The organism is uncultured Agathobaculum sp. (assembly GCF_963927765.1).
GTDB lineage: Bacteria > Bacillota > Clostridia > Oscillospirales > Butyricicoccaceae > Agathobaculum.
Genome location: NZ_CAWVCU010000129.1, coordinates 1 through 46,334 on the forward strand (window position 1 = coordinate 1; position 46,334 = coordinate 46,334).

The window sequence follows — 46,334 nt, forward strand, 5'->3', positions numbered from 1 at the left end:
TGCGCAATGCGATTGTGTTTCGGCGCGTTGAGGCCGCCTCCAAAATATCTCATTTCGCTACGATGATAATAATTATACGCGGAAACGATTTATTTGTCAATTTTGGCAGCGCATCTCAAATTCGCAGCATCTGTCCCGATCCCTCAAATCTGCATGCCTTGGTATTGAAGAATACGAAACACCTGTCATCTTCTGACATATTTTTATGTCAAAGAGAGCTGACGTTTACAAATCACGGCGAGCTTTCACAGGCTATATGCTTGGAATAAGGCTTTAGAAAATCCCGTTCAAAGTCGACCACAGCCAAAGGTCGGCTGTAATAGTACCCTTGTCCATAGTTGCAGGAAAGCTGCGCCATCATCTGTTCATTTTCCCGTGTTTCGACTCCCTCAGCCACGGTGCTGATATTCAGCTGCTTCGCCAGATCCAAAATGCAGCCCATGATTTTGCGTTGCGTGCCCTCAGTATCTTTGGCCACTCCCATCAAAAACAATCGATCCAGCTTTAACTCGTCAATCTTCAGCCGCCCCAAGGTATTGAGAGAGGAATAGCCGCTTCCAAAATCATCCATGGAAATGCGGAATCCGGCCGCCCGCAACTGATCAATGCAGGCATTGACCTGATCCATATGCTCCAAAGCCAGACTTTCTAAGATTTCCAGAGTAATATACCGGGGAGATATGTCGTATTTCTCTGTAATGGCCAACAGTTTTTCCACATAACCCTCGCTGACAAACAGCAGTCTGGTCTGATTGACCGAGATATTGATAGGCGTCGTTCCTTCATCCATCCACTGCCGCAGCTGCTTACAGACCTGCTCCACCATATAGAGATCCAGTTGTACACAGAATCCATTTTCCTCAAATAGCGGAATAAACTGGTCCGGAAAGATCAGCCCCCTATCTTGTGTCTGCCAGCGCACCAAGGCTTCAGCGCCCGTGAGCAGCCCTGTGTTTAAATCCATTTTGGGCTGCAAATACATACGGAATTCCTCTTGCTCCAGCGCACGCTGCATATGGCTTTCCACATAAAGGCGCATCTGCTCGGCATCGTGAAGAGCCTCATCATAAATACAGATCGACTGCTTTTTATTCTTTTTCCCTTGGGCTAACGCTGCCATCATGTAGGTATGTTTAGCGGCAGCTGAAAACGGCTCGGGAGCCGCCGCGGTCAGTACACAGCCGCAATATACAGAAACAGAATAATCTCCCAGCAGTTCGAATGCCTCCTTCTGGATCATATCAAGAAGGGCCTGAATACGATCAACAGCTGGATCCGCCTGATTTTCCCGCAAGGCCAGATAAAATACATCGGCTGACTGACGGCAGAAGAATTCCTCCGGTCGGCAAATTTTGTCCAGGCAATACTTGATCCGGCACAAAAACTGATCGGCAATAGAGAGACCATAGGTCTCGTTAATATGCTTAAAGTTCCTCAGATTCAGTGCAACCAGCATCAGGGGAATTTTTTGGTCACAGGCCTGACTGAGCAGCAAGCGAAATTCGTCATCGTTGTATGCGCCTGTCAGATTGTCATACCGGGACAGCTGCTCTAATTGCTGTTGGGTACGGGTCGCCTCTTGGCGGGCTTTTCTAATATTATGGTAAAGAGAATGCAGGCACAAGCTCAATACCAAAACGATAAGTGTTACCAGCAGGTGAAAGCGATGCACATACAACCACTCAGCAGGTGTGTAGGTAACCTTTACGGACATAGCCTGATAAAACATATTCTGGCTTTGCGCATCTGAGATAGAACGTATATACCGATTTAAAATCGATAATAAATTTCCTGAGACATGACTTGTTACTCCGATGCAATAGGACACGTTTTTATCGCTCGACCAATCAACAGAAAGATTATCATAGAGCCCTTGCTTTTGCAGGTAATAGTTTATCGAATACATATCCATACGGCCGCAGCCGATCTTGCCGGACCTCAGATTGTTGAGCATCGATTGCGTGTTGGTATAAAAGCGCTGGATATCCTCATCATCCGATGGAGTATCGCCGGATGGCCCCCATACAAGCAGACTGCTTCCGCTATAATATGGCAAGGTAAATTGGATGCCATCTACAGTAATATAGCTTGATGTACTGGCGGCACAGGCAATCAAATCCACCTGCCCCTGTTGGATACGCTGAATACCATCCTCACAGGATTGCACAATGACAGGCTCATACTGCAGACCTGTGGCTTCTGCCAGAGCTTCAAAATAGCTGGCTGCCATTCCCTGTGCTTGTCCGTCCCGGGCATATTGCAGCGGCGCATTTCCATCGCAGAAAGCAACCTTCAGCGTCCCTAAATCCTGAATATATTCTCTGTCCTGCTCTGACATGACAAAACGACCATTGGAGTAAAAATACTCATCATAGAGCTCGGTTTGCAAATAAGGATATGCCCGGCTCATCTGGTACATTGCATTATTAAGGGGCTGGAGCAAAGACTGATTCCCTTTATACAGCGCAAAGTAATACGGCGTAGGAGCAAATCTCGCTATGGTGCGGAAGTTGTCCACGATTGCCATGTCAACCTGCAGGATTGCATCCGCTTCGCCTGTTCGTACCGCTTCCAGTGCATCTGCAATAGTGGGATACTCTATCACTTCGTAAGTAAAATGGTTCAGCTGTGCATACTGCGACAGTTCTTCCATGCGTTGGGATAACTGTGGAGCAGATGCAACTTTTATTCCGTTCCAGGAAGCAAAATCCTCTTCTGCCCACTGGGTGGAGTCCTCCAAAACGGTCAGAGAAGTATATGTGGTTCCATAACTGTAGCTGGGATAAAGGAAATATTCCTCAAGGCTGGGGAGATAGTTCATGGTCCCCATCATGTCGATCTCACCGTCCATCAGCATCTGCATCAAAGTGCTGATTTGCGTATTCGTGTCCCCTTCGGCCGTTACAAACTCATAGTCCCAGTTCGTGTATAGACTGAGGTATTCCAAATAGTCTACCATATACCCAGCATATTCCCCATTTTCATCCAGATAGGAAATGCCATGCTGGATGGGAAATCCAACACGAACCACGGTATTCTTGTTTGAAGCACCCTGTGCTGCCGGCATCACAGATACCATGATGCATACAGCTATTAGCAGCCATGCCAACTTTCTTACTCGTTTCACCGTAACACAGATCCTCCCCATTAACAGCGATATTGCTGTGGTGATCCGCTTATCAAAAGCAGATAGGTTTTGCTTTCCGCGCACTTATCTCCCAGTTAAATTTATTTTGATCGAGATTGGCGATTATGCTTCTTATCTTTGTAAAGGTCGATATCTGCTACTTCAATGACCGCTTCCAATTTGTTGTCAGCAGACACAATTGCTTTTCCAACTGAAATACCTGCCCAAGCTCTCTCATCTTTTCCGGCATCCACCATGGCACTTTTTATTCTTTGTGCAAAAGTATATGCTTGTTCTTCTGTTTCAAAGCCGCTGCAAAGAAGAATAAACTCGTCGCCCCCCATGCGGCATACAATGTCCGAGGATCGAACGATATTGTTTAGTGTCATAGCCATTTTTTTGAGCACATGATTTCCCGCCATGTGTCCAAATGTATTATTGACCTCTTTGAATTTATCTACATCAATAATAAAGATCCAACAGGAAGGGTGTGTATCCACATAATGCTGATAGCCCTCCTGAAAGGTACGGTAGTTGATTAACCCCGTTAGCCCATCCCGCTCGGCCAGAGTTTGCAGATATTCCATTTTCTCCAGTTTCTCGTTAAATTGGCTGAGAAGGGTCTTGGGATAATATTCCCCATCGGTCTGCTCAACATTTGGCAGCGAGTGATGAATGTGGATGATTTTCCATCCATCCTCTCTGCGCCGATACACCATAGAAAAGCGACTGTCCATATCAATGGTGACTTCCCGGTCTTCGCTTTCCCAGTAGATATAGATCTCGCCATAGACTAGGCAAAGATCTTCCGACAGCAAAACCGGTTCACACCAAAAATCGCGAAACTGAAACTGAATGTCGTTTCGCTCTGCAACTTCTTGATACATAGCCGTTTGAAATGCTTGTGCCGTTTGATAGATTTCGTGCTTGCCCGTTCCAATGATTGTGCAGGTCGGATCGATCCAATTTTCAATTGGATGACGGCCATTTTCATCCACATCCGCAAAATAAGTCTGCCACATCTGCCGGGTAAACTGATAAAAGTCCATCATATTTACGCATAACTCCTTTTAGCAAAATGCATGCAATCCATTTTCTCGCGCTATCATCGGATTCTTGCTTACGGACCGATTATCCGGTATTGCAAATATTGATTTTTCCCTTTGCGTTTTGCGTCGTATAATGCAATATTGGCACAGTGATAAAGGTCAGCAAATGACGCTCCGTCCTGAGAATAGCACACGATGCTGGCTGCCTATTTGATCTGTATTGCAGCAAGCGTATTGCCGTTTTCCGCAGTCACAAGAAGCAGCCTATCCCCTTCGAGCATAATAATACTAATTTTATATCGTCAGTAGGACACGAAAATTTAATACTTTTCACCAAAAATGAAATTATATTCCATTCGTAATATGCCCCGCTAGAACAGCTTACTGCCTAAAGTGTGGATTTCAATGCTCAATTGTACTGGGGGAGTTTGGATAAATATCCTATTAGAATCAACAACGGCAGCAAGCATCACTGCTTGCTGCCGTTGTTGATTGTGACCGCAAATACGTTCCTAACGATATGTACGGTTCGTATCTGCGCGTTTTGGTGGAGCCGAGGGGAGTTGAACCCCTGTCCGAAAGCACATTCACCGTGACTTCTCCGGGCGCAGTTTGTCTTTTTGCATTCCCTCCATGACACGCCGGCAAACAGGCTGGTCACTTTAGTAGAGTCATGTTACATGACGGGGGCAACTCTTACCCCGTACACGTTCACCACTAATCGACGCCGGATCTCAAAGCCGTGGTCCTCTCTGAGCCGACGGGCTAAGCCTTAATTAGGCAGCCTGAAGAGTATAATCGTTGTTGTTTAATTTATAAACAGTTGGAGCTTTTTACGCAGATCCCCGCTGCGGCCCGCTATCCCGGCTTCAACACCCACGTCGAACCCGTTACGGCCCCATTTCGGGTGCATCCATCGGATGCGAAAAATCAACGATTTCTCTCCTTCATCGCGCGATCCATCTCCCGCTTGGCATCTCGCGCCGCAATGCTGTCGCGTTTGTCGTGCAGCTTTTTACCTTTACACAAACCAAGCTCGATTTTGACACGCGAGTTTTTGAAATAGACCGAAAGCGGAATCAGAGAATACCCGTCCTGCTTGGTTTTGCCAAACAGGTTTGCAATCTCCTTTTTGTGCATCAGCAGACGCCGCACGCGTAACGGATCTTTATTGAAGATATTTCCCTTTTCATAGGGGGAAATATGCATCCCGCGCACAAAAAGCTCGCCATCCTTGAAAGTGCAGTAGGAATCCTTCAGATTGATCTGCCCCTGTCGGATCGACTTGACCTCGGTGCCTGCCAATTCGATGCCCGCTTCGTATTTTTCCTCGACAAAGTAGTCATGCCATGCTTTTTTGTTGGCCGTGACCTGTTTGGTGCCTTGCTTGGACACTGCGCCCATGGCAATCCCTCCTTTTCGTGGTTTTGTTTATCATATCATGCAATACCGCGTTTGTAAAGGCACAAGAATGTTACAAATTGCGACCGAAACCGCACTGCTACTCAAAAGAGCGGCAGTGCGCCGGTGATCGGGTCAACTTTTTCGGGCAGCGCAGGCTCAAACGCAAGGCAGGTATAGGTCGGCTCGCCGTGAAACTCTGTGATACCATTGTCGCAGATGAGCGCGGACAAAATGCCTGCTTCCTTTGCCTTGCGGTCAATTGCAAGCAATTCTTCCTCCGAATCTACATACACGCACACCTTCGCCACGCCGCGCGAAAACCATTCGCTGAGCGGTGTAGCAGACTGTGCACTCTCTGCCAGTGTCACGCCTGCTTCATCTGCTCGAATCTGTCCGAGCCGCTGCTCTCGATCCAGCGCAGCCAGTACCGCCGTGACGCAGGCATGCCCTGCCTGCGCCGCAATCTTCCCCTTGCGCATTTTCAAATCCCGCCGCATCACAATCATCTGCTTGGGCTTATCCATGCCTGCGCCTCCCCTGTTTATTCTACCGTATTGGTCAGCTTGCCAATGCCCTCGATCTCGCAGGTGACTACGTCGCCCTTCTTGAGGAACTTCGGCGGCGTGAAGCCCATGCCAACGCCCGCAGGTGTGCCGGTTGCAATGATGGTGCCTGCTTTGAGCGTCATGCCCTGAGACAACTCTGCGATGATCTCCGCGACCGAATGCAGCAGATGATCCGTGCTGCTGTTCTGGCGCGGTTCGTCATTGACCGTGGACGAAATGGCAAGCGCGGGCGGATAGGCAATTTCATCCGCCGTCACGATGCACGGCCCCATCGGAGTGAAACCGTCTAGTGACTTGCCGAAATACCACTGATTGTGCGCGGTCTGCAAATTGCGCGCGGATACATCATTGACGATCGTATAGCCAAAAATATGGCCGGGCGCTTCGGACACGCTGACATTCTTGCAGTCCTTGCCGATCACCACGCCAAGCTCCGCTTCATAGTCCAGACTGTCCACCAGACCTTCATACGCCGGAATGGGATCACCGTAACCGCTTGCTTCACACACGCGTTTGCTGAAATAGACCGCCTTTTTGCGGTTGACAAGAAACGCATCCTCATGAAAGCGCGCAGACTCGACTGCATGATCTGCGTAGTTGATACCAAGGCAGATTACATCCTGCGCCGGGTGCGGAATGGGTGCGCGCAGACGCACACTATTCAACCGCAGCGCTGCGCCTTCGGTTGCCTGCTCTGCATCCGCCAGCCTTGCCAGCTGCGCCGGGGAAATGCGGCGGATCAGCTCGGTCATATCCGGAAACGACAGCCCGAACGCTTCAATCGGCCAGATAAGTCCCGGCCAACCATCACAACCCACGCCGATGCGGTCGACACCGTCATTATTTTGATACGTATATAGCTTCATACATTGGTCACGCTCCTCTTGATATTGCCAGTTTTATCATAGCACAAACTGCACAAAAATCAAAGCATCTATTTGAATGTTTGCACAAACTATGGTATGCTCTTATCAGAACGAATGGGCAAAAGCGCCCCGCTTTTCCTTTTTGTGTCATGCCTGAATGAACGGAGGAAGCATGTCAATGACCGGAACCTGCGAAGATTGCGCGTATAATGTATATGATGACATTCTGGACGAGTATGTCTGCGAAGCCTATCTGGATGAAGACGAGTTTTACCGTCTATCTCAAAGCAACGGCCCTTGTCCGTATTACCGCTCCGGCGATGATTATGAGCTGGTGCGCCATCAAAACTGAGGAGAGGATATCATGACCGAACGAGAAAAAGCAGCCGCCGGGCTGCTGTATGATGCCAATTATGACCCCGAATTGCTGCAAGCCCGCGCGGTGGCAAAAGACCTTTGCATGGATTACAACCAGTTGCGCAGCACACAGCAAGCGGAGCGTCTCGCACTGCTGCGTACACTGCTGGCCGCCTGCGGCGAAGATACCTACATCGAGCCGCCCTTTTTTGTCGATTACGGCAGCAATATCCGCGTAGGCAAGGCGTTTTACGCCAATCACAATCTGGTCATTCTGGATGGTGCGCCCGTCACCTTCGGCGACCATGTGTTCATTGGCCCAAACTGCTGTTTTTCCACGGCTGGACACCCGCTTGATACCGCGCAGCGGAACGCCGGCTTGGAATACGCCAAACCTATCACAGTCGGCAACAATGTGTGGATCGGTATGGGCGTGCAGATACTGCCCGGCGTGACCATCGGAGACAATACCGTCATCGGCGCGGGCAGCGTTGTCAACAAAGACATTCCTGCCGGTGTGCTGGCGGTCGGTGTACCTTGCCGCCCGATCCGCGAAATCGCACAAAAGCCGCGCCGTGTCATCCTGTAATTTATACAAAGAACCCTCTGCCTGCAGGCAGAGGGTTCTTTATATGCTTTTATGATACGGCCTCGACGGTCTCTACACCATTCTCTCGATAGGTGTACACCGTAAATCCGCTGTACGTCCAAACGCCGTCTTCGCCTTCACCCATGCAGCTGGGCGAATAGCTCTTGGAGCTGGGCGAGCCGAGCGCGCCTTCCAGCGCAGAGGCAGAAGAACCGATGTAGCCGGATGCCTGTGCAGCGGTCGGCTTAGCGGGTTCCGGCTCCGGTTCGGGCTGCGGCGCAGGAGCCGGTGTGGATTCCGGCTTGCTGGTCGAAGTGCTGCCGGACGAGGTATTGCTGGAAGAGCTGCCGGACGACGGCTTGCTGGTCGCGCTGCTGCCCGAAGAAGTCGAACCAGACGACGTGCTGCCGCCGGATTGCGGCTTGCTGGTGGAGCTGCTGCCCGTGCTCGTACCGGACGCAGTGCTGCCAGATTGCGGCTTAGACTGCGAAGCGCTGTCCGAAGTCTCACTGCCAGCGGCGGTATCCTTGTCTGCTTCGGTCTTGTCCTTGTCGCTGGTTTCGTCCTCAGCCTTGTCCTTATTTTCCTCATCCTTTACCGTATCAACGGCCTCATTATCCTTTTTGTCCTCGGCTGCGGTATTCTGCCCGCCGCCGCAAGCTGCCAGACTGCCGCACAAAATCAGCGCCAGCAGCAGGGCTGTCATTCTCTTTTTCATATCTTATTCCTCCTGGTTGTTTCTGCTTTATTCGACGGATTCTGTCCCTTGGGAGTTCCCTAAATCAGGCGGATATTTGAGTAAATTTTCAATGTTCCGTTCAACGATTTCAACGATCACCGTATCGCCTGCCTGCACCTGTGTTAACGGATACGGCATCTGCCGCGTGATAACGGCCTCGCGGAAGTCTGCCGCCAGAAAAGGATGCAGCGCATTGCCGAACGAGTCGCGGCACAGGATCAATCGTCCGTTTTGCGCGTGCTCGCTTGTGGTCTGTATCAAAATATCCTCGGCTGTACGCGGCGGCGTAACATAAGAAAAGTCAATTTCATACTGCTGCTGCGCCTCCAATTCCGTCCCTTTCGGATACAGCATCTCGTACAGATCGCCGCGATGGGTATTTTCCGTTGTATAGGATGCCTCCCCAAACGGCGTATACGGCAAACCGAGCGTTTGCATCAAAAAATCGTGCGCAAGCGCCGCGCCGCGGTTGGTCCAGTGCGAATCCGTCTGGAGGTAAAGCACCTCATCCTGCTCGGAGAAAAACGTGAACAAATCGGCATAGTGTACACCATATTCCTGCAAATACTTTGCAACCAGCTCATAATTGCCCGGGGAATCGCTTTGCAGGTAGCGTGACGGCATATGTTCGGGATAAAGGGAGTTCTTATTGGGCGCGATGGTGAACACAAACCGTGCGCCGCGCGCTTCGCAATACGCCTGCATATCCGCGACCGTCTGTGCGACTTGTCGCGCCTGCTCCTCAGTCAGCGTCGCGTGATTTTGGTAGTCGTCCAGCGTTTCCGCATAGTACAGCCAGCCATCTGAGCCATAGATCACATCCTCAGCCGGGGACGTGGCCAGCAGCGTAGTCTGCAAAGCGGCGTTTGCCGTGACCATCTCCTGCCGCAGCGCAAAGTGATCCGCGATATAGTCGGTCACCTGATCGAGCACGGCGGTGTTCCAACTCCCGTCCTCGTTTTTCAAGGTCGGCTTAGGCGACAGCCGCTCATTTGCAGCCGCCTGCGTCGGCGGCAGAAACAACATGCCTGCTGAAGGGATCAAGCAAAGCAGCACAAAGGCTGCGGTAAAAATTTTGTATTTCATGGCAGCCTCCTCAGAATTGAAAATAAATAAACGGGTTAAATGTACCCGCAGACAGGTTGAGCATACACAGCACGAGCAGCACCATAGCCCCTGCAAGCGTGATCGACTCATTTTTCGGCTGCAACCGTTTCGCGGTCGGCAAGCTGAGCAAAAGCGCCAGCATCAGCGTCAACAGGAATACCGGTGTCAATAAGGAACATACGGTCACGGTTCCTGTCCAGCCCAGCCCCACGCCGGTAAACATAGCCGCGAACATCGCACCTGCCTGAGAGAGAGACTCCGCACGGAACAGCGTAAAGCCGAGCACGACCACCAGCATGGTATACACATGCCCGAGCGCTCTGCCCTTGAGCCGACGCGCGGGCACGATCCCGCTGTCCTCGAGCACCGAGAACAGACCGTGCCACAACCCCCACAGCACGAACGTCCAGTTCGCGCCGTGCCACAGACCAGTCGTGAAGAACACAATCACACGGTTGACCCAGGTGCGTACCTTTCCCTTGCGGTTACCACCCAACGGGATATACAGATAATCGCGGAACCAAGTCGACAACGAAATATGCCAGCGCCGCCAGAATTCCTGAATCGTGGTTGCCGTATAGGGGTAATCGAAATTCTCGAGGAAATGGAAGCCGAACATGCGACCCATGCCAATCGCCATGTCGCTGTAACCGGAAAAGTCGAAGTAGATTTGCAGCGTGTAGCAGATCGCGCCCGTCCACGCGGCAAACATACCGATTTCTCCTGCGGGCAGCGCGAATACCGCGTCCGCCATCTGTCCCATCGCATTGGAAATCAGCAGTTTTTTGGAAAGTCCGCAGATGAACCGACGGATACCCAGCGCAGTCTCACGCGGTGTGGTCTGCCGCTGGTCAATCTCCTTTTCAATGTCGTGATACTTGACGATCGGCCCTGCGATCAACTGCGGGAAATACGAAATATAGAGCAATATCTTCACAAAAGAGCGGGAAACGATCGACTTATCGCGGTATACGTCGATCACATACGACAATCCCTGAAAGGTGAAGAACGAAATGCCGATTGGTAAAGCAATTCCAGTCAGCGGTAACGATAAACCAAACAGACCGTTTATGGTACCGATCATAAAGTCCGCGTATTTGAACACCGCCAGCAAGCCAATGCCGCCTGCGACCGCGATCCCGACGCCCAATTTCGGATATTTCCCCGCCGCCAGCAGACCGCAGCCATAATTAAGCGCTACACTGAGCAGCAATAGCGGCAAATAGACCGGTTGCCCAAAAGAATAAAAAATCAGGCTGGCAACCAGCAGCAGAATATTTTTTGCCCGTATGCCGCGCAACAGACGATCCAGCACGAACACGACCGGCAGGAAAACGAATAGAAAAATCGCCGAACTGAAAACCATGTTGTTTTTTCCTTTTTCTCTTTATTATGCCTGCTCGCTTTGCACTTTAGTCTCCCGCACATAGTTTGCAATTGCAATACCGCTGCTGACCAGCACCAATGCGCTCAGATTGCGCAAAGTCAGAAGCTGTTCTCCCAGCACGATTGCAGAGATCAGCGCGCCGAACACAGGAATCAAAAAGCAAAACAGGCTGACCTTGCCCACTGGGAATTTTCCCAGAAGTGCCGTCCAGATCGTGAACGCCGCGGCGGACAGCACCACCATGTATGCCAGCAGCAGCACACCAGCCGGCGTGACTGCTCCCAACCGGCCCCCGCCGATCCACCCGACAACCAGCAAAAACGCTCCGCCCAGCAAAAGCTGCCAGCCGGTCAGCAACATCGGGTCACGTCCCGGCGTATAGATGCGGGAAACCAGCGCACCCGCACCGGCAGACATCGCCGACAGCAACACCAAGCCGTCGCCGTGCAGATTGAAGCCGTTAAGACCGCCCAAACCGAGTGCCAGAACACCCGCAAAGCCGCACAGACAGCCAATCACCTTTTGCCGGTTCATCTTATCGTTTTTCAAAAACAGATGTGCAAAAATCAGCGCAAAAAAGGTCTGCGTGCCGGACAATACCGCACCCTTGGTTCCGGTGGTGCCAGACAATCCGATGTAGTAGCACACATACTGAATCATGCTCTGAAACAGGCAGATCCAGAAAATCGGCTTCCACTCACTGCGCACCGGAACGATACGGTGTCCCTTGATGCGCGCCACCAGCAATACCAGCAAGCCTGCCAGCGCAAACCGCCAGCCTGCAAAAAACAGCTGGGAGAATGGTGCGTCCGACGCAATAGCAAACCACTCATATCCTTTTTTGATGCAGGGAGCTGCACTGCCCCACAGTGCGGTACACAATACCGCAGGCATATATAATCGACGAACCAACCCGTTTTTTTGTTCCTGCATTTTTCTTTCCCCTTTTTCTGACGTGAAGCCAGTATACCATTTCCCCCCTTCATGCGCAAGCAAGGGAGATTTATCGGACACACTCTCTGCTATTCTATTATCAGAGGAGGTGAACGGCATGATTTACAGCTGTCAAACCAAATGCTGTCACTATGTTTTTCTTGGCAGTGAGCAGCAGCACACCTGTCCAGACTGCGGAAAGCAGCAGATCCGTCCGGCAACCGCAGCGGAACGTGCCGAATTCTTTCACCGGCACACCGCCGCCCTCGTCCGACGCCGCCGTTCTGGCTGAGCGCACAGTAAAAGACCTTCCGAACCATTCCGGAAGGTCTTTTACATGCCGTTTTCATTTGTCATTTCATTTCTGACTCCTCAAGGCAGCCACAGCAGCCACCGTAATGATTTCACATTACTTGGCGGTGTGACGCGCCTTGCGAGACATCGACTTGACGCGGTTCTGGTCCAGATCCAGCATACGCGCTGCGACCAGATCATTGAAGAAACCCTTCATCATGATTTCGTCACGCTCCTTTTTCTGTAATGTTTCTGAGACCGTTTCCCGATCTCTGCTATTATAATACACGGAGCGCGTCAGAAAAGCAAGCGGCATGTTTTATGAATATCACACAACTAACGACATTTATTTTTATGCAACATTACCTATACTCGTTAACATTTTGTACACATTTTGCAGAATTTAATTGGTAGTTTTCAATAACTTAACCTTTTCCATATTCTTTTGCCAATTCTGCAAAGAGCGGCAGCGCGCGACGAATGGTTTCGGTCTGCACGCAATAGGAAATACGCATATGTCCCGGCGCGCCGAAATCCGCACCCGGCACAACCAGCAGGTCGTATTTCTTCGCGCGTTCGCAGAACGCGCGGTCATCCGGTTCCAATGTCTGCGGAAACAGATAAAACGCACCCGCCGGTTTAACGCAGGAATACCCCATACCCGTCAATCCGTCATACAGCAAATCGCGATTGGTCTGGTAAATCGAAATATCACTCGTCTGACCCGCGCAGCGTGCCGTCACGCGTTGGAACATGCTTGGCGCGCATACATACCCCAACGCGCGACCCGCACCGCAGACCGCCGCATACAGATCAGCGCTGTCGGCCGCCTGCGGCGGCACCAGAACATAGCCGATGCGCTCGCCCGGCAACGAAAGCGACTTGGAATAGGAATAGCAAACGATGGTGTCATCATAGTAATTCGGCACAAACGGCACATTGACACCGTCATAGACAATTTCCCGGTAAGGTTCATCCGACACCAGATAGATCGGATGCCCATACTGCTTTTCCTTTTCGCACAGCAACGCGGCCAATTGCTTGATGGTCTGCTCGGAATAAACCGCGCCAGACGGATTGTTCGGAGAATTGATCACGACCGCCTTGGTGTGCTCGTTCAGCGCCTGTTCCAACGCATCAAAGTCGATCTGGAAATCCGTAATAGACGGCGGCACGATGACCGCTTTCGCGCCTGCGCCGCGTTCAATGAACATCAGATATTCCGGGAAGTACGGTGCCAGCACAACAAACTCATCCCCCGGACACGCAATCGCCTTGAAGGCGCAGGACAAGGCTGCCGCCGCACCCGCAGTCAAGTACAGGCTATCGCCCGTGTAATCGGTGCCGAATCGACGGATCAGATCGTCCGCCAATGTTTTACGCACGTCAGCCGCGCCCTGCGCAGAAGTATAGCCGTGCAACTCAACTGGATCGCCTGCGGCCTCGGCCAGAATCGCCTCACGCACCGCATCCGGTGCAGGCACATTCGGATTGCCGATGGAGAAATCAAATACATTTTCCCGGCCCACCACCGCTGCGCGCTGATTGCCGTATTCAAAAAGCTCGCGGATGGTGGAACGGTTGTTCCCCAGCGCGGCCATCTGCTGATTGAGCATGTCAAATCGCCCCTTTCTTATGGAGTTTATTATAGCACAGCGCAAAAGCACACGCAAGAAAAAGCCCGCCGCACGGTTTTCCGTGCGGCGGGCTTACTTTTACGCTTATTCGAACTTGATCTGCTTTTCCGGCAAGTCCTCATCGGTCAACAATGCGCCGATCGACGGAATGCTGCGGCAACGGTAACGACCGTTATCCGACAGCCCTGCATCCTCCATGCGGCAGGCATGCGTGATCGTGTGCTTGCCGCGCAGTACCATGGCCTGCACGCCCTGCGTCGAGCGGCTGGCCTTGATATCCAGCATATTCGCACGGAAGGTCAGAGCGCGGTTCGCCGTCGAGAACATGGTGATCTCGGTTTCCTCATCGACCGGATGGAAGAACGCCACCGCGGGCGACTTAGCCGAGTACGCGCCGGTCAGGCGACGGCGGTTGGTTTTGGTCTCAAAGCTTTCGAGCGAAAACCGCGCGGCCTTGCCGTTCTGGAACACGATGACCATATTGCCTTTGTAATCGCCCGGCAGCATGGCATAGACCGGCATTTCTCCCTCGTCCATCCCCAGCTTGCTTGCCAGATAATCACCCAGCACGGATGCCTTGCAATCGTCAAAATCATACAGATGTGCTTTATAGGCCTGCTGCATATTGGTGAAGAAAATGATCTCCGCCTTATTCGTCGTCTCGGTCTGCCAAATGACCTCGTCACCATCCTTGAGCTTATGCTCCTGCGACATGCGCCACGACTGCGGCGTGATCTTCTTGAAATAGCCTTCGCGCGTCAAGAACAGCAGCACCGCGTAATCTTCGATGTGATCCTCCTCATCAAACTCCGGCACCGCTCCGGCAGTTACCAGACGGGTGCGGCGTGGCGACGGATATTTCTTGATGACCTGCTCCAACTCTTTGATGATGATATTCCGGATTTTCGCCTTGGATTTGACGATCTCTTCGAGTTTGGCGATCTCCTTTTCAAGTGCTTCGGTCTCCTGCGTGCGCTTGAGGATATATTCCTTGTTGATGTTGCGCAAGCGGATATCCGCAATGAACTCTGCCTGAATCTGGTCAATGCCAAAGCCAATCATCAGATTCGGGATAACCTCGGCATCCTCCTCTGTCTCACGGATGATACGAATTGCCTTATCGATATCCAGCAGGATTTTAGCCAGGCCGTGCAGCAAATGCAGCTTGTCCTTCTTCTTGTTCAGATCAAAGAACACACGGCGGCGAACACACTCGGTACGCCATGCGGTCCACTCATCGAGCAGCTCGCGCACGCCCAATACGCGTGGCATACCTGCAATCAGCACATTGAAGTTGCAGGAAAAGCTGTCCATCAGCGGCGTCATCTTCATCAGCTTTGCCATCAGCTTTTCCGGATCGGTGCCACGCTTGAGGTCAATGGCAATCTTCAAACCAGACAGATCGGTTTCATCGCGCACATCCGCGATCTCGCGCACCTTGCCGCTCTTGACCAATTCTGCAATCTTGTCAATGATCGCTTCGATCGTGGTTGTATACGGAATCTCTGTGATTTCGATTAGATTTTCCTTTTTGTCAAATGTCCACTTTGCGCGCACTTTGAACGAACCGCGGCCGGTCTCATAAATCGCGCGCATCTCATCCTCATCGTAAATCAGCTCTCCGCCGGTCGTAAAGTCCGGCGCGGGCAGGGTCGTGAGCAGATCGTGCTCCGGATTTTTGATCCATTCGATCGTTGTGCGGCACACCTCTTCGAGATTGAAGCCGCAGAAGTTGGACGCCATACCGACCGCGATGCCGGTATTAGCCGATACCAGAATATTCGGGAAGGTCGTCGGCAGCAGCGTCGGCTCTTTCATTGTGCCGTCGTAGTTGTCCACAAAGTCGATCGCATCTGCGTCGATATCGCGGAACAGTTCCGCACAAAACGCATCTAGCTTCGCCTCAGTGTAACGCGGCGCAGCATACGCCATATCGCGCGAATACACCTTGCCGAAGTTGCCCTTGGAATCGACAAACGGCATCAGCAGCGCCTCGTTGCCGCGTGTCAGACGCACCATCGTCTCATAAATTGCCGCATCACCGTGCGGGTTCAGCTTCATCGTTGAACCGACGATATTGGCCGACTTGGTGCGGTTTCCGTTCAGCAACCCCATCTTGTACATCGTGTACAGCAGCTTGCGGTGCGACGGCTTAAAGCCGTCGATCTCCGGAATCGCACGCGAGACAATGACACTCATCGCATAGGGCATATAATTCTCGCGCAGCGTATCCGTGATGCGCTGATCGACCGAAGGATGCTCCTTATATACTTTTGGCTCGTCGTTTTTCTTTTTTGCCATCCGAATTTAACTCCTTGTCAGGATATATCCGCCAAATCCAAATACTGCGCGCCGTTTTCCGCGATATATTCCTTGCGGCCGGACAGATTGTCGCCCAGCAGCAGGTCAAACATTTCACTGGTCGCCTTCGCATCCTCGGGCTGAATACGGATCAGGCGGCGGGTCTCGGGATTCATCGTAGTCTCCCACATCATATCCGCTTCATTCTCACCCAGGCCCTTAGAACGCTGGATCAGCACCTTTTTGCCCTCCAGCTTTTGCAGAATCGCGGCCTTTTCGCTCTCATCGAACGCGAAATAACTCTTGTCCCGATAGGTGATCTCATAAAGCGGCGACTCCGCGATATAGACATAGCCCTTTTCGATCAGCGTCGGCACCAGCCGGTACAGCATGGTCAGAATCAGCGTGCGAATCTGGAAGCCGTCTACGTCGGCATCGGTGCAGATAATGATGCGCCGCCAGCGGAGTGCTTCCAAATCAAACGCGGACAAATCTTTTGCAGCCTTGCCGCGCACCTCGACTCCGCAGCCGAGCACCTTCAGCAGGTCAGTGATGATATCATTCTTAAAAATCTTGCCGTAATCCGCTTTCAGACAGTTGAGAATCTTACCGCGCACCGGCATGATCGCCTGAAACTCGCTGTCACGTCCCTGTTTGACCGAACCGAGCGCGGAATCACCCTCCACGATATACAGTTCGCGCCGCGTGACATCCTTGGTGCGGCAATCGACAAACTTCTGCACGCGGTTGGCAAGGTCAATGCCGCCGGACAGCTTCTTTTTGATGTTCAAGCGCGCCTTTTCCGCCTGCTCGCGGCTGCGCTTGTTGATGAGAATCTGCTCGGCAATCTTATCCGCCTCGGCCTTGTTCTCGATGAAGTAAATTTCCAACCCCTGCTTGAGGAAATCGGTCATTGCCTCTTGGATGAACTTGTTGGTGATCGCCTTTTTGGTCTGGTTCTCATACGAGGTCTGGGTGGAAAAGCAGTTGGTCACAAGCACAAGGCTGTCCATTACGTCCTGAAACGTGACCTTACTTTCGTTCTTGGTATATTTTCCGTTCTGCTTGAGGTACGCATCCAGCGCCGAAACAAACGCTGAACGCACCGCCTTGTCCGGCGCGCCACCGTGCTCCAGCCACGAAGAGTTGTGATAATATTCGATGCGCGATACGGCAGAGGAAAAACAGAACGCGCAGGACAGCTTTACCTTGTATTCGGGCTTGTCCGCACGATCGCGGCCACGACGCTCGCCTTCCAGAAACTGCACCGTGGTCAACGGGTTTTCACCCACAAGCTCGGTGACATAATCCACAATTCCGTTTTGATAGAGGAACTCTGTCGTTTCAAACTTGCCGCCGACCTGATTGCGCAGCACGAATTTGATATGGCTGTTGACAACGGCCTGCCGCTTGAGTGTGTCCAAATAATAGTCCACCGGAATGTTGATATCCGTAAACACTTCCAGATCGGGCTTCCAGCGAATGGTCGTGCCGGTTTTCTTCGCCGTCGTGGGCTTTTTGATAAAGCCCTCCTTGGCATCGGTCTTGTTCTCGCCTTTTTCAAAGTGCAAACGATACTCGAACCCGTCGCGCACCACTGTTACATCCATGTATTCCGAAGAATACTGAGTCGCACAGGTGCCTAGACCGTTCAGACCCAAAGAGAACTCATAGTTTTCACCGGTATCGTTTTTATACTTGCCGCCCGCATACAGCTCACAGAACACCAATTCCCAGTTATAACGCTGCTCGTTCTCGTTCCACTCGATCGGCACACCACGACCACGGTCGGCTACCTCGATCGAGCCATCCTCATAACGGGTGGTGACGATTTCCGTACCAAAGCCCTCGCGCGCTTCGTCGATCGAGTTGGACAGGATCTCAAACACTGCGTGCTCGCAGCCTTCCAGACCGTCCGAACCGAAGATAACACCCGGGCGTTTGCGCACACGGTCCGCACCTTTGAGCGAGGAAATGCTCTCGTTGCCGTATGACGGTTTTGCTTTGCTCATATCGTCTTTAACTCCCTGTTTCCGCAGTTCTCAAATCCATAACTATCATATTATACGCTGTTTTGCTTTATTTTTCAATCATTTTCCGATGTATATACGCAAAACGCAAAATCAGTTTTTCGACAAAAAACGCGCGCTGCCTGATGCAGTGCGCGCTTTCTATAATAATGGGCGTTTGCGCCTCTTGTCTTTGGACTGTCCGGGAGCCTGCGCGGTATTCCGTCCCACAGGGCCGAACAGATTTTTATCGTCTTCCCATGAAGAAGTTTATATCAAAAGGGGTTGTTCCCTTGCTGTGGTTATACTATACCGTACCCATATGTCTAAAGTTTGTAGAAAATTTGAAAGAAGTGTAAACACTGCCGAAATGACCGTTTTTGTCATTTTTCATAGCAGACAAAAAAGAGCAGATGCAAAAGCATCTGCTCTTTTTCAGTCAATTAGCGAAACTTTTTCTTCTTCGCGCGCGCTGCCTCAGACTTCTTGCGGCGCTTGACGCTCGGGCTTTCATAATGCTCACGCTTGCGGAGCTCGGAAAGCGTACCCGCCTTGGCGCACGAACGCTTGAAACGGCGCAGCGCGCTGTCAATAGATTCATTTTCTTTGATGCGGATCTCCGACACTGTTTTCCCTCCCTCCGCGCGTTCCCCTCTGGAGGAACACTTTGCACGGCCGCATGCACCGTGGCACACAAAACCGTAAGAATATTATATCTGTTTTTACCGTCCGTGTCAATAAGAAAGTTTAACGAACGACCAGATTGACAATTTTACCAGGTACGACGATCTGCTTGATCATTTCCTTGCCCGCAATCGCGTTCTGCACCTTCTCCTCTGCAAGCGCGGTGTCAATGGCCACCTGCTTATCGCAATCCGCCGGCAGCTTGATCGTGCACTTGAGCTTGCCATTGACCTGTACCGCCACTTCTACGGTATCCTCGACCGTCTTGGCTTCTTCATATACCGGCCACGGTGCAACAGACAGCAAGCCTTCGCCGCCCATCTGCTGCCACAGTTCTTCGGTGATGTGCGGTGCAAACGGGTTGAGCAGCGTCAGGAAGGTCATATACTCAGCCTTGTTGACGCCCTTATCATAAAACTCGTTGAGCATGGTCATCAGCGCTGCGATCGCGGTATTCGCCTTGAGGTTGTCCGCGTCTTCGCCAACCTTCTTGATCGTGCGGTGCATGAGCACTTCGTGCTGCTTGGAGTATGCGTCGCCCTCCTGCACCTTTTCGGCCAGACCCCATACACGCTCGAGGAAGCGGCGGCAGCCCTTAATGGACTTCGGGCTCCACGGCGCAGCCTTCTCAAAGTCGCCAATGAACATTTCGTACAGACGCATGGTATCCGCGCCATAGGTATCAACGATTTCGTCCGGATTGACCACATTACCGCGGCTCTTGGACATCTTCTCGCCGTTCTCGCCCAGAATCATGCCGTGGCTCGTACGGCGGGCGTACGGCTCCTTGGTCGGCACCACGCCGATGTCATACAGGAACTTGTGCCAGAAACGGCTGTACAGCAGATGCAGTGTGGTATGCTCCATGCCGCCGTTGTACCAATCAACCGGCGACCAGTATTCGAGCGCTTCCTTAGAGGCAAGCGCCTTGTCGTTGTGCGGGTCCATATAGCGCAGGAAATACCACGAAGAACCAGCCCACTGGGGCATGGTGTCGGTCTCGCGCTTGGCAGGGCCGCCACAGCACGGACAAGTAGTGTTGACCCAGTCGGTCATCTTGGCAAGCGGACTTTCGCCGTTTTCGGTCGGCTCGTAGCTCTCCACGTCCGGCAAGGTCAGCGGCAGCTGCTCCTCCGGAATCGGCACCCAGCCGCACTTCTCGCAGTGCACCAGCGGAATGGGTTCGCCCCAGTAGCGCTGGCGGGAGAATACCCAGTCGCGCAGCTTGTACTGCACCTTGGCGTGGCCGATGCCCTTCTCCTCCAGCCATGCAATCATCGCCGGAATCGCGTCCTTGACCGTCTTGCCGTTGAGGAAATCCGAGTTGACCAGAATGCCAGTCTCATCCTTGGCCGTGAACGCAGCCTTCTGTACATCCTCGCCGCCGGAAACGACTTCGATGATCTCACAGCCGAACTTCTTGGCAAACTCCCAGTCACGGTCATCATGTGCCGGAACGGCCATGATCGCACCCGTGCCATAACCCATCAGAACGTAGTCAGACACGAAAATCGGGATCTCGCGGCCATTGACCGGATTGATGGCTGCCACGCCGTCCAGCTTAACGCCGGTCTTGTCCTTGTTCAGCTCGGTGCGCTCGAAATCCGACTTGCGCGCGGCTTCCTCGCGGTAAGCGCGTACCGCGTCAATATTCTTCAGCTTGTCCGCCCACTTCTCGACTGACGGATGCTCAGGCGAGATGACCATATAGGTCGCGCCGAACAGCGTATCCGGACGGGTAGTGTAAACGGTCAGCGTATCACCCTCGGTGGTCTTAAAATCGACCTCTGCGCCGGTCGAGCGGCCGATCCAGTTGCGCTGCTGCACCTTGACGCGCTCAATGAAGTCCACCTCATCCAGATCGTCGATCAGACGCTGCGCGTACTTGGTGATTGCCAGCATCCACTGGCTCTTGGTCTTGTGTACAACCTCGCTGCCGCAGCGCTCGCATACGCCGTTGACAACCTCTTCGTTTGCCAGCACGCACTTACAGGAGGTGCACCAGTTGACGCTCATTTCCTTCTTATAGGCAAGGCCCTTCTTAAACAGCTGCAAGAAAATCCACTGCGTCCACTTGTAGTAGTTCGGGTCGGTCGTGTTGATCTCACGCGACCAGTCGAACGACAAACCGAGCGACTTGAGCTGGCTCTTAAAGCGCGCAACGTTCTTCTTGGTTACTTCGGCCGGATGGATGTGGTTCTTGATGGCAAAGTTCTCGGTCGGCAGACCAAAGGCATCCCACCCCATCGGATACAGCACATTATAGCCCTGCATGCGCTTTTTACGCGCAACAATATCCAGCGCAGTGTAAGAACGCGGGTGACCTACGTGCAGACCCTGGCCGGACGGATACGGGAACTCAACCAGCGCATAGAATTTTTCTTTATCGCCGCCGTTTTCCGCTTCGAAGCAATGCGCCTCATCCCAGATGTCCTGCCACTTTTTTTCAACCAGTTTGTGATCGTACTTCAACGGTATTTCCCCCTAAAGTGAATGGTTTATTTTAGGCGCGGTAACGCGGCGGACACACTTTCTGTATCCGCCGCATCCCGTTTTATTTTTCTGCAATGCCAAGCTCGGACAGCGCCACAGGCGTTCCGTCCTTCCACAGGTTCTCCAGATTGTAGAACTTGCGAGCCTCCGGCATGAACACATGCAGCACCACGCAGCCATAATCCAGCAGCATCCACTGCGCAGATTCATAACCCTCGGTGTGATGCACCAGCGTTTCATGGTCGTATTTCAGACGCCACTCCACGTTATCAGCCAGCGCCTTGACCTGCGTGGTCGAAGAAGCCGAACAGATGACGAAATACTCGGTCAGCTCGGTCAGGCGTTCTACCTGCAGCACTTCGATTTCCTGCGCCTTTTTCTCTATCAGCGCTTCACAAATCGCTTTTACGGTATCTTTTGCAGTCAATTTTCAAACTCCTTCTTTATTGTCATGCTTCCGGGTCTACAACAGCACCGCCGCCCGAAGTATCTCCACCGCCGGAGGTGTCGCCGCCGGTCGAGCCGCCGCCGGAGGTGTCTTCACCGCCGGTCGAGCCGCCGCCCGAAGTGTCTCCTCCGTCAGTCGAGCCGCCAGAAGTGTCTCCTCCGCCGGTACTACCGTCGCCTGAGGTGTCTCCGCCGCCAGTACTGCTTCCGCCTGAGGTGTCTCCACCACCTGACGTACCACCGCCGGTTGTATCTCCGCCACCCGACGTGTCTCCGCCAGCTTCAGGATCTGTGCTGCCGCCGCTCGAAGTGTCTCCACCTGACGAACTGCCGCCGCTGGACGAACCGGTATCATCACTATAATCATTTTCGGAGGTGTCGCCCCAGACATAATTATCCTCGCCCGAGCTGACGCCGCCGCTCCAACTCGAAGAGCTGCCGCTTTCCGGTCCGCTCACCATATCGAGCGTCGTGATCGGCTCTTCATACGGGTTAAAGTACTTGTTGACCAGGTCAAGCGTCTCCTGATAATACGGGAAGAAGAACGAATACTGGTACGGATCGCTGCCGGCATAGCTCATCGCGCCGTAACCGGGGAGCGTAAAGAACTGGATGTTCTCATTTTTGATCTGCAAGGCCTGCATGCCCATCCAGAGCAGCTCGCCCGCGGTCAAATCGGTCTTTACATTCTGGAATACCGCATCGGCAATTTCCGGAATCTTGGTGATGTTTTTGAGCTGGAATACTTCCGCTGCAAGCGCCTTGAGGAACTTCTGCTGGTTCTCCACGCGGCCCTCGTCGCCATTCGGATACTGTACGGAATAGTCATTATTATGACGCCAGCGCAGGAATTCTACCGTCTGCTTGCCGTCCAGATGCTGCATACCGGCATACAGGTCGATGTGCAGATCCTGCGACGGATCATCGTATTCCATACGGAACGGAATTTCGTAATCAATGCCGCCGATTGCATCTACAATCGCCGCAATACCGTCAAAATTAACGATAACATACTTGTCCGGCTTGAAGCCCATCAGACGTTCGATCTCGATCTTCGTCTGCTCAATGCCCTTGCTCATGCCATAAGCGGCATTGATCTTTCGGCTTGCACCACTCAGACCGTTGTTGCACATCGTGTCGCGCGGAATGTTCACAATATTGATGGTCTTTTTATTAACGTCCATCGTGGCGACCATCAATGCGTCGGTTCTGGTTTCATCCTCGTCAACTGCGCCGACCACAAAGGTAAACACATCATCAATGCGCGTGCCCGAATTGAGCATGCTGTTGACGTCGATCTTATCTCCGTTTTCCTTATCCTTGATGGTTGGATCATTGGCCTGCGGCGGACGGATAAAAATCACTGCGGCAGCCGCAACGCAAAGCAGCAACGCAAGTACAACCGCCGTGATAATAATAATGCGCCTGCGTTTCTGGCTCTTGGTCGGCTGTTTTTTTACCTTCGCGCCCTTTTTCCCTGCCGATTTCGGCGCAGACTGCGGCGCTCGCTGCGCCATAGGCTTTGACGCGGACTGCGGCGCTCTCTGCGCCGTAGGCATCGGCTTTTGATTGGTTTTGCCCGCGGCCTGCCGCGGCGCGCTTTGCTTTTGCGTGCGGTTTGTGCGGCCGCTGTGGCCTCCGCTGCCTCCAAAAAGTTTCAAACGATTCCTGCCTCCAGTATTGTCCTATTCGTCACGCCAGCGAATACCATGTCGAATCATATCATTATATGCCGCGATTGTATCGCTGTGTATCAGTTTGCCACGCTGAACCAATTCGGTCAGCGTTTGGTCATAACAATAGAGCAGCGCACGGTCAATGCTTTTGCGCGCCAGCTCACGCGCCTTTTCCACGCCTGGAAAGTCGCGCGTATCCTCGATGTAATCGGCCAGATAAAGAATCTTATCCAGCAAGGTCATACCGTACTTGCCGGTCGTATGGCAGGCGATTGCGTCGCAGATGTCTTCGGGCATGTCGTATTCCTCGCGCGCAATGGCTGCTGCCGTTTTCCCGTGCAGCATTTTCGGCTCGCTTTTTTCAACGGTACAGGGTATTATACCGTATTTCTCACATAAATTCAACTGTTCCTGCGGAGAAAGATGCTTTGTTATGTCGTGTAGGATCGCGGCCACCCCTGCCTTTTCCGGATCGCCGCCGAAGCGCTCTGCCAGCTTCCTGGCAGCCCGCTCACACCCCAGCGTGTGCTCATACCGGTATCCGTGCAATCGCGCCAGAATCCCTTGCCTCATTTCATCGTTACACAACATAACTTTTCCCCGCCTTTCTGAATTTTATATCGCTTGTTGTCAATAACCGTAAAGGTGATTTCGCTCGATATAATCCGCGACCGCGGGCGCGGTATAGCGGCGCAGCGCGCCGCCCTGCCGCAGCTCGGTCGATGAAATGGTAATACTCGGCCCCTGCACCAGCTCGATATGCGCATGCATACTACGGTGCAGCAGGACCGCCTTTCGCCGCAGCCTTGCCCAATCGTCCTGCGTGCGGGCGCAGACCGCCAGTGTACACAACTGTACAATTTCCTCTGGCGCGCGCCAGATACGGTCAAACGATAGCAGCATGTCCGTGCCGACGATCAGATACAGGTCGGTTTCGCCCCGCGCGTGCAGCGCGCGCAGCGTATCCACCGTGTAGCTCGCCCCGCCGCGGTCGATCTCCATGGTATCCAGCTGCGCCCACGGCGTATCCTTGGTCAAAAGACGTACCATCTCGCAGCGGTCGGCTGCCGTTGCTGTGTGTTCGGGCAGCGCCTTGTGCGGCGGAATATTGGTTGGGATAAACAGCACCCGGTCAAGGCCCAGCGCATCGTGTGCCAGCTCCGCGGCGCGCAGATGCCCATGATGCGGCGGGTTGAATGTACCGCCGAGGATACCCGTCCTCATTTGACCAGCACGATCTTTCTCTTATCCTTGTCCCGCGCCTGCCGATATACAATGAATTTGGAACCGATGCACTGCACCGGCTCGGCGCCGGTTGCTTCACATAGCGCCTCGGACACCGTGCGCGGGGTGAGCATGGCATTTTCGAGCACCTTCCCCTTGACCAGCTCATGCGCTTCTAGCAGCTGATCGAGCTGACGCTCAACCGCGTCGGTCACGCCTTCCTTGCCGATGATAAGCGTATCAGCCAAGGGATTTGCCAAAGCGCGCAGCTGCGCGCGCTGTTTGGTTGTCAGCATAAATAATTTTCTCCTGTCTTTTGGTTTCAAATGCGGGTTTTGAGCGCCTCTTTCAGCGCGCGCAGCGCACGGCCGCGGTGCGAGATCTGGTTTTTGACCTCCCCCGGCAGTTCCCCGAACGTGCAGCCATACGCAGGCACGAAGAATAACGGGTCGTACCCGAAGCCGCCTACACCGCGGCTCTCGCGGAGCAGCTCGCCCTCGCACTCACCGCGCACGGTAAGCTGCTGCCCATCCGGTAGGATGCACGCAATCGCGCACACAAAGCGACAGGCACGTTCCTCCTTGTCCCGCATATTCTCTAATAAAAACGTATTGCGATCTGAATCGGTTCCCTCGCAGTAGCGCGCGGAATAGATACCCGGCGCACCGTCCAGTGCGTCCACGCACAGTCCGCTGTCGTCTGCAATTGCGGGCAAGCCGGTAAAATCCGCTGCGCTTTTCGCCTTGATGAGGGCGTTTTCCTCAAACGTAGCGCCGTTTTCCTCCGGTTCAGGCGCATTTTCGGGCAGCGGCAACACTTCGATGCCGAGTTCGCCCAAAATTTCCGCCATTTCTTTTATTTTTTTCTGGTTGTGGGAGGCAAGCACAAATTGCATTACAGGCTCTCCCCCATCACGCGGCTCTGCTCTTCGCACAGACGCAGACAGCCCGCTTTGCCCAGCGCCAGCAGTTTTTGCAGTTCGGTGTCCGAAAACGGACGGCCTTCGCCCGTACCCTGCACCTCGATAAACTCGCCTGCCGAGGTCATAACCACGTTGCAGTCCACGATTGCATGGCTGTCCTCGGCATAATTGAGGTCAAGGATGGCCTCATCCTCAAAAATGCCGACCGAAACCGCCGCCACCTGCGCGGAAAGCGGCATCTTTTCAATCACGCCTTCGTCCAGCAGCTTTTTGCAGGCCAGCCACAGAGCAACAAATCCACCCGTGATAGAGGCGCACCGCGTGCCGCCGTCTGCCTGAATCACATCACAGTCGACCGTGATCTGACGTTCACCGAGCGCTTCGCGATCGACCACCGCGCGCAGCGAACGACCAATCAGCCGCTGGATCTCGCTCGAGCGACCATCCAGCTTGAGGCTCTTGATATCACGCTTTTTGCGCGTATTGGTCGCGCGCGGCAGCATGGCATATTCCGCCGTCACCCAGCCAAGGCCCTTGCCCTCCAGAAAGGGCGGCACCTTATCTTCAACCGAAGCGGTGCAAATCACCTTTGTGTTGCCCATTTCCACGAGCACCGAGCCTTCGGCATACATCGTATAATCTTTCGTAATTTTCACCGGACGCAGCGCGTCAGGCGTTCTTCCGTCAGGTCGTTGCATTATGCGTTTTCTCCTTCCACAGGCGGCAAAATGGCTTCCAGGAATGCCACGCGGTCAAAATCAATCAAATCGTCAATGCCTTCGCCCACACCGACCAGCTTGACCGGAACACCCAGTCCTGCCGAAATGGCGATCACAATGCCGCCTTTGGCCGTGCCGTCCAACTTGGTCAGCACGATACCGGTCAGGTGCGCAGCCTTGTTGAATTCCTCCGCCTGATGCACCGCATTCTGTCCGGTCGTGGCATCCAGTACGAGCAGCGTCTCGCGCGACGCATCCGGCAACTCGCGGGAAATGACACGGTCGATCTTGGCAAGTTCGTTCATCAGGTTCGCCTTGTTGTGCAGGCGGCCCGCGGTGTCCACAATAATGATATCGCTGCCGCGCGCTTTTGCCGCCGCGATCGAGTCAAACACAACTGCCGCCGGGTCTGCACCCTCGCCATGGCGCACAATATCCGCGCCCGCGCGCTTAGCCCAGATCTCCAGCTGGTCAGCTGCCGCCGCACGGAACGTGTCCGCCGCGGACAGCATGACCTTTTTGCCCTCATTCACATAGCGGGCGGCCAGCTTGCCAATCGACGTGGTCTTGCCCACGCCGTTGACGCCGATCACCAGAATGACCGCAGGCTTGCCCGAAACATCGAGCGGCTGGTTTTCCAGCATGTTGTCGGTCAGTACCTCACGCAGCAGATCACGCAGTTCGGGTGCGGTCGTAATCTTTTTGAGTTTCGCGCGTTTTTCCACCTCGGAGACGATCTTCATCGAGGTTTCTGCGCCCACGTCGGACAAAATCAGAGCTTCTTCCAACTCTTCCAGCAGGTCTGCGTCGATCTTGACAAACGCTGCGAACACATTGTCCAGCGAACGGCCTACCGCGTCGCTGGTTTTCTGCAAGCCCTGTTTGATCTTATCAAAAAATCCCATAATAACTCCTCAAATTGTGATTTCTTTTACCGAATGGTATTCCCCAGCTGCTTTTCCGCTTCCACAAGGTTGAGCATCAGCATTTTGGAAACGCCCTGCTCCTGCATGGTCACGCCATAGAGCATATCGGCTTCCTCCATCGTGCCGCGGCGATGCGTGATGACGATAAACTGCGTAGCATTGGTCAGGCGCCGGATATACTGCGCGAACCGCGCAACGTTTACATCGTCGAGCGCAGCCTCAATCTCGTCGAGCACGCAAAACGGCGTCGGCCGCAACTTCAAAATAGCAAAATACAGCGCAATCGCCACGAACGCCTTTTCTCCACCCGAAAGCAGCGTCAACGTTTTGACCGCTTTGCCCGGTGGGGAAACGCGGATATCAATGCCGCAATTCAGGATATCCGAGGTATCGGCAAGCTGTAATTCCGCATGACCGCCGCCGAAAATTTCTCGGAATGTCTCACCGAAATAAGCGTTGAGTTTGGCAAACTCGGAAGCAAAAATCTCTTTCATGCTGACCGTCAGCTGTTCGATGACCTTATACAGCTCATGCTGTGCCTTTTCCAGATCATCCTTCTGCTCACCCATGAAAGTATACCGCTCGAGCGCCTTCTGATATTCCTCTACCGCGTCCAGATTGACGTTGCCAAGCGAGCGCATTTTCATGCGGATGCCCTGCGCCTGTTCCTTGGCAGCGGACACATCCTCCAGAGGACGCGCAACCTCCGCCGCAGGCGTGGGTGTCAGCTCGTAGTTTTCCCACATTTTGTCCAAAATCTGCGTTTCCTCGGTTTTGAGTTGTCCCGCGCGGTTTTCCAGCCGCGCAGACTCGCGCTCGAGGTTTAGAATTTCTTCGTTTTTGCTTTGCGCTTCACGGTCTACCCGGGCGCGTTCGCCCTCGACCCGTTCCCGCTGCTGCATCTGCGCATCTAACGTCTCATGCAGTCGTGCCTCCGCCGCAGCGGTCTCCTTACCTGCTTGCTCGGTCTGTGTCAGTTCGTCTGTCAAACGGCGAATCTCCGCTTCGAAGCCTGCAATCGTGTCTGCGGTACCGGAAACTCCGGCATCCAGTTCAGCCTTGAGCTGTTCCAGATCGACGAGCGCACGCGCTTCACTCGCAGCTTCCGAACGGTTCTGCGCCAACTCGGTCTGCATCGCCGTCATGCGTGACGCGTTTTCGGTAGCCTGTGCACCTTGCTCATCCAACGCAGCGCGGCAGCGCTCGACCTCGCGTTCCGCGTCATCCAGCACGCGCTGTGCATCTGCTTGTTTTTCATCGCACCGCGCGATCGCATCCTCATACTGCTGCTTTGCCTCGGCAAGGTTGTCCCGCTCGAGCACCAGACCATCATACTGATGCTGCAAGCTGTCGAGCAGCACACGGTGCTGCGATACCGATGCGCGCAGTCCTGCTTCGTCCTGCTCGGCGCGGATGCGCTCCGCTTCGATCGCCTTGAGGTCATACTCCAGCGCCGCGTACTCTTCCTTCGCCTCGTGGAACGCCCGGTCGGCCTGCGCCCGCACTTCCTCCAACCGTTTGACCTGCTCCTGCGCCGCCTTGAGCCGTCCTGCGCGGGCCAATGCGCCCGTGCCGCGCGATGCCGAGCCACCGGTCATTGCGCCGCCCGCCTGAATGATTTGTCCATCCAGCGTGACGATACGGAAACGGTGCCCATAGGCGCGCGCGAGCGCCAGAGCGGTATCCATATTCTCGGAAACCACCGTGCGCGCCAGTAAGTTCTGCACGATGGCGGTATAGCGTTTATCAAAAGTGACCAGTCGGTCAGCGGTGCCGAAACAGCCGTTTTGTGCCTCAAACCCGCTTTCCCGCAGCGTTGCGGGACGAATTGTGTCGATTGGCAGGAAGGTCGCGCGGCCGCCATCTGTGCGCCGCAGGAACTCAATACAGCGTTTGCCGTCAGCTGCAGTATCCACCACAATCGAGGACGCCGACGCGCCGAGCGCCGTGTCGATCGCCGTGACAAAACGGTCATCCGTCGCAATCAAAGACGACACCGGTCCATGTACACCGCGCATCGCGCCGCGCTCGACCTGCTGCATAATGGACTTGACCGACCGTGAAAAGCCCTCATAGTCCCGCTGCATATCGCTCAGCATCTTGACGCGGTTTTTGGCGTCGGTCAGCGCCGCCTGCGCTTTCGTCAGCTCGCTCTGCAAGGCTTCCGTCTTTTTGCGGCGGCTGTCCGCCTTCAACGCGATACCCTGCACTTTATTCTTCGCACCCGCAAGCGTGTCCAGACACGCCCGCATGCGTGTTTCCAGCTCGTCCTGCGCCTGTTTTTCCTGCTCCAGCCGCTTGCCCGCAGCGTCAATGTCGGCTGCGATCGTGTCACGCCGTCCATCCATTCCGGCAAGGCTGGTTTCCGCCGCCGTGCGATCGAGCGCAAGCGCGTGCAGTTCGTTCTGCCGCATGTCGCGCACCTGCTGCGCCTGCCGCAGCGTCTGTTCCGCCTGCGTGCGTCCTGCATCCTGCGCAGCGATCTGCTTTTCCAAATCGGCCAGCTGTGCCGTCAGTCCAGCATGGCGGGTATCGAGCAATTCGATTCGTGCGCGCCGCTCCGACAGCTGTGTCCCCAGATTGTGAGCCTGTTCGCTGCGCTGCTGACTTTCACGCCGTGCGCGGTCGATATTTTCCCGGTTATTCTGAATATTGGCACGCAGTACCGCCGCACGGCTCGCTTGGTCTGCGGCGCGCTGCTCGGTCTCGCGCAGCTGCTGCCGCATATGATCGGCTTCGCGGTCGATCGCGCGCATATCCTCGGACAGCTGCTCAGACTGCGCATATAACGTCTCCTGCGCCTGCTTAGCCTGTGCCAGTTGACCGGAACAGGTCGCCGTGTCCTTCTCCAGCTTGGCGGCATCTGCCTTGATGCGGTCCAGCGAAAGCAGCCAGAGCGAAATCTCCAGCACGCGCAGCTCATCACGCAACAGCAAGTATTGTTTTGCCTTGTCCGCCTGCTTTTCCAACGGACCAATCTGCCGTTCCAGTTCGTCGTACAGGTCGCGGATACGGGTCAGGTTTTCCTCCGTGGCGGCAAGCTTACGCTCCGCCTCCTCCTTGCGATAGCGAAATTTGGTGATACCAGCCGCTTCCTCGAAGATCTCACGCCGGTCCTCGCTCTTCAAAGACAAAATCTCGTCGATGCGACCCTGTCCGATGATGGAATAACCGTCACGCCCAAGGCCGGTATCCATAAACAATTCATGGATATCGCGCAGACGGCAATGCTTTTTATTAAGAAAATACTCGCTCTCCCCAGAGCGATAATAGCGGCGTGTAACCATAATCTCGGTAAATTCCGAACGGAACACACCACTGGAATTATCCAAAATCAAAGAAACTTCAGCAAAGCCGACCGGCCCGCGCTTGGCCGTGCCGCCAAAGATGACATCCTCCATCTTCGCGCCGCGCAGCGAACGCGAGGACTGCTCCCCCAGCACCCAGCGGATAGCATCCGAAATATTCGATTTTCCCGAACCGTTCGGCCCGACGATTGCCGTCATGCCGCCGAGAAACTGAATCTCGGTCTTGTCCGGAAACGATTTAAAGCCTTGTAGAATCAGGCTCTTTAATACCATGTGACACCTCGAACATATATATGGTATTATTTTACCACTTGACACGTCGGTTTTCAATGCGAAAAGCAGAATTTACGTCCTGTTCACACCTTGCATCCTTGTCTCTTCCAAATATGGCAAAAGGCTCCGAAAGTGTTTCTTTCGAAGCCTTTTTCTTGCTATTTTACGCCCATTGAAGCCAGCGCCTGTTTGGCCGCCATCTGCTCCGCCTCTTTTTTGCTCCGTCCCGTGCCGGACGCGAACACATTGGAGTTTAGAAGCAGCTCCATGGTAAAACGCTTGTCGTGATCCGGGCCGGACTGCCCCGCTAAGCGGTATTCCAGCGTTTCCTGTTTGTTCTTCTGCACGATCTCCTGCAGCATGGTCTTGTAATCCTTAAATGCACCGCCCGCAATCGCCACATCCACCTTATGCGGAATAAACCGCAGCACAAACGCGCGCGCGGGTTCGATGCCGCCGTCAAGGTAGATTGCGCCCAGCAGCGCCTCGGTCGCGTCCGCCAGAATGCTCGGACGCTCGCGCCCGCCGCCTGTTTCCTCACCGTGACCGAGCCGGATTTCATCCGGAATGCCCAGCTCATGTGCGATCTCGCACAGCGCACCCTCGCAGACCACCGCTGCGCGCAGCTTGGTCAGGTCGCCCTCCGGCAGCTCCGGATAGTGCGTGAACAAATAATCCGCCGTGACAAAGCCCAGAACCGAATCGCCCAGAAACTCCAGCCGCTCGTTGTGGTGCAGATGATTGCCCCGATGCTCGTTCGCATAGGACGTATGCGTCATCGCGGTTTCCAGCAGCGCGGTATTTTTGAATTGATAATCAATTTTCAGCATGTTTTCACCTCCCGCGTGCGCCTTACGGCGCAGGCATGGACGGTACCGCAGCATTTGCTACAGTTATTCCACCGTCATGTACTGTATGTTCTGCTCCACTTCGTGGATCATGCCCGACTTGGTGTAAGCAATCGCCTGCCGCACCGCATTCATCACCGCGATCTCGTTAGACGAGCCATGCGCCTTAATAACCGGCTTGGCAATGCCGAGAAAAGGCGCACCGCCGATCTTGTCTTGATTGAACAGATCACGGAACTCATCCATTCCCTTTTTGCAGGCGAGATATCCCAGCTTGGTCGCGGTATTGCGCATGAAAACACCCTTGATCTGTCCGGCCATGAACTTGGCAACACCCTCAATCGTCTTGAGCATAACGTTGCCGGTAAAGCCGTCGCATACCGCTACATCGCACGCGCCGAGCGGCACCATGCTGCCCTCGACATTGCCGACAAAATTCAACCGGCCTTCGTCGCCCGCCTTTTTCAGCAGCGCATAAGCCTCCTTGCGCAGCGGATCGCCTTTCGTATCCTCCGTACCGTTGTTCACCAAACCGACGCGCGGCTTCACAACACCGTTGATCTTCTCCGCATACAGCGAGCCAAGGAACGCAAATTGCAACAGCATTTCCGCTGTGCACTCAGTATTCGCACCCGCGTCACACAGCATAACCTGTCCACCGCTGCACGGCATGACAGGCGCAAGCGCACCGCGGCGGATGCCCTTGATGCGGCCGCCAAACAGCGTCGCACCGGTCAACAGCGCGCCCGTATTGCCTGCGGAAACAAGTGCATCGCCCTCGCCTGCCTTGAGCAGCTTGAATGCCACCGCCATGGAGGAATCCGGCTTTTTGCGCAAAACCGTCGCCGGGTCGTCATGCATATCAACCAGATCAGAGGCCGGCATAATAGTCAGACCGTTTGTGTCCTGCATGCCGCGCTTTTTCAGGATCTCCGCCACGGTATCCGGCTGGCCGACCAGCATCACCTGCTCGCCGTATTCCTTCGCCGCCAGCGCACCGCCGATAACAGCGGATTCCGGCGCGTTGTCGCCGCCCATTGCGTCCACGATGATCCTCATATCAAAGCTCCCCTTCCAGACTGTCGATCTTTTCGAGCGCCCGCTCGGATATTTTTGTATTTTTCTCCCGCTTTCCCTTGATCTTATAGCCCAGCGGGTCGAGAATGCCGAAATTGATGTTCATCGGCTGGAATTTCGCCACCGTATGATCGGAAATATAACACGCGAGCGCGCCTGTCGCGGTCTGGCGGTCGAGTGTCGGCATGGTTTTGTCCTGCATCTCGAGCGCAGTCGCCACGCCCGCGACCCAGCCGGACGAGGTGGACTCCACATAGCCCTCCACGCCGGTCATCTGCCCCGCAAAGCGGATACGCGGGTCGGTCTTGAGCGCATAGGTCGCGTCGAGCAGGCGCGGCGAATCCAGAAACGTATTGCGGTGCATCACGCCATAGCGCACAAACTCGGCATTGCGCAGCGCCGGGATCATGGAAAACACGCGCTTCTGCTCTCCCCATTTGAGGTGGGTCTGGCAGCCGACCAGATTGTACAGCGTGCCCTGCGCGTTATCACGACGCAGCTGCAACACCGCATACGGGTCTTTGCCCGTTTTGGGATCGGGCAGGCCAATGGGTTTCAGAATGCCAAAGCGCATCGTATCATACCCACGCCGCGCATTGACCTCGATCGGCATGCAGCCCTCAAACACCTTAGAATCTTCAAACCCGTGCACGGGCGCTTCCTCCGCCGTGGTCAGCGCGTTCCAGAACGCATCGTATTCCTCCTTGGTAAAGGGACAGTTAATGTAATCCGCCGTGCCCTTTCCGTAACGAGACGCAATATAGGCAGAATCCATGTCGATGCTCTCCGCAGTCACGATGGGCGCCGCCGCATCATAGAAATGCAGGAACTCACCGCCCACCTTGCGATGAATTGCATCAAACAGGGTATCCGAGGTCAGCGGACCGGACGCAATAATCACTTTACCCTCGGGAATATCGGTCACTTCGCCGTATACAATTTCGATGTTCGGATGGTTCTTGATTTTCTCGGTCACCGCGCGCGCAAACGCCTCACGATCGACCGCAAGCGCACCGCCTGCCTCAACGCGGTTTTCATCCGCACAGGAAAGGATCAAACTTTCCAGACGGCGCAGTTCCTCTTTTAAAAGTCCCGCCGCATTCGACAGTTCATCCGAGCGCAGCGAGTTGGAACACACAAGCTCCGCAAAATCGTCGGAATGATGCGCGGGTGTATGCTGCTGCGGCTTCATCTCGTGCAGCCGAACCGAAATACCGCGCTGCGCCAGCTGCCACGCGGCTTCACAGCCTGCAAGGCCCGCACCAACCACCGTTACCTGATTATTCATCCGCGGCCTCCTTCGCTTTTGCGCTCTTGCGGGTCGGCTTCTTCGCCTTTGCCGCCTTCTCCGCTGCCTTTTCAGCCTCATACTTCTCCAGCGCCTTGGCATACTGTGCCTGCTGGGTTTTGGTCAGCGCCTGCACATCCTCGTCCTTGAGTTTCTTAAAGCGGTTGGTGGTCTTGGTCATCCACGGCACCTGTTTTTTGGCGGCAGACTTCTTTGCCGCCGTCTTTTTGGTGGTCGTGGCCTTTTTCGTTATCTTTTTGGGCTTTTCCTCGGTTTCACTCGCGGCCTCCGCCGCAGCCTTGGCCGCCGCGCGCTCAGCCGCCTTTGCGGCGCGCGCCTCACGGCGTTGGCGGTTCTTCTCGGTCTCCTCGGGCGACAAGCCCTCCTTGACGAGTTCCTTGTAACCGCAGCCCTCGCGCAGGCACACGTCGGTGACTTCCTTGGAATCGCGGTCGGTATGGCGGAAGAGCGAGGAATCACACTGCGGGCACTTGGTCTTGAGCGGCTTATCCCACGTCATAAACTGACAGGTCGGATAAGTGTCGCAGCTGTAATACACATAGCCGCGCGCAGACTTCTTCTTGACCACCTTTGCGCCGCACACCGGGCAGGCTGCGCCCGTGTCCTCGGTAATCGGCTTGGTGTTTGTACATTCCGGGAAACCCGGGCAGGCCAGGAACTTGCCAAAGCGACCCGACTTGATGACCATGTTGCGGCCGCACTTGTCGCAGATCACGTCCGTGACCTCGTCCTGAATTTTGATGTGCTTGCCCTCAAGGTCGATTTCCGCCTGTCCCAGCGCTTTTTCAAAGCCGTCATAGAAGGTGTGCAGCAGCTGAATATAGTCCAGCTTGCCCGCTTCGACTTCGTCGAGCTGCTCCTCCATATTGGCGGTGAACTCATAATCTGCGACCGACTTGAACTCATCGACCAGCAGGCCGGTCACGCCCTCGCCGAGCGGTGTCGGACGCAGCGCACGGTTTTCCTTGGTCACATAGTCGCGGTCCAGAATGGTCGAAATGGTCGGCGCATAGGTAGACGGACGGCCGATGCCACGCTCCTCCATCGCACGGATGAGCGACGCCTCGGTGTAGCGCGCGGGCGGCTGCGTGAAGTGCTGCGCGGGGTCGAGCTTTTCCACCGTCAGCTTATCGCCCTGATCAAAGCGCGGCAGCGGCTTGCCCGCGTCGCCTTTCTTTTCGTCGTCCGTGCCTTCCTCGTAAACGGCAGTAAAGCCAGGGAACGCAACGGTGTGGCCGGACGCACGGAACACCTGTCCCTCGCACACGATATCCGCCGAAACCGTGTCCAGCAGCGCGTCTGCCATCTGGCAAGCGATGAAACGCGACCAAATGAGCTTATACAGCTTATACTGGTCAGGCGTCAGATACTGACGAATCTCATCCGGCAGCAGCTTTACGTCCGACGGGCGGATGGCTTCGTGCGCGTCCTGCGCATTGCCCTTGGTCTTAAACACGCGCGGCTTGCCGGGATAATACTGGTCGCCATAACGCCCACGGATAAAGCCCGCGGCGGCAGCCGTCGCTTCATCTGCCAGACGCAGCGAGTCGGTACGCATGTAGGTAATCAAACCGGTTAGGCCGTACTCGCCCAGTTCGATACCTTCGTACAGCTCCTGCGCAATGCTCATCGTGCGTCGCGGTGTCATATTGAGCTTGCGGCTGGCTTCCTGCTGAAGGGTCGAGGTAATAAACGGCGGCGCAGGGCTGCGTTTCTTCTTACCGCGCTTGATATCGCCCACGACAAAGGGCTTGCCGGTCACGGCGCTGACCACCGTCTGTGCCTGTTCCTCGTTTTTCAGCTCAACCTTGCCCGACGCATCGCCGTAATATCGTGCGGTGAACTGACCACCATCCGCGGTTTGCAGCAGCGCTTCGATCGTCCAGTATTCCTCAGGAACAAACGCACGGATCTCATTTTCGCGGTCTACAACCAGACGGGTCGCGACGCTCTGCACGCGTCCCGCACTCAGGCCGCGCTTGACCTTGCGCCACAGAAAAGGCGAAAGCTCATAGCCCACGATACGGTCAAGGATACGGCGCGCCTGCTGCGCATTGACCAGATCAATGTCAATGTCGCGTGGGTTATCGATGCCGTACTTGACCGCCTGCTTGGTGATCTCATTGAAGGTGACGCGCTTGGAATTCTTGTCTCCGAGCTTGAACAGCTCTTTGATATGCCACGAAATGGCTTCTCCCTCGCGGTCAGGGTCAGTTGCGAGATAAACGAAATCGCTTTTGCGGATTTCGCTGCGAATTTCTTTGATGATTTTATCTTTTCCCTCGATCGGCACATATTCCGGCTTGAAATCGTGCTCGATATCGACGCTCATTTTCTTTTTCGGCAAATCGCGCAGATGCCCCATCGAGGCCTTGACCACATAGTCCGACCCCAGATACTTGCCAATGGTTTTTGCCTTGGCAGGCGACTCCACGATGACTAATTTCGACATATATTTCCTCCGTTAACGGCCACCGAACGCAGCCGAGGTTCATTTACTGACAGCCCAACACCAGTCTGCCCTTTTCACGGCGCAGAATACCATCCATCTCGAGCATGGTGATCAGGCTCATCACGCGCGGCGCGGGCAGGCCGCAGCGCTCGATCAAATCCTCCGGTGTGCCCACGCCCTGCTGCACCAGCTCCGCGATGCGGCGCTCATCGCCGCTCAGACTGTCCGGCAGAATACCGGATGATGATGCAATCTTTTTTTCGATTTTCTGCGGTGCCGGGCGTGCTGCTTGTGTCTTTTTGGGCACTCGCACAGTTCGCGGCGCACGGTACTCGCTATGCGCCGTCTGCAGCAGTCCGCTGTATGTCCGCACCAATGCTTCCGGACTGCGCAGCAACGCCGCTTCGCCCTTTTCGATCAGTTCATTGCAGGCTGCCGACTGCGGCGCGTCCAGCGCGCCGGGTACGGCGTACACATCGCGTCCCTGATCGAGCGCCGCCCGCGCGGTAATGAGCGCACCAGAACGGTAGCCCGGCGCTTCCACGATCACTGTCGCAACCGAAAGGCCGCTGATGATGCGATTGCGAGCGTGGTAATGCTCGCCGCGCGGCTCGGTGCCGGGCGGGTATTCGCTGATGATCGCGCCGGACAGCAGAATATCACCCATCAGGCTGCGGTGCTGCGGCGGATAACACACATCCACGCCGCCAGCCAGCACAGCGACCGTCAGTCCACCGGCCCGCAGCGCACCACGGTGCGCCGCACCGTCGTTACCCAGTGCCATACCGCTGACCGTGATAAATCCGGCTCGTGCCAGCACACTGCCGATGTGTTCTGCGGTTTTCAGACCGTAAGGCGTCGCCTCGCGCGTGCCGACAACAGCAATACCGGGCATTACGTCAAAATCCGGCCATTTGCCGCGCACATACAGCACGACCGGCGGGTTTTCAATCGCACGCAGCCGATCGGGGTAAGCGCTGTCGCCAAGTGTGATGATCTGGATGCCGTCTTTTGCGCACTGCGCCAAAATGCGCTCGGCTTCCTCCGTATTTTTGTCGCACAGCGCATCCACCTGTACCTTGCGCAGCGGGCAATCCCTTACTGTAGTCAATGCCGCCCGGTCGGCCGCAAAGACCGCTTCAGGCGATCCGAACGCGCGCAGCAAGCTCGCCGCCGTCCCCGCACTCACGCCGCGCCGGGTGGCAAGCCAGACATAACTCAGCCTTGAGGACATACTGCACGCCTCCTCATTTTGTCATTTCATAAATCACAATCGCCGCAGCGACACCTGCATTGAGCGATTCCGCGCGCCCATGCATCGGGATTATGACACGCTGATCGCTCATTTCGATCGCCTGCGGCGTCACGCCGCGGCCTTCGCTGCCGATGATGACCGCCGCACGGTCCAGCGGCACCGTACCCAGCGGCACACTGTCCGCATGCAGCGCGGTTGCATAAACCGGCAAGCCCTGCGCGTGCAGTCGGTCGACGGCCTCTTGCAGCGGCAGCCGCACGCATGGCAGGCGGAACACCGCGCCCATGGTCGAGCGCACGACCTTGGGGGCAAACGGATCGGCGCAGCCCTCGCACAATACAACGGCACCGAGCGCGAACGCTTCCGCGGTGCGTAAAATCGTGCCAAGGTTGCCCGGGTCCTGTAAACCGTCCAGCAGCAGCACCTGTGCTTTGCCGTCCAGTGCATCTGCCATCCAGCACGGCTGCTTGCAGGAGAAAATCACGTTTTGCGGTGTTTCCACATCACTGGCAAGTTCGAACAGCGCGTCCGGCGCGCAGTAAAGCGCGGCGCCCGCCTGCGCGGCGCGTTCCAGCAGACCGTCCGGCAGGCTATCCTTTGCCCGCTCGCGCACCAGCAGCACGCCGGGCTGCGCACCCGAACGCAGCGCCTCCTCGAGCATCTTCTCGCCCTCACACAGCATTTCCTCCGTGCTGCGGCGGTATTTCCGCTCCCGTCCCAGCCGCGCCAGATGCCGCAGCGCGCTGTTCTGGCGGCTCTCTATCGTAATCAATGCAGCTCCACCAGCTTATCCACGTTTTCGTTTGTACCAATCACGATCAGCAGATCGTCAGCCCCGATCACTTGATTGGCCTGCGGCGTAACGTCCACGTTTCCGCCCTCTCCATGGCGGATCGCCAGCACATTCACCTGGTAATGCGCGCGTACCCCCAGCTGCCCGAGCGAGCGGCCGACCCAGCTCTTGGGCGGATGAATCTCCAAAATGGAGAAGTTCTCGGATACGCCGATATAGTCGACCACATTGGTGCGCACCAAACGCTGCGCCAAGCGCTGTCCCATCTCAGTTTCCGGCAGGACAACGCGATCCGCGCCCACACGCTCGAGCACACGAGCATGCACCGGACTTTGCGCCTTGGCTACCACATATTTCGCGCCCAGTTCCTTGAGCATCACGGTAATCAGAATGCTTGCTTCCATATCCGTACCCACGGCGACGATGCAGCAATCGAAATTGCGCGCGCCGACCGAGCGCAGCACCGCTTCGTCCTGCGCGTCTCCGCAAATCGCCTGCGTCACATCGTCCGCAATATGCTGTACATTTTCATCATCTTCGTCCAGCGCAAGTACCTCTTGCCCCAACGAAGCCAGTTCCCGCGCCACAGCCGAGCCAAATCGACCCAAGCCGATCACCAAAAAGGATCGCATGATTCAAATTCTCCTTCAATTGATTCCATTGCCGCTGTACCCTTTTATGGATACTGCGCAAAATCGTTTATCCTACCATAACATCCCCATCTGGGTACTGCATTTTGGGCGGTTCCCGATGCCGCATCAGCACCGCAACCCCCAGCGTCAGAACGCCAACGCGCCCCAAATACATCAACAAGATCAAAATCAGTCGAGAAACCGCGCTGAGCGTCGGTGTCAGTCCCATAGAAAGGCCGACTGTTGCAAACGCCGACACCGCTTCGAACAGACACTCGCCGAACGATGCGCTCTCCACATAGGAAATCACACATGCACCCGTCAGGCTGAGCGTGCCGCCCACGATCATCATCGCGACTGCATTCATGATGCTGCGCGAAATGATCGTTCGCCCGAAAGCCGATACGGTCGTGCGGCCGCGCAGCGCAGAGATCGCGCTGAGCACCAGCACCGCCGCCGTCACGGTTTTAATACCACCCGCCGTCGAACCGGGCGAACCGCCGATCATCATCAGCAGACAGGCGACCGCCTGTGACGGGCCGGTGAGCGCCGCCTGATCGATGGTATTGAAGCCCGCAGTACGCAGCGTAACCGATTGGAACGCCGCCGCAAGCAATTTATCCTGCACCGGCATCTCTCCCAGCGTCTGCGGATTGCCCCACTCAAAGAGCAGCGTGAGTACAAAACCTGCGCAGAGCAGCAGTGCAGTCGTAATCAGCACCAGCTTGGTGTGCAGACGCAGACGGCGAAAACGGCGTTTGTCCCAAATATCACCCCAAACGAAAAAGCCCAGACCGCCGATTACGATCAGCGCCATAATCGTCAGGTTGACCAGCACATCGTCCGCGTAACCGGTCAGCGAAGCAAACGGATTATCCGGCGTACCGATTAGGTCAAAGCCTGCGTTGCAAAAAGCGGACACTGAATGGAACACACCCATTTTAATGCCTTGCCACAAGCCCACACGCGGGACAAACCGCGTCGCAAGCAGTACCGCGCCTGCACCTTCAAATGCAAGCGTACCCAGCAGCACACGCCGGGTCAGTCGGACGATACCAGCGTTTTCCGTCAAATTCAGCCCTGCGCTCATCACCATGCGCTCACGCAGCGTAATAGTGCGGCGGGTGAGAAAGGACGCGATCGACGCCAGCGACATGAAGCCCAAGCCACCGATCTGGATGAGCAGCAGGATCACGGCCTGTCCAAAGCCGGACCAATGTGTCGCCGTGCCGACTGTAACCAGTCCTGTCACGCAGGTGGCAGAGGTCGCGGTAAACAGAGCGTCCAGAAAATCCGTCGGCTCGCCGCTCCGGGCGGATATGGGCAGTGTCAGCAGCACCGCGCCGGTCAGAATAATGATTAGAAAGCCCAATGCAACTACCATCGCGGCATGCATAGCAGGACGGCGGCCTTTTCTCCGCCCCAAATATCTCACGCGGTTCATTTTGGTTCCTTCCCTTTTATTTGAAATGCCAAAAGCCTGAACACACCGTCTAGGCTTTGTCAAGCGTTTTAAAGCTTCGTGCTGAGCGGCTTCGTTGCGGGAAAACCGGACCAAGCATCAAAAATGATCTTGCTCTCTGGCAGCAATTTGATATCCCCACACATTTTGAAACCCTTCCACCCAATTTTCATACACACCATCATTGCTTGCAATTCCGGCAGTCAAAGCCGTCTGCCCTTGTGATTCTCTCTCTTTGCAGGGCAAACGATGCTTTTTCCAATTGAATCCAATGCTACGACCAATTAAGTTTATCATAGCTGTTTCCCATTTTCAAGACAGTTATTAAAATTGTATCAGACGATGCAATCTCCGCATTTTGCCCCTTTTCCGGTATCCGTTTTCACTATGCAGCGGTATCCGGCTTCAAACCCGGCGCAGCTGACCAACCCGCAGCGCCACCGAAACCGCGATCTTTTTCGTCTCGCCGCTGTCAAAAGCGATCACACCGATATCCCCGCTGCGGCTGACCAGCGTTCCCGGCCCGAAGGTCTGATGCATCAAGCGAATACCGGGAATATAGTCCTTTGCCAGCGCCGCAACGCGGGCAGCATCCGGTTCTTGCCGGGCGGCAGGCTTTCTGACTGCCGTCGATTGCGCCGTTTCGACGGTTGCTGGCGGAAAGATCTCCCGCGCAAACGCCGATTCCAAGCCCACCTTGCGAAAAGTGATGATACTAAGCTCTCGCTTTGCACGCGTCAGCCCAACATAAAACAGCCGCCGCTCTTCTTCGTAAGCGTCGAGTTCCTCCTGTTCCGCATTTGCTCCGGGCAGCGCCTTGGGCAGCAGCCCGTCCGCTACATCCATCAGGAGTACCCGTTCGTATTCCAGTCCCTTGCTGGAATGAATGGTGGAAAGCACAAAGGGACAGTCTGCGTCCGTGCCGCCCCGCTGCACCACCTCGCGCAGTTCTTCCAATCGGTCGAGCAGCCGTTCCGGTGTAGGTTCCGACGCACCCAGCGCTTCCAAAATATCCACCTTGGTCATGTCGCCACCACGTTCTTTGAGGTAGTCCCCATAGCCCATAAAATTTACAATGCGGTAAACCGCCTTATCCGCGCGCTCGCGCAGCAGATTGTTCAGATGCGTTTGCAATGCCTTACATTGCTTCTGCGTCCACGGAGAAGCTGCGGAAGAAGCGGCAATATACGACAGAATGGACTCCCCTTCCGCTTCGGCACGATCCGCTGCGACCTGCGCCACGACCTTACTGATGCCCGCCCCCAGTTTGTAGTACAGGCTCAGAAACAGCTCGCCATCATAAGGATTCTGCGCGAAACGGATGATATCCGTGATATCGCGCACCACACGCCCCGTAAAAAACAGGCTTTCCACCTGCCGGCAGCGATACGGAATACCCGCGCGGTCCATCCGGTCGATGAGCGGCAGCGCACTGTCGTTGTCCCGATATAAAACGGCAGTTTCCACGGTGCAGTTCTCCGCCAGCTTACAGAGATAGGCGTACTGTGCCTGCCGGTCATAAACCGAGCATTCGCGCACATCCGGACCGCTGCCCTGTGTGGCCTTCATATGCTTAGGATGGCGGTTTTGGTTTTTCTGAATGAACCGATCCGCTGCCGCGACGATTTGCCGGGTGGAGCGGTAATTCTGCTCCATATACAGCACCTTGGCGCTCGGATAAACCGCGTCAAACTCGGTTAGTGCCTGCGAGTAAGCCGCCCGGAAGCCGTAAATGCTCTGATCCTCGTCACCAACCATAAACAGATTACCGCTTTGTCCCGCCAGCAGCCGAATGATGGTATGCTGAATTTTGGAAGTGTCCTGCGCTTCATCCACGCAAAAATACCGGTAACGCGCCTGAAAATCACGCAGAATGGCAGGATATTGGCGCAAAATACGCAGCGCGTAGACCATTTGATCGTCATAATCCATCAGCTGCCGTTCGCGTAGTGCTTTGTCATAGGCCGTAAAGAATGCGGCAAAGTCGACCCCTTCCACCTCAATTGCAGCCAGTGCTTCACCCTTGAGCATCTGGTTTTTGGCATAGGTGAGCGCAGTCTGAAGGGCTTTTATCGTGCTTTCCGTGGCAAATTCTTTGCTCTGCATCCGGTATAATTCACCGATCAGCGCGCTTTTCTGTGTGCCATCCTCCAGCAAGCGAAACGCCGTGCGGCCAAATGTACGCTCGTAATAACGAATGATCCGGCTGCATACCCCGTTTATTGTGCGAAATTCCAGACACTTCGCTTCTTCCCCTCCAAAGAAGGCGGCATAACGCGCCTGCATATCCCGCGCAGCCGCCACCGTGTATGTCATCGTGAGGATGCGTTCAGGCGGGATTTCCCGCACATAGCGCATATATCCCAGTCGGGTCACCAGCACAGTGGTCTTGCCGCTGCCCGGCACCGCCAACAGCAGCACCGGCCCGTCCACCGTCTGCACCGCTGCCTCCTGCTGCGCATCCAAATGCAAACCGTATTTTATTTTGAATTGGGAAAAATCCATGCTACACTCCGCGTTCCTGTGACTTTCTCAGCAAAAATACATAGGTATTCTCATCCGAGTGCGCTGGAGAAAAGGCATACTGCAAACAGGCAAACGATTGAAGCGCCTCGGGGCTTTCCGCGCGCGTCTCCGCCAAATGACGCACCATCTCTCCGCGCGCCATCTTGCACAGTGTCCCCTTTTCCACGATTTTGCCGTTTATCTCCTCTCCAAACACACAGGTGATCAGTTTTGTCCCCGGCTTCTGATATCGGGAGACGCAGGCGCTGTACTCTTTAGAAGCGAGGTTTATGATACAGTCGGTTTCCTGATACAGCTTTTCTGCAATCGCACTGCCCCAATATGCGTACAGGTCTTTCGCCCCGCCGACTTGCAGCTTGGCCTGCATTTCCAACCGGTAAGGCGTCACCCCGTCAAAGGGTCGCAATACACCATACAGTCCAGACAGAATGCGCAAATGTTCCTGCACATAGGTGAGTTGTTCCTCAGTGAACACGCCGGGCGCCATATAGCGGTATTGGATGCCCTCATAAGACAAAATCGCTGGGGTCAGGTGCGTGTGCAGATTCGCGCTTTGCAGCCGCTCTACATTCTGCGCAGCGATAGCGTCGTTGCACTTCCAGAGTTTTTTCAGTTCCTCATACGTCATGGACCGGAGTTTGTCATACAGCACTTCCGCCTTATCGATAAAGCATGGAATATCGTGCCATGCAAGCGCATCCGTGTCGGTATTCATTTTCTTTGCCGGTGAAATGATGATCCGCATATGCTTCCTCACCTTACTTTCCTCGTCGATAGACGAACAGGACCGCCGATCTTCCGGCAGTCCTGTTTGTTCTTATCATGATTCTCGGTTTCAGTTTTCCAGCGGCTTCATCGTCGGGAACAGAAGCACGTCACGGATGGACGCGGAATCGGTCAGCAGCATAACCAAACGGTCGATGCCCATGCCCATGCCGCCCGTGGGAGGCATACCGTATTCCAGCGCATTGACAAAATCGTCATCCATCATGCTGGCTTCATCGTCGCCCGCCGCACGCAGCGCAACCTGACGCTCGAAGCGCTCGCGCTGGTCAATCGGGTCGTTCAGCTCGGAGAATGCATTGCACAGCTCACGGCCGACCACAAAGCACTCAAAGCGCTCGGTCAGACGCGGGTCGGATGCCTTGCGCTTAGCAAGCGGAGATACCTCCACCGGATAATCCGTGATGAAGGTCGGCTGGATCAAATGCTCCTCGACGAACTCGTCGTAGCACAGCGCCAGCAGGTCGCCCCAGCTCTCCTTGCCCTTTTCGATCTCGACGCCCTTGGCCTTGACCGCGGCAAGCGCCTCGTCGCCGTCCATCGCCATGAAGTCCAGACCGGAATACTCCTTGACCGCGTCCGCCATGGTCATGCGACGCCAGCCCTTGGCAAAGTCGATCTCCGTGCCCTGATAGGTCACCTTAGTCGTGCCCAGAACCTTTTCGCACACATGCACGACCATGTCCTCGGTAATATCCATCATGCCGTTGTAATCGGTATACGCCTGATACAGCTCAATGGTGGTAAACTCCGGGTTATGCTTGGTGTCCATACCCTCGTTGCGGAAGATACGGCCGATCTCATACACCTGCTCAAAGCCGCCGACGATCAGTCGCTTGAGGTGCAACTCGGTTGCAATGCGCATATACATATCAATGTCCAGCGCATTGTGGTGCGTGATGAACGGACGCGCTGCTGCGCCGCCCGGAATGGTATTCAGGCAGGGGGTCTCGACCTCCATAAAGCCGCGTGCATCCATAAAGTTGCGGATCTCACGCACAATCGCCGAGCGCTTCTCAAAGGTGTCGCGCACCTCAGGGTTGACGATGAGGTCAACATAGCGCTGGCGGTAACGCATGTCGGTATCCTTCAGGCCGTGCCACTTTTCGGGCAACGGCGCGAGGTTTTTACTCAACAGCGTCAGTTCATGCACCGCAACCGAAATTTCGCCCTTCTGGGTGCGGAACACTTCGCCCGAAACGCCGATGAGATCACCGATATCAAACTTTTTATAGCCCTTGTAGACCTCGTCGCCCACGTTATCGCGCTTGATATAAAGCTGCAAACGGCCGTAACGGTCGGAAAGGTCGGAAAAGGATGCCTTGCCCATGATGCGCTTGCTCATCATGCGGCCTGCCAGACGGACAGTTTTGCCCTCCAGCTCCTCAAAATGCTCATGAATATCGACTGTGTGATGATCGCGCTCAAAGCGTACCTGCTGATACGGGTCTGCGCCCGCCGCCTGCAGCTCCGCCAGCTTTTCACGGCGGATACGCTTGAGCTCATGCAGTTCTTCTGCGGTCTGCTCGTGCTGTTCCTGCTCCTGATGCTGTTCTGCCATAGTTTCCCCGTCTTTCTTCTTTTATTTCTTGATATCCATTACCTGATACTTGACTACGCCGATCGGCGCTTCAACCTCGACGATCGTGCCGATCTTTTTACCCAACATCGCTTTGCCGAAGGGGGATTCATCCGAAATCTTGCCCTCCATCGGGTCGGCCTCCTGCGAACCAACGAAGTGGTATTCCTCCTCTTCGTCCAGCTCAAGGTCCTTAACCACAAAACGGCAGCCGGGAGAGATCTCATCCGCCGCATAGGTGTCGCCGGTCACGACGACCGCCAGCTTGATGATTTCCTCCAGCTCCGCGATGCGGGAGTACAGCTTGCCCTGCTCATTCTTCGCCTCGTCATACTCGGCGTTCTCGGACAAGTCGCCGAAAGAACGCGCTTCCTTCAGCTGCTCAGCCACCTCGTCCGCACGGGTGGTTTTCAGGTATTCCAGTTCTTCCTTATAAGCGTCCAGGCTCTCCTGGGTCAGTTTGATTTCTTTTGCCATGATTGCAAACCCTTCTTATTTCATAGGTTCGGCGGCATCGCGCGCCGCCGTACAGTACTCCTTATTATACGGTAACATTCGCCGCACTGTCAAGCGAGCAAGTG

The 46,334-nt window shown here is 54.9% G+C and carries 39 protein-coding genes and 1 other RNA gene; 2 read left to right on the top strand and 38 right to left on the bottom strand.

The annotated features are described in order from the left end of the window. Positions 1 to 232: 232 nt before the first annotated feature. The 6 genes from ABGT74_RS11435 to ABGT74_RS11460 form a co-directional block, all read right to left on the bottom strand. Positions 233 to 3,127 (bottom strand): EAL domain-containing protein, encoded by a 2,895-nt coding sequence (locus tag ABGT74_RS11435; protein WP_346705575.1) that lies wholly within the window; start codon positions 3,125 to 3,127, stop codon positions 233 to 235. Between the two features lie 101 nt (positions 3,128 to 3,228). Beyond that, entirely contained in the window at positions 3,229 to 4,179 is a 951-nt protein-coding gene (locus tag ABGT74_RS11440) for a diguanylate cyclase (RefSeq protein WP_346705576.1), read from the bottom strand. Positions 4,180 to 4,721: 542 nt separating this feature from the next. Continuing rightward, positions 4,722 to 5,076: a transfer-messenger RNA gene (ssrA, locus tag ABGT74_RS11445) on the bottom strand. A gap of 30 nt (positions 5,077 to 5,106) precedes the next feature. Continuing rightward, positions 5,107 to 5,580, bottom strand: a complete 474-nt coding sequence (gene smpB, locus ABGT74_RS11450; protein ID WP_297274817.1) for an SsrA-binding protein SmpB — start codon at positions 5,578 to 5,580, stop codon at positions 5,107 to 5,109. 101 nt (positions 5,581 to 5,681) lie between these two features. Further along, positions 5,682 to 6,104, bottom strand: a complete 423-nt coding sequence (gene pth2 / locus ABGT74_RS11455) for an aminoacyl-tRNA hydrolase (protein ID WP_346705577.1) — start codon at positions 6,102 to 6,104, stop codon at positions 5,682 to 5,684. Between the two features lie 17 nt (positions 6,105 to 6,121). Beyond that, complete coding sequence (locus tag ABGT74_RS11460; RefSeq protein WP_346705578.1) at positions 6,122 to 7,012, bottom strand: fumarylacetoacetate hydrolase family protein; 891 nt, start codon at positions 7,010 to 7,012, stop codon at positions 6,122 to 6,124. A 178-nt stretch (positions 7,013 to 7,190) separates the two neighbouring features. On the opposite strand from ABGT74_RS11460, the gene ABGT74_RS11465 reads away from it, so the two are divergent. Both ABGT74_RS11465 and ABGT74_RS11470 read left to right on the top strand, forming a co-directional pair. Beyond that, on the top strand, positions 7,191 to 7,364 hold the full coding sequence (locus ABGT74_RS11465; protein WP_297284155.1) for a DUF6472 family protein: 174 nt from the start codon (positions 7,191 to 7,193) through the stop codon (positions 7,362 to 7,364). A 12-nt stretch (positions 7,365 to 7,376) separates the two neighbouring features. Continuing rightward, positions 7,377 to 7,958, top strand: a complete 582-nt coding sequence (locus ABGT74_RS11470) for a sugar O-acetyltransferase (protein ID WP_346705579.1) — start codon at positions 7,377 to 7,379, stop codon at positions 7,956 to 7,958. Between the two features lie 49 nt (positions 7,959 to 8,007). Here the strand turns inward: ABGT74_RS11470 and ABGT74_RS11475 are convergent, their stop codons facing one another. The 32 genes from ABGT74_RS11475 to greA form a co-directional block, all read right to left on the bottom strand. Beyond that, positions 8,008 to 8,676 carry a hypothetical protein gene (locus ABGT74_RS11475; protein WP_346705580.1) on the bottom strand — a complete coding sequence of 223 codons (669 nt, stop codon included), beginning with the start codon at positions 8,674 to 8,676 and terminating at the stop codon, positions 8,008 to 8,010. Between the two features lie 27 nt (positions 8,677 to 8,703). Continuing rightward, positions 8,704 to 9,783: a hypothetical protein gene (locus ABGT74_RS11480; protein WP_297284152.1), complete on the bottom strand. Its 1,080-nt coding sequence runs from the start codon at positions 9,781 to 9,783 to the stop codon at positions 8,704 to 8,706. A gap of 10 nt (positions 9,784 to 9,793) precedes the next feature. Continuing rightward, positions 9,794 to 11,170 carry an MBOAT family protein gene (locus ABGT74_RS11485; RefSeq protein ID WP_346705581.1) on the bottom strand — a complete coding sequence of 459 codons (1,377 nt, stop codon included), beginning with the start codon at positions 11,168 to 11,170 and terminating at the stop codon, positions 9,794 to 9,796. Between the two features lie 24 nt (positions 11,171 to 11,194). After that, entirely contained in the window at positions 11,195 to 12,124 is a 930-nt protein-coding gene (locus ABGT74_RS11490; protein WP_346705582.1) for a DMT family transporter, read from the bottom strand. 100 nt (positions 12,125 to 12,224) lie between these two features. Further along, the gene (locus ABGT74_RS11495; RefSeq protein ID WP_297282421.1) at positions 12,225 to 12,422 is read right to left on the bottom strand and encodes a hypothetical protein; all 198 of its coding nucleotides are present in this window, start codon (positions 12,420 to 12,422) and stop codon (positions 12,225 to 12,227) included. Positions 12,423 to 12,843: 421 nt separating this feature from the next. After that, positions 12,844 to 14,034, bottom strand: a complete 1,191-nt coding sequence (locus ABGT74_RS11500) for a pyridoxal phosphate-dependent aminotransferase (protein ID WP_346705584.1) — start codon at positions 14,032 to 14,034, stop codon at positions 12,844 to 12,846. 105 nt (positions 14,035 to 14,139) lie between these two features. Next, positions 14,140 to 16,356 (bottom strand): DNA topoisomerase (ATP-hydrolyzing) subunit A, encoded by a 2,217-nt coding sequence (locus ABGT74_RS11505; protein ID WP_297282419.1) that lies wholly within the window; start codon positions 16,354 to 16,356, stop codon positions 14,140 to 14,142. Positions 16,357 to 16,373: 17 nt separating this feature from the next. After that, positions 16,374 to 18,368, bottom strand: coding sequence for a toprim domain-containing protein (locus ABGT74_RS11510; RefSeq protein ID WP_346705585.1), 1,995 nt, complete (start codon positions 18,366 to 18,368; stop codon positions 16,374 to 16,376). Between the two features lie 440 nt (positions 18,369 to 18,808). Next, complete coding sequence (gene rpsU, locus ABGT74_RS11515) at positions 18,809 to 18,991, bottom strand: 30S ribosomal protein S21 (protein WP_031472056.1); 183 nt, start codon at positions 18,989 to 18,991, stop codon at positions 18,809 to 18,811. Positions 18,992 to 19,112: 121 nt separating this feature from the next. After that, positions 19,113 to 21,521, bottom strand: coding sequence for a leucine--tRNA ligase (gene leuS, locus ABGT74_RS11520; RefSeq protein ID WP_346705586.1), 2,409 nt, complete (start codon positions 21,519 to 21,521; stop codon positions 19,113 to 19,115). A gap of 82 nt (positions 21,522 to 21,603) precedes the next feature. Next, positions 21,604 to 21,969, bottom strand: a complete 366-nt coding sequence (rsfS, locus tag ABGT74_RS11525) for a ribosome silencing factor (protein WP_297282416.1) — start codon at positions 21,967 to 21,969, stop codon at positions 21,604 to 21,606. Between the two features lie 22 nt (positions 21,970 to 21,991). Then, a complete protein-coding gene (locus ABGT74_RS11530) occupies positions 21,992 to 23,650 on the bottom strand; it encodes an LCP family protein (RefSeq protein WP_346705587.1) in 1,659 nt (552 codons plus the stop codon). A gap of 24 nt (positions 23,651 to 23,674) precedes the next feature. Then, positions 23,675 to 24,256, bottom strand: coding sequence for a bis(5'-nucleosyl)-tetraphosphatase (symmetrical) YqeK (yqeK, locus tag ABGT74_RS11535; RefSeq protein WP_297282414.1), 582 nt, complete (start codon positions 24,254 to 24,256; stop codon positions 23,675 to 23,677). Between the two features lie 39 nt (positions 24,257 to 24,295). Next, entirely contained in the window at positions 24,296 to 24,889 is a 594-nt protein-coding gene (gene nadD / locus ABGT74_RS11540; RefSeq protein ID WP_297282413.1) for a nicotinate (nicotinamide) nucleotide adenylyltransferase, read from the bottom strand. Next, positions 24,886 to 25,185 (bottom strand): YhbY family RNA-binding protein, encoded by a 300-nt coding sequence (locus ABGT74_RS11545; RefSeq protein ID WP_297274835.1) that lies wholly within the window; start codon positions 25,183 to 25,185, stop codon positions 24,886 to 24,888. Before ABGT74_RS11545 ends, nadD begins: the two co-directional genes overlap by 4 nt. A gap of 26 nt (positions 25,186 to 25,211) precedes the next feature. Then, positions 25,212 to 25,784 carry an RdgB/HAM1 family non-canonical purine NTP pyrophosphatase gene (gene rdgB, locus ABGT74_RS11550; RefSeq protein WP_297282412.1) on the bottom strand — a complete coding sequence of 191 codons (573 nt, stop codon included), beginning with the start codon at positions 25,782 to 25,784 and terminating at the stop codon, positions 25,212 to 25,214. Then, a complete protein-coding gene (gene rph / locus ABGT74_RS11555; protein WP_297282411.1) occupies positions 25,784 to 26,509 on the bottom strand; it encodes a ribonuclease PH in 726 nt (241 codons plus the stop codon). The genes rdgB and rph overlap by 1 nt, the downstream gene beginning before the upstream one ends. Then, a complete protein-coding gene (ftsY, locus tag ABGT74_RS11560; protein WP_346705588.1) occupies positions 26,509 to 27,435 on the bottom strand; it encodes a signal recognition particle-docking protein FtsY in 927 nt (308 codons plus the stop codon). Before ftsY ends, rph begins: the two co-directional genes overlap by 1 nt. 26 nt (positions 27,436 to 27,461) lie before the next feature. After that, positions 27,462 to 31,037: a chromosome segregation protein SMC gene (smc, locus tag ABGT74_RS11565; RefSeq protein WP_346705589.1), complete on the bottom strand. Its 3,576-nt coding sequence runs from the start codon at positions 31,035 to 31,037 to the stop codon at positions 27,462 to 27,464. A gap of 158 nt (positions 31,038 to 31,195) precedes the next feature. Continuing rightward, positions 31,196 to 31,867 (bottom strand): ribonuclease III, encoded by a 672-nt coding sequence (rnc, locus tag ABGT74_RS11570; protein WP_297282408.1) that lies wholly within the window; start codon positions 31,865 to 31,867, stop codon positions 31,196 to 31,198. Positions 31,868 to 31,930: 63 nt separating this feature from the next. Continuing rightward, a complete protein-coding gene (gene plsX / locus ABGT74_RS11575; protein WP_346705590.1) occupies positions 31,931 to 32,944 on the bottom strand; it encodes a phosphate acyltransferase PlsX in 1,014 nt (337 codons plus the stop codon). 1 nt (position 32,945) lies between these two features. After that, positions 32,946 to 34,250: a methylenetetrahydrofolate--tRNA-(uracil(54)-C(5))-methyltransferase (FADH(2)-oxidizing) TrmFO gene (gene trmFO, locus ABGT74_RS11580; RefSeq protein WP_346705592.1), complete on the bottom strand. Its 1,305-nt coding sequence runs from the start codon at positions 34,248 to 34,250 to the stop codon at positions 32,946 to 32,948. Further along, complete coding sequence (topA, locus tag ABGT74_RS11585; RefSeq protein ID WP_346705593.1) at positions 34,243 to 36,723, bottom strand: type I DNA topoisomerase; 2,481 nt, start codon at positions 36,721 to 36,723, stop codon at positions 34,243 to 34,245. Before topA ends, trmFO begins: the two co-directional genes overlap by 8 nt. A gap of 43 nt (positions 36,724 to 36,766) precedes the next feature. Beyond that, positions 36,767 to 37,957 carry a DNA-processing protein DprA gene (gene dprA, locus ABGT74_RS11590; RefSeq protein WP_346705594.1) on the bottom strand — a complete coding sequence of 397 codons (1,191 nt, stop codon included), beginning with the start codon at positions 37,955 to 37,957 and terminating at the stop codon, positions 36,767 to 36,769. A 13-nt stretch (positions 37,958 to 37,970) separates the two neighbouring features. Further along, entirely contained in the window at positions 37,971 to 38,750 is a 780-nt protein-coding gene (locus ABGT74_RS11595) for an RNA methyltransferase (RefSeq protein WP_297282403.1), read from the bottom strand. Further along, the gene (locus ABGT74_RS11600) at positions 38,747 to 39,403 is read right to left on the bottom strand and encodes a TrkA family potassium uptake protein (protein ID WP_297282402.1); all 657 of its coding nucleotides are present in this window, start codon (positions 39,401 to 39,403) and stop codon (positions 38,747 to 38,749) included. The genes ABGT74_RS11595 and ABGT74_RS11600 overlap by 4 nt, the downstream gene beginning before the upstream one ends. Before the next feature lie 67 nt (positions 39,404 to 39,470). Further along, on the bottom strand, positions 39,471 to 40,847 hold the full coding sequence (locus ABGT74_RS11605) for a potassium transporter TrkG (protein ID WP_346705595.1): 1,377 nt from the start codon (positions 40,845 to 40,847) through the stop codon (positions 39,471 to 39,473). 117 nt (positions 40,848 to 40,964) lie between these two features. Then, positions 40,965 to 41,162 (bottom strand): hypothetical protein, encoded by a 198-nt coding sequence (locus tag ABGT74_RS11610; RefSeq protein WP_346705596.1) that lies wholly within the window; start codon positions 41,160 to 41,162, stop codon positions 40,965 to 40,967. A 108-nt stretch (positions 41,163 to 41,270) separates the two neighbouring features. Beyond that, positions 41,271 to 43,370: an ATP-dependent helicase gene (locus ABGT74_RS11615; RefSeq protein ID WP_346705597.1), complete on the bottom strand. Its 2,100-nt coding sequence runs from the start codon at positions 43,368 to 43,370 to the stop codon at positions 41,271 to 41,273. Between the two features lies 1 nt (position 43,371). Continuing rightward, entirely contained in the window at positions 43,372 to 44,136 is a 765-nt protein-coding gene (gene yaaA / locus ABGT74_RS11620) for a peroxide stress protein YaaA (protein WP_346705598.1), read from the bottom strand. A 90-nt stretch (positions 44,137 to 44,226) separates the two neighbouring features. Continuing rightward, on the bottom strand, positions 44,227 to 45,735 hold the full coding sequence (lysS, locus tag ABGT74_RS11625; RefSeq protein WP_346705599.1) for a lysine--tRNA ligase: 1,509 nt from the start codon (positions 45,733 to 45,735) through the stop codon (positions 44,227 to 44,229). Positions 45,736 to 45,756: 21 nt separating this feature from the next. Then, on the bottom strand, positions 45,757 to 46,230 hold the full coding sequence (gene greA, locus ABGT74_RS11630; protein WP_297282396.1) for a transcription elongation factor GreA: 474 nt from the start codon (positions 46,228 to 46,230) through the stop codon (positions 45,757 to 45,759). Positions 46,231 to 46,334: the final 104 nt, after the last annotated feature.

Excerpts from the sequence above, each read along its gene's own strand:
- rnc (WP_297282408.1), bottom strand. The coding sequence starts at position 31,867 with ATGCTGAAAATTGATTATCAATTCAAAAATACCGCGCTGCTGGAAACC.
- ABGT74_RS11545 (WP_297274835.1), bottom strand. The coding sequence starts at position 25,185 with ATGCTGACAACCAAACAGCGCGCGCAGCTGCGCGCTTTGGCAAATCCC.
- yqeK (WP_297282414.1), bottom strand. The coding sequence starts at position 24,256 with ATGTTGTGTAACGATGAAATGAGGCAAGGGATTCTGGCGCGATTGCAC.
- rdgB (WP_297282412.1), bottom strand. The coding sequence starts at position 25,784 with ATGCAATTTGTGCTTGCCTCCCACAACCAGAAAAAAATAAAAGAAATG.
- ABGT74_RS11610 (WP_346705596.1), bottom strand. The coding sequence starts at position 41,162 with ATGATAAACTTAATTGGTCGTAGCATTGGATTCAATTGGAAAAAGCAT.
- ABGT74_RS11475 (WP_346705580.1), bottom strand. The coding sequence starts at position 8,676 with ATGAAAAAGAGAATGACAGCCCTGCTGCTGGCGCTGATTTTGTGCGGC.
- ABGT74_RS11440 (WP_346705576.1), bottom strand. The coding sequence starts at position 4,179 with ATGATGGACTTTTATCAGTTTACCCGGCAGATGTGGCAGACTTATTTT.
- ABGT74_RS11460 (WP_346705578.1), bottom strand. The coding sequence starts at position 7,012 with ATGAAGCTATATACGTATCAAAATAATGACGGTGTCGACCGCATCGGC.
- nadD (WP_297282413.1), bottom strand. The coding sequence starts at position 24,889 with ATGAGGACGGGTATCCTCGGCGGTACATTCAACCCGCCGCATCATGGG.
- ABGT74_RS11485 (WP_346705581.1), bottom strand. The coding sequence starts at position 11,170 with ATGGTTTTCAGTTCGGCGATTTTTCTATTCGTTTTCCTGCCGGTCGTG.
- ftsY (WP_346705588.1), bottom strand. The coding sequence starts at position 27,435 with ATGGGATTTTTTGATAAGATCAAACAGGGCTTGCAGAAAACCAGCGAC.
- plsX (WP_346705590.1), bottom strand. The coding sequence starts at position 32,944 with ATGAGGATCATCGTGGACGCAATGGGCGGCGACAACGCGCCGGAATCC.
- smpB (WP_297274817.1), bottom strand. The coding sequence starts at position 5,580 with ATGGGCGCAGTGTCCAAGCAAGGCACCAAACAGGTCACGGCCAACAAA.
- yaaA (WP_346705598.1), bottom strand. The coding sequence starts at position 44,136 with ATGCGGATCATCATTTCACCGGCAAAGAAAATGAATACCGACACGGAT.
- ABGT74_RS11510 (WP_346705585.1), bottom strand. The coding sequence starts at position 18,368 with ATGAGCAAAGCAAAACCGTCATACGGCAACGAGAGCATTTCCTCGCTC.
- lysS (WP_346705599.1), bottom strand. The coding sequence starts at position 45,735 with ATGGCAGAACAGCATCAGGAGCAGGAACAGCACGAGCAGACCGCAGAA.
- ABGT74_RS11615 (WP_346705597.1), bottom strand. The coding sequence starts at position 43,370 with ATGGATTTTTCCCAATTCAAAATAAAATACGGTTTGCATTTGGATGCG.
- ABGT74_RS11480 (WP_297284152.1), bottom strand. The coding sequence starts at position 9,783 with ATGAAATACAAAATTTTTACCGCAGCCTTTGTGCTGCTTTGCTTGATC.
- dprA (WP_346705594.1), bottom strand. The coding sequence starts at position 37,957 with ATGTCCTCAAGGCTGAGTTATGTCTGGCTTGCCACCCGGCGCGGCGTG.
- greA (WP_297282396.1), bottom strand. The coding sequence starts at position 46,230 with ATGGCAAAAGAAATCAAACTGACCCAGGAGAGCCTGGACGCTTATAAG.
- ABGT74_RS11490 (WP_346705582.1), bottom strand. The coding sequence starts at position 12,124 with ATGCAGGAACAAAAAAACGGGTTGGTTCGTCGATTATATATGCCTGCG.
- ABGT74_RS11500 (WP_346705584.1), bottom strand. The coding sequence starts at position 14,034 with ATGCTCAATCAGCAGATGGCCGCGCTGGGGAACAACCGTTCCACCATC.
- ABGT74_RS11600 (WP_297282402.1), bottom strand. The coding sequence starts at position 39,403 with ATGCGATCCTTTTTGGTGATCGGCTTGGGTCGATTTGGCTCGGCTGTG.
- ABGT74_RS11470 (WP_346705579.1), top strand. The coding sequence starts at position 7,377 with ATGACCGAACGAGAAAAAGCAGCCGCCGGGCTGCTGTATGATGCCAAT.
- ABGT74_RS11505 (WP_297282419.1), bottom strand. The coding sequence starts at position 16,356 with ATGGCAAAAAAGAAAAACGACGAGCCAAAAGTATATAAGGAGCATCCT.
- ABGT74_RS11605 (WP_346705595.1), bottom strand. The coding sequence starts at position 40,847 with ATGAACCGCGTGAGATATTTGGGGCGGAGAAAAGGCCGCCGTCCTGCT.
- smc (WP_346705589.1), bottom strand. The coding sequence starts at position 31,037 with ATGGTATTAAAGAGCCTGATTCTACAAGGCTTTAAATCGTTTCCGGAC.
- trmFO (WP_346705592.1), bottom strand. The coding sequence starts at position 34,250 with ATGAATAATCAGGTAACGGTGGTTGGTGCGGGCCTTGCAGGCTGTGAA.
- rph (WP_297282411.1), bottom strand. The coding sequence starts at position 26,509 with ATGCAACGACCTGACGGAAGAACGCCTGACGCGCTGCGTCCGGTGAAA.
- pth2 (WP_346705577.1), bottom strand. The coding sequence starts at position 6,104 with ATGGATAAGCCCAAGCAGATGATTGTGATGCGGCGGGATTTGAAAATG.
- ABGT74_RS11465 (WP_297284155.1), top strand. The coding sequence starts at position 7,191 with ATGACCGGAACCTGCGAAGATTGCGCGTATAATGTATATGATGACATT.
- topA (WP_346705593.1), bottom strand. The coding sequence starts at position 36,723 with ATGTCGAAATTAGTCATCGTGGAGTCGCCTGCCAAGGCAAAAACCATT.